We start from the raw sequence: 52917 nt of genomic DNA, 5'->3' as shown, positions 1-52917 counted from the left end.
CCCGCCAACCGCTCCCTCACCCTCCCCGCCGGCAGCACGTCTCCTCCCGCCAACACCTGCCTCACTCCCCCCAGCGCATCCGATTGCCTCGCCTGCATCTGCTCGTACAGCGCCGCCGTCAGCCACAGCGACGTGACACCGCTCTTCCGCAGCGCGCTCCCGAGTTCCTCCAGCGACGGTGTCCCCGCCGGGTACACCACCAGCTTCCCTCCGTGCAGCAGCGCTCCCCATATCTCCAACGTCGACGCGTCGAACGACACCGGCGCCAACTGCAACCACACTTCTTCCGCCCCGAAGTGCGCGTAGCTCGTCCCCACCACCAGTCGCGTCACCGCTCGCTGGGGCACTCCCACTCCCTTCGGCTTCCCCGTGCTCCCCGACGTGAAAATCACATACGCCAGGTTCTCTCCTCCCACGACGGGACTCGGGTTGCTCTCCGGCTGGCGCGCAATCCCCTCCCACTCCGTGTCCACGCACACCACCGCCTCCCCTCCCTCCGCCACCTCGTCCGCCAACCTCTCCTGCGCCACGAGGACGGCCACCCCTGCCTCTCGCTTCATCCACCCCAACCGCTCCAGCGGGTAGCTCGCGTCCAGCGGTACGTACGCTCCTCCCGCCTTCAGGATGCCCAGCACCGACACCACCAACTCCAGCGAGCGCTCCACGCACAGCCCCACCTTCACCTCGGGGCCTACCCCCATCCCTCTCAGGTGGTGCGCCAGTTGATTCGCTCGGCGGTTCAGCTCTCCGTAGCTCAGCCTCTCGCCCTCGTACTCCACTGCCACCGCGTCCGGACTGCGCCTCACCTGCGCTTCGAAGAGTGACGCCAGGCTTGCCTCTCGCGGGTACTCCACGCGTCGGCCGCTCCACTCCTCCACCAATACTCGCCGCGCCTCTTCCCCCTGCATCGGCAGCGTCCACAGCCTCGCCTCCGGCCGCGCCACTCCTGCCTCCAGCAGCACCCGAAGGTGCTCCACCATCACCTCCACCGTCCTCCTCTCGAAGAGGTCACTGTTGTAGTTCGCCACCACCGCCACTCCGTCCTCCGCCTCCTCCACCACCAGCGACAGGTCGAACTTCGACGTGGTCCCCTCCGCCGGCATTCCCTTCAGCATCAGTCCTTCCTGACGCAGCTCCGTCACCGGCGTGTTCTGCAGCGTCAACGTCACCTGGAAGAGCGGGCTCCGACTCAAGTCCCTCTCAGGCTGCAACTCTTCCACCAGCTTCTCGAACGGCACGTCCTGATGGGCGTACGCGCCCAGCGTCGTCTCCCGCACCTGCTTCACCAACCCCGCGAAGGTCTCCTCTCTCTTCACCCGCCCCCGCAGGACCAGCGTGTTGACGAAGCACCCGATCAGCCCCTCCGTCTCCGTCCGCGTCCTTCCCGCGATGGGCGCGCCCACGCACACGTCTTCCTGACCCGCGTACCTGCCCAGCACCGTCTGGTACGCGGCCAGCAACACCATGAAGGGCGTAGCGCCCTCCCGCCTCCCGAGTCCCTCCACCGACCTCCAGAGCGCACTCCCCCACAGCGCCTTCACGAAGCCGCCTCGGTACGTCTGAGTCGCGGGCCTCGGCCGGTCGGTTGGGAGCTCCAATGCGCGCGGAGCGCCCTTCAGTTGGTTGCGCCAATAGGTGAGCTGTCGCTCCAGCTCCGCCCCTTGCAACCACTCCCGTTGCCATACCGCGTAGTCCGCGTACTGCACCGGCAGCTCGCTCAAGGGAGACAGTTGTCCCTTCGCGTACGCCTCGTAGAGCGCGCCCACTTCCCTCACGAGCACACCCATCGACCAGCCGTCCGACACGATGTGGTGCATCACCAGCACCAGCACGTGCTCCCGCTCCGACAGCTTCACCAACACCGTTCGCAGAAGTGGCCCTGACTCCAGGTCGAACGGCCGCCGGGCTTCCTCCGCGATGCACTGCTTCACCGCGCCTTCACGCTCCGCCTCCGGCAACCCGCTCACGTCCTCTCGCTGGAGGACCCACTCCGCGCCCTCCGTGATGACCTGAACGGGACCGCCCGCGTCCGCACGGAACGTCGTGCGCAACGATTCGTGGCGACGCACCAGCGTTGAGAAGCTCCGCTCCAACACCTCCACAACCAACGGGCCTTCGATTCGCAGCGCCGCGGGGAGGTTGTACGTGTCCAATCCCGCCTGGAGCTGATCCAGGAACCACAGTCGCTGCTGGGAATACGACAACGGCAGCGGCTCGCTTCGCGATACGGGCCGCAGCGGCGGCGGCAGAGCACCCTGCTCGGAACGGAGCGCCTGCTCCACGAGCACGGCCAACGTCTCCACGGTGGCGGACTCGAAGATGCTCCGCAGCGCCAGACTCACCCCGAACATGGCGTGGACTCGCGACGCCACCTGGGTCGCCAGCAACGAGTGCCCACCCAGTTGGAAGAAGTCGTCCCGGATGCCGACACGCCGCTGCCCCAGGAGCGACTCCCACAGCCCCACCAGGACCTGCTCCGTCGGAGTCCTCGGCGCCATGTACGAGGCCGACTCCGTGGCGTCCACCGACTCCGGAGCGGGAAGCGCCTTGCGGTCCACCTTCGCGTTCGGCGTCAGCGGCAGGGACTCCAACCGAACCAGCACCGAAGGCACCATGTACTCCGGCAACTTCGTCCTCAGCAGCGCCTTCACCTCCACCAGGTCGGGCAGCGTGTCCGCCACCACGTACCCCACCAGTCGCTTGTCTCCGGGAACGTCCTCCCGGACCACGACCACCCCATCACGCGCCCCAGTCACCTGCTTCAGCGCCGCTTCCACTTCGGCCAGCTCGATGCGATGGCCCCGCACCTTCACCTGAGCGTCCTCGCGGCCGTGGAAGCCCAGCGTCCCGTCCAGACCCATCCGGACCAGATCGCCCGTGGCGTACATCCGCGAACCCGCCGGTCCGTCCGGGTCCGGCACGAAACACATGGCCGTCTCCATCGGCCGTCCCGTGTAGCCCTGCGCGACACCGACACCGCCGATGTACAGCTCTCCCAGCGCGCCAGGGGGCACTGGCCGCCACGTCGCATCCAGCACCTTGCAGCGAGTCCCAGGAAGCGGTCGCCCGATGGGCTCACGCCCCGACCCCAGGGCTTCGGCCTCGTGGAACGTCGACCAGATGGTCGTCTCCGTCGGGCCGTAGACGTTGAAGAGTCGCCCGCAGTGGCGTCGCAACGTCGCCGCCAGCTCACCTTCCAACGCCTCGCCTCCGCAGAGCAGCGTCAGGTCCTCGCCGCCCACGAAGCCCGCGGCCAGGAGAAGCCGCCACGTGGACGGAGTGCCCTGGACCAGGTTCACCCGCTCGTCGCGCAGGAGCGCATTGAGACGCTCGCCATCCAGCCGAGGTCCCCGGGTCGCGACGACGACACACCCTCCGACAAAGGTGGGAAGCAACAACTCCAGCAACGCGATGTCGAACGACAGCGCGGTGTTCGCCAACATCCGCGTGGACACCGTCGCACCCACGCGGGACGCCATCGCTCCCAGCAACTGGGTCAGCGCGCCGCGAGGAACCATCACTCCCTTGGGCCGCCCTGTAGAACCCGACGTGTAGCAAAGGTACGCGGGCAGCTCGTCCGGGAGCAGCCCCGCCTCCACCACCGCGTCTCCGGCCTGGGCCAGCAAGTGCTCCACCGACACGGTCTCCACGGCCGGCCCCACCCGGTCCCGCGCGTCGTCAACGTCGCTGACGATGAGCCCCAGGCCCGCGTCCTCCACCATGAAGCGGTGACGCTCCATCGGATAGGACGGGTCCAACAGGACGAAGGTCACCCCGGCCCGCAGGGCCCCCAGCACCGTCACCACCGTGCGCGCCGAGGGCCCCATGAGGATGCCGATACGGCCACCCAGCCCCACCGCGCTTCGCAGCGCTTGCGCGATGGCGCTCGCCTCCGCTTCCACGCGTGCGTAACTCCAGGCCGCCCCCGCATCGCTGATGGCCACGGAATCGGGACGGGTGCGCGCATGTCCTGCCAACCGCCGGTCCACGCTCTCGTACCGCCCCGCGGAGGCTCCCGCCCCCAGCGACACCAAGGCACGCTGCTCCGCAGGCGTCAGCAGCGGCAGCGCCGCCACCGTCACCGAGGCATCCTCCGCCAGCCCCTCCAGCAACCGCTCATATCGACGCGCCAGGGACTCGACTTCCTCGCGCTCGAAGAGGTCCGTCGCGTACGAGAACGAGCAGCACAACCGCGCGCCCTCCAAGGTGATGGAGAGCGACAGGTCGAACTCCGCCGCCGCCGTCCTCACCGCCAGGGACTCCAGCTTCAGTCCCTGGTGCTCGCTCTCCATCAACTGGAGTTCCAGGAACGCGAACCACAGCTGGAAGATGGGAGTCGTCGACAAGTCTCGAACGGGCTTGAGCTTCTCGACGATGCGGTCGAACGGCACCGCCTGACGATCAAACGCCGCAACCGACGCCTCCCTCACCCGTCGCAGCAGCTCCACCCCGGACCGCGTCACGTCCACTTGCACGCGCAGCGCCAGGGTGTTGGTGAAGAAGCCCACCAGCGCGTCCAGCTTCGGGTCCACGCGGTTGGAGACCGGGGTCCCCAACGTCAAGTCATGGTCCCGCGAGTGCCGTGAGACCAGGGCCGCGAAGCCCCCCAGCAGCACCATGAACAGCGTGCAGTCCTGACTCCGGGCCAGCCTGCGCAGCTTCTCGACGAGCGGCGCGGAGAGCTGGCTGAGCACCACATCGCCCGCGCCGCTCCTGCGCGACGGTCTCGGCCTGCTCGCCAGCGTCTCCACGGGCTGCTGACCGCGCAACGTGTCCAGCCACTGGTCCAGTTGGGTCCGCATCCCCGGCGAGTCGACCCACTGCTGCTGTGCCACCGCGTAGTCGCGGTACTGAAGCTCCAGCGGACGCAGCGGCGACGCCTCACCGGAGACCGCCGCGCCGTACAGCGCCGTCAGGTCGCTGGTGAGCACTCGCATGGACCAGCCATCCGCCACCAGATGGTGGAAGACGATGACGAGCACATGCTCGAGTTCCCCCAAGCCCAAGAGCGCCGCGCGCACACACGGCCCCTCCGCCAGGGAGAACGGCCGCTGCGAGTACGCGCGAATCCAGTCCTCCAGCTCCTCCGCCGACATCTCCTCGAACGGAAGCAGCGGCAGCTCCACCGGGCGTCGCACGTCGAACCACTGCACAGGGCGTCCGCCCACCGCACCGAACCGGGCGCGGAGCGGCTCATGTCGCTCCACCAGCGAATGGAGTGCCCGCCGCAACGCACCCACGTCCAGCGGTCCCCGAAGCCTGAGCGCGATGGGGATGTGGTACGTGGCCTTCCCGGGCAGGAGCTGTTCGAGGAACCAGACGCGCGCTTGCGCGGTGGACATCGGGTAGTGCTCCGCCTCCGGCGCCCGCTCCACCACCAGCGCGTCAGCTCCCGCCCCTTCACTCCGGAGCCGCTCGATGCGCGCCGCCATGTCGCGGAAGATGGGCGTCTCGAAGAGGGCGGAGACCGGCAGGTGCACCTGAAGCGCGGCGTTGATGCGCGCCATCAATCGCACCGCCATCAGCGAGTGGCCGCCCAAGCCGAAGAAGCTCGCGCTTTCGTCCGGAAGCCGTCGCTCCAGCAGGTCTTCCCAGATGCCTCGCAGCAAGGTCCCCACGGTCCCCCCGCCGCTCGGAGTGGCGGGCGCGGGGCCGTCTTCGTCACGCGCGGGCTCCCAGGCGGACAGGGCCGTGAGGTTGACCTTTCCGCTGGAGGTTCGCGGCAACTCGGGCACCACCCGGACGTCCGAGGGACGCATCCAGGGCGCCAGCTCGCTGGCCGAGAAACTCGTGAGGTCGCGGACGAGCGCCTCCGCCCGCTCCGCTCGGAGCGGCTCGTGAGTCCACTGTTCGAGCGTCACCGGCAACAGCACCGGCGCATCCGGAGCGAGTGGCGACTGGGGCAGGCCCAGCACCAGGTCGAAGCACACCACGTCCTCGACGCGCAGTCGGCACTCCGCGGTCAGCCCCAGCGCCGCCGCCTCCGCCAGCAGGTGCTCGGGGTCCACGGCCTCTCGACGCCGAGGCGAAACCCCGCGCAGCTCCTCCACCGTGCGTTCCGCGCGCGCGCCCTGGGCCAGGACGGAGGTCCGCTCCAGGACAGTCACCAGCCGCGCGTTCGGAATCCCCACGACACGCAGCGGAAGCGTGCCGGTGCTCAGCCAGTGCTCCAGACCCTGCCCGGGCTCCCAGGAGACCTCCAGGAGGGGCACCGTCTCCCCAGGGGCGCCCACGTGCAGCACCGCGTCGTATCGGAACTGATTCAGCTCATTCGCTGTTGCCCCGCCTCGCACCAACAGGCGCACTCCCGAGAGCCGGGGGAGCTCTCGCGCCAACACCTGGAAGAAGCGTGGATCGACGAGCAGCTCCTCCTCGAGTTGTGCTGCCCGGCTCGCCTGTCGCTCCAGGTCCTCCAATGACGTCTGTCCGGCCGCCCGCGACAGCGCGACGTGCCGCTGGAAGTCCGCATGGAGACCCAGGTGTCGCACGTCCCCCACGTAGACAACCCCGCCGGGCCGTGTCGCGGCCACCGCATGGCGCAGCACATCCACCAGGTACGCCGCGCTCGGGAAGTACTGCACCACCGAGTTCACGACGACGACATCGAAGCGCCCCTCGGCGTATCCACCCTCCTCCGCCTTCCGCAACAGCAGCCGCGTGCGCCCCGCCGCCCCCACGCGTCGGGCTCGCGCCGCCGCCGTCTCCAGCGACACCGGCGAGACATCCGTGGCCCAGTACTCCTCACACACCGGAGCCACGTGTTCGAGGATGGCTCCCGTTCCGCAGCCGATCTCCAACACCCGGCGCGGCCGGCGCTCCAGGATTCGCGCGCACGTCGCGGCCAGCCACTCGCGCATCACCTCGCGCGGCATCGCCTCTCCCGTCACCGCGCTGGACCAACCAGCGAACTCCTCGTCGGGACGGGGCTCCGACTTCAGGGCCTGCTCGAAGGCCAACAGCCACCGGTCCACCCGCTCCCGCTCCAGCTCGGGCCTGCGGTACTCCCGTCGGTCCACCGCGTACGTCACCAGCCGCGTCTCGCCGCCCGAGGTCGCTCGCGCCGCCGTGCACACCTCCGCCACGCTCGTGTGTCGTCCGAGGACACCGTCCACTTCGCCCAGGTCGACCCGCGCGCCGCGCACCTTCACCTGCCGATCCGCGCGCCCTCGCAGCAAGACGCGACCATCCGCCAGCAGGACCGCCCTGTCCCCTGAACGGAAGGCCCGCGAGCCGGGAGGCCCCAGCGGATCCGGGACGAAGCGCTCCGCCGTCTCCGCGGGCGCGAGGTGATAACCAAGGCCCACGCCGACACCGCCGATGAGCAACTCCCCTTCCACCCCCGACGGCAGGGGCCGCACCCACGCGTCCACCACCACGCCCGTCACCCCCGCCAGCGGCAGGCCGATGGGCACCTGCGTGCCCAACTCCTCGACGTCGTCCACGACGTGCATGTGGCTGCACACCGTCGTCTCCGTCGGCCCGTAGGCATTGACGAAGCGAGCGCGTCCGACGAAACGCTCCGCGAGCTCCGGCGGGCACGCCTCGCCCACCGACATCACCACGGGCCAGCGGTCGTCGCAGAGCGCCTCCGCGTCGACCAATCGCAGGATGGAGGGCACCGCGCAGATGTGGTCCACCCGCCAGCGACGGGCCGTCTCCACCATCACCGCCGGGTCCACGTGAGCGCCCGCGAAGACGAGCGTCCCCCCACGGAACAGCGTCAGCGACAGGTTGTAGAGAAACGCATCGAAGGCGACCGAGCCCACGTGCAACGCGCACTGCCCACCACCCGCCACCCGATGCATGGCGTGCGCGAGCCACAGCAGCCCACCCCGCGTCACCATCGCCGCGCGCGGAGTCCCCGTGGTTCCACTGGTGAGGGACAAGCAAGCTGGCAGCAGCGGCTCCGCGAACAACGGCCCCCGCAACGCGGGGCGCTCGGGGTCCACCGTCTCCAATGCCAACCGCCGCACCCTCGGCGCCAGGTCCTCGGGCAGCAGTGCGCCACGGGTCACCACGAGCGAGGCCCGCACCGTCTCCAGCAGGCTGGCGGTGCGCTGCGCGGGCACGCGGGCATCCAGCATCGCGAAGGTCCCACCGGCCGCGAGCACCGCCAGCGGCGCCACCACCAGGTCCAACGGGTCCTCCACCAGCACGCCCACCACCTGCCCGAGCACCCCTTGTTGCCACAAGGCGTAGCCCAACCGCCTCACCGCGCCATCCACCTCCGCATACGTCCACGCGCTCTCGCCGTCGGCCAACGCCACCGCCTCCGGATGCGCCGCCACCACCGCCGAGAAGGCCGTCAGGCAGTCCTCGCCCACACCTTCGGCGGGGACCTCGCCCCGCGTCGCGTGCTTGAGGGCCTCCAGCATCTGCGCGTCGAGCAGGGGCAGTCTCGCCCAGTCCCGCATCGGGTCCTTCAGGGCCGCGTCCAGCACCGCTCGGGCCGAGCGCGCCAGACTGGCTCCGCCATCTCCGCGTCCTTCGAGCGCGAGCCCTTCCCCGGTCCTCCGGATGACCAGCTCGGGAATCGCGCCGGAAGGCACGGTCGTCGTCACCTCGCCGCCCATGGGGACCAGCCGCACGCGCGCCACGGACGCGGGGTCTTGCGCGGGGGAGGCCGAGCCACGGCGCAGCGCCCGGTGGACTCGCACCACCAGGTCCACGAAAGCCTCTCGCGTCACCGGAGGACAGGCCACCAGCACGGAGCGGCTCGGCCCTTCCACCAGGCAGCGGGACGCGTGCTCCGGCCTCGCGGTCGCGAGGGTCGCCAGCCACGCCGCGAGGAGCACCGTCTCCTCGCCCGTTCCATGCTCACGGACGAACGCCGCCAGGCGCCCATCGAGGGCACCGTCACGAAGTGTCACTGTCATGTCGCTCACCCCAGGCTTCCGGCCACCTACCAACGGAATTCCTGCTCACATGGGCCGTCGCGCGGGGGCTCCAGGATGGCGTCGAGCGCCATCAACCTCCGGCCGAGACTCTCCGCGCCCAGTCCCTCCACCGCCCGGCAGACCTCCTCCAGGGCGGCGCGCATCGTCTCCTCGTCGTAGAGCTCCGGGTCGTACCAGAGCTGGAGCGTCAAGGTCCGCGCGTCCTCCTCGCTCTCCACCGCCAGGAGCGCGACGTCGAACTTGGAGCCCGCGCGCTCGTAGCGCAGCCGGCGCAACTCCAGCCCCTCCACGACGTGCCGCTCCGCGCTGAAGTTGTGGTACGCGAAGAACACATTCACCAGCGGCTGCCGACTGTCGTGTCGCTCTGGCTGGAGCTGCTCCACCAGGCGGTCGAACGGAAGCTCCTGGTGTTCGAGCGCGCCGAGCACCGTCTCCCGCACCCGCGCCAACAGCGTGAGCAGGCTCGGGTTGCCGGAGAGGTCCGTCCTCAACACGAGGACGTTGACGAAAAAGCCGATGAGCGGCTCCAGGTCCTTGCGCATACGACCCGCCACGGCCGAGCCCACCGAGATATCGAGGCTGCCACTGCGACGGTGCAAGATGAGCAACCACGCCGCGAGCAGCGCCATGAACCGCGTCACGGGGCCGGAGTCGTCTCGAAGCGCGGCCCCCGCCTCGGCGCGCAGGCGGTCCAGGCTCGCCGTGGAGAGCTGGCCCGCGACATAGGCACCGTCCAGCCGCGACACGCGAGGTCTCTGCCGGTCCGTGGGCCAGTCCAGTTGCATGGGTGCCCCCCGCAGCCGGGACACCCAGTAGCGCTCCTCCTCCGCCAGCTCCCCTCGCTCGAGCCGTCGCCGCTGCCAGGCCGCGTAGTCGGCGTACTGGACGTCCAGCACGGGCAGCCCGGCCCCCAGAGGCCGGCCACGAACCGCGTCGCCATACAGCGTCGCCAGCTCCCGCAGCAGCACTCGCACCGACCAGCCGTCGGACACGATGTGGTGCGAGGCCACGACGAGCACGTGGCGCTCCTCGGCGGTCCACACGAGCGAGAAGCGGATGAGGGGACCTCGCGACAGGTCGAACGAGCGCGTGGCCTCCGCGTCCAACACCTCGCGAAGCCGCCCATCCGTCTCCTCTTCGGAGGGCGAGCGGAAGTCGAGGACCTCCAGTTCCGCGGGCCGAGGCTCCAGGATGCGCAAGCTCGGCTCACCCGCCGTCTCCGCGATGACCGTCCTGAGCACCTCGTGACGCGCGAGCAGGTGGTCCACCGCGCGCCGCACCGCCAGCACGTCCAATCGCCCGCGAAGCTCCAGCACGACCAGGGGCTCGTTGTAGATGGGATTGCCGGGCGCGATGCGGTCGATGAACCAGAGGCGCTGCTGACCGTAGGAGAGCTGCAGCCGCTCCGCGCGGGAGACACGCTCGAGGCCGGACGTCTCGCTGCTGGGCATCCTCACCTTGCACCTCGGGATGGCTCGGGTTGCTGAAGCTGGGCGCGCGCTTCGTCCTCGGAGAGCGATTCGATCTCCGCGAGGAGCCGCGCGAACTCCGGGTCCTCCACCTCCGCTCCCGTGGCCACCGCGAGCGCCAGCGAGAGTTGGGCAATGGTCGGCCCCTCGAAGAGCACGCGCAGCGGCAGGTCCACCTGGAAGGTCGTCCTCACACGGGCCAGCAACTGCACGGCGGTGAGCGAGTTGGCTCCCAGCTCGAACAAGTCCTCGGTGGGTCCCGCCTCCACGCCCAACAACGCATGGACGATTCCGGCGAGCGCGGTGGAGATGTCCGCGCCACCAGGTGGAGTTCCCGGGGTGCTCGAGGCCACCGTGGAGCCCGGCGCCGTCGGAAGCTCCGCCACGCGGACCCATTGGCGCACGCGGTCCTCCAGGTCATCCCGGGTGACGACCACCCGCCGGAGCTCTGGGGCGCGCAGGACCTGGTCGAGCAACTGTGCAAGTTCGTCGTCCGCGAGCATGCGATTGCGCTGATTCGCGGCGATGCCGTCCGACCAGGTCGACGGTTGCGTCCCCCGGTGCCACCCCTCCCAGTGGATGGCCCTCCAGCGGGCCTCTGGTGGCGCCGCCTGGACGAAGGCATCCACGTAGCCATTCGCCGCGCCGTACGCGCCCAGTCCGAGCCCACCGAGGATGGGGGACATCGACGATGTCGTCAGGCGGAAGTCGACGTCCACGCCCTCGAGCGCGCGCGTCAGGGCCCGCACGCCGTCCACCCGAGGCGCCAGCTGCTCCTCGCAGCGCTCGGGGGTGAGCTCCAGCAGCGCGCAGTGGGTCTCATCCCGGATGACTCCCGCCGCGTGGAAGACCCCGTGCAACCGCCCATGCCGTCCGACGATGTCCTGGACGACGCGCGTCACCGCCGCCATGTCCGTCACGTCCGCCTGGACCACGTGGACCCGTGGGTCGACCGGCAGCTCACGCGACCTGCCGCGCGCCAGGGCGTAGACGGTGGCGTTCCACCGGTCGAGGAGCATGCGCGCCACGATGGAGCCGAAGCGCCCCGTGCCGCCGGTGATGAGATACACCCCGTCCTTGCGCAGGAGCGAGGTGCGCTCGGTCGACGGCGGCTCGACGTGGGGATGGACTCGGGTCCACACGTGATGGCCGCGGAAGGCCAACATCGGTCGAGGCGTGGCGCCCAGCACTTCGTCGAGCAGCGCCTTGCTCGCGGTGTCGAGCGAGTCACAGTCGAAGTGGGCTCCCCACAGGCCCGCGATCTCCTGGCTCGCGATGAGCGACAGCGGACCGAGCATCGCCCGCTCGGGCAGCACCGTCTCCGTCCCCACGACGTCGTGCGCCTGCTCGGTGAGGGTGAAGATGCGAGTCCCCCGCTCATGGGGTCGCCGTCCCAGGACGCGGATGAGGCTGAGCAGCCCTCGGAAGCAGCGGTCCCGCTCGTCCGCGCTCACCGGCCCCACACCCCACAGATGCAGGGCGCGCGCCGGGAGGCCACCGCGTGATGAGACGCTGTCGACCACACGCCGCAGGTCTTCATCCACGCCCGCGCGCACGACGAAGCGGTGGTCGTCGAGCCGCTCGAACCCGCGACCTGGAACGACCTCCACCACCGCGTGGCCCTGCTCACGGAGCGCCGCAATGAAGCGCCGACTCGAGTCCTGGTCTCGCACGAGCGCCAGCCAGGGCGTCTGCGCCACCCACGCCAGCTCGGGTGTCACGGCCGTCCCAGCGGGGGCCGCGGACTGGACCTGCTGCCACGAGACCAGCCGCGTGGAGAGCGCCCGGGACGCATTCGCGGGCGCGACGGTAGGCACCCCGCGCCCGGCGGAAGGCTCCACCTGAGGCGTCGCGGACGACTCCAGCCAGTACGACGTCCTCGCGAACGGATAGGCCGGCAGTGGGACGCGCCGACGTGGCTCGCCGTCGTAGAGCTTCTCCAGGTGGACGGAGCGCCCCTGAGAGCGGAGTCGGCCGATGGCCTCAAGTACCTGGTTCAGCGCATCCCGCTCCGGACTCGCGCAGCACGCAACCGGCACGAAGGCGTCCCGGTCGTACTGCTTCGCGGCGCTGGACAGCGCGCGCCCCGGCCCTACTTCCAGGGCCAGCAAGGGACCACTGCCCTGCCCCATGAGCCCCTTGAGAGTGCCCAGCGCGTCCACGAACCTCACGGGCCTGCGCACCTGTTGGACCCAGTCGTCGCCTCTCCCCTGCGCGCCCTCCCCCACGCGCGCTCCCGAGGTGGAGGAGATGAACGGGATGCTCGGCGGCGCGAAGCGGATGGGCGCCAGGGCGTCTCGCAGCCCTCCGAGGATGGGCTCCATCAGCGCCGAGTGGAAGGCGCGCTTCGTGCGCAGCCGTTGCCAGGGGATGCCCAACCGGTCCAGTCCCTCGCAGAACCCGGCCAGCGCGACCTCCGGGCCGGAGACCACGGTGGCCGCGCGGCCATTCACCGCCGCGAGTGCGAGTCCCGGAATCAGGCGCTCCAGCACCGCCTCTTCTCCCAGCGACACCGCGACCATTCCTCCAGGCTGGGTGCTGACCATCAGTCGCCCGCGCGCGGCCACGGCCTCGAGCGCGACGCGAACATCCACCGTGCCGCTCGTCACCGCGGCGTTCCACTCGCCCAGGCTGTGACCGAGCACCACGTCCGGCACCACGCCCACGGCGCGCAGCGTCTCCGACAGCGCGTGGGAGGTTAGGAAGAGCAAGGGCTGGAGCACGTCGGTGTCGTGCTCGCGCTCCTCGGCGCTCAAGGCCAACAGGTTGGGACCGCCGCGCCGCTCCAGGTGCCCCGCGAGGTTGTCGAACGTCTTCCGGAACAGCGGCAGGTCCCGACGAAGCTGCCGCGTCATCGCCCCCACTTCGCCGCCCTGTCCCGGGAACAGGAACGCCACGCGCGGCGGTCCTCCGGGCGATGGAGCCAACGGCTTCGCGGCGCGCAGCTTCGCGGCGACGGCGGAGGGCGTGTTCCCGACAACATCCAGCCGGTACGGCAGCTCTCGCCGCCCCACATGCAGGGTGTAGGCAACGTCCGCCAGGAGCAGCTCGGTGTCGGACTCGAGCACGCTCGCCAGTCGCTCCGCCGAAGCCGTCGCGGCCTCGGCCGTCGCCGCGCAGAGCGACACCAGGCGAGGACGCGGCCTCAGCTCCGCGACGGTCGCGCGCGCCTCCGGCGGTTCTTCCAGGACGACGTGCGCGTTCGTCCCGCCAATGCCAAAGGAGCTCACCCCCGCGCGAAGCGGCTCACTGCCTCGCTCCCAGACCATGGCTTGACGAGGCACGCGCAGCACGCGCTCGCTCGCCACCGTGAGCGGCGAATCCGTGCCCCCTAGCGTCAGGGGAATCCGGCGGTGCCGCAGCATCAGGAGCGCCTTGAGCAACCCGGCGATGCCGGCCGCCGACTCCGCATGGCCCACGTTGCCCTTGCAGGAGCCGAGCAGGAGAGGCGTCCTCCGCGCCGACTGTCCGAACACGTCTCGCAGCGCGCGCAGCTCGATTTCATCCCCGAGCCGGGTGGCGGTGCCGTGCCCCTCCAGGTAGCTGATGTCCGAGGGCACGAACCCCGCCGCCGCGAGTGCGTCCGCGATGACGGCGCGCTGTCCTGCTTGAGAAGGCGCGGTGAAGCCCGCCTTGCCGTGGCCATCATTGTTCACCGCCGAGCCCGCGATGACACCCAGGATGCGACTGCCTCGGGCGAGCGCATCATCCAGCCGCTGAAGCACCACGACGCCCGCGCCGCTGCCGAACAGGGTGCCATCCGCGTCGCTGGCATAGGGCCGGCACTGGCCGGTGGGCGACATCACGCCCCCCGTGGCCGCGTGGTAGCCCGCGTGCTGCGGAAGCCGGACGGACACGCCTCCCGCGAGCGCCACGTCGCACTCGCCATCCAGCAGCGCGCGACAGGCCAGATGCACCGAGACCAGGGAGCCGGAGCAGGCCGTCTGCACCGCGCAGCTCGGACCGCGCAGGTCCAACTTGTAGGAGATGGACGTGGGCAGGAAGTCGGCGTTGTTGTGGATGGCAATCGTGTCCACGCCGACTTCGTCCCGAGCGTTGGTCGCCGCCAGGTTCTCCAGCAGGTAGCCGCTCGCGGTGGACGCGATGAAGACGCCCACCGCATGCTCGACCGAGGCCGGGGTGATGGCCGCGTCGTCGAGCGCCGCGTGCGCGCACTCGAGCATCACCCGCTGCTGCGGGTCCATCACCTGGGCCTCGCGGGGTGAGTAGCCAAACAACCTCGCGTCGAAGCAGTCCACCTCGTCGAGCGGTGCGCAGACGCCCACCCAATCAGGGGCACCGGGATGGATGCCCTTGAGGAGCGACTTCTCGGCCGCCTCGCGGGCGATGCGCTGGAAGCCGGTGCGTCCGGAGAGAAGCAGGTCCCAGTAGGCGTCCAGGTCGCGTGCGCCCGGGAAACGGCAGGCGGCGCCTACCACCGCGATGGCGGTCTCAGAGGTCATGGTCGTCCTGGGTGGAGGGCTCGGCCGACGTGGCGCGGGTGCGGCGTCTCTCGCGGCGTCGTCGGCCCCGCTCGCCCAGCGCGGCACCGGGAGCGGCCGACGGGGCCCCGTTGCGCAGGAAGGCGCCCAGCGTGGCCACCGTGGGGTACTGATACAGGTCGGCGACGGTCAGCCCAAGCTCGGCCACCTCGAGGCGGTCGAAGACCTCCAGCATGAGCAGGGAGTGCCCGCCCAGGTCGAAGAAGTTCTGCTCGCGCCCCACCCGTTCGCGCCCGAGCACCTTGCACCACGTCTGGACGATGCGCTCCTCCACGGCATCCAGCGGAGCCTCTGCGTCCACATCGGGGATGACCGCCGCCTCCAGCGCCCTGCGGTCCAGCTTCCCGCTCGGCGTTCGGGGAAGCTGCTCCACCACGGCGAAGCGCGCCGGAACCATGTACGCGGGCAGCACGCCCCCGACCCACGTCCGCAGCGCCTTCTCCGACAGGTCGGCGGGGGCGGGAGGTGGTGGCATCGGACGCGACGCACGCGGCTCCGGAGGTGGACACGCCTTGCGCCACGCATGGAGCATCCACAGCTCCGCCTTGGACAGATAGCGGTGCGGAATCCAGCGCAGCTCGAACGTCTTGGGGATGAGGGCTTCGACCTGGGCCCGGCTCCCTCCGCGCTCCTCGACCTCAATCAGGAGCTGGTCGATGCGCTCCCAGTGCTGGGGCTCGATGCCTCGCAGCACGTCGATCTCCGCGCGCTCGACATCCACCTTGAGCAGATGCACCCGGGGCAGGGATAGCCGCTCCATCAAGGCGGAGACGGTGGTGACCTCCACCTCCGTCGCGCGTCCGACGAAGCGCGCCTCCGACAACCTGTCCAGCGCCTCCGAGGGTAGCACCGCGCCCACCTCGCGCCCCACGGACTCCGCACCCGAGCGGAAGATGAGCGCATCCCACGCCTGGTCCGGGAAGAGCCCGGACTGCACGCTGGCCCCCGGGTAGAAGGTGAAGGTCCGCCGGCCCGGTGCCTCCGCGAGCGCCGCGCCGATGACGGTGGCCTCGCAGGCATGCAGTCGCAGGTTCTGCTCCAGCAACCGACGAAGCTCGTCCGCGGGCTCCACGGCGACGATGCGGGTTCGCTGCGCGGCATAGTGCGAGAAGAGAGAGAAGAGGCCGATGTTCGCGCCGACATCCATGACGACCGCGTCATCCGGAAGTCCCAGGGCGATGGCGTCATGACCGAACATCTCCGTGAAGAGGTAGTCGGACTCCGAGCGCTGATGCTCGAAGACCGCCAGCCCGTTGGGCAGCGTGTGCAGGCGCCCTCCCCGCAGCCATTGCTCGCGCTCGTCAGGCATGACGAAGGCGGTGAGGCGCTGGTGCTGCTCGTCGAAGATGACCGCCGAGGCCGCCACGCCAGGGCACCCATCCAGGGCCGCCTCGATTTCGGCGACCTCCACGCGCGCTCCCCGGACACTGACCTGCTGGTCCGCTCGCCCCAGGTAGGTCAGCGAGCCATCGTCATCGAGGCGGCTGAGGTCTCCGGTGCGGAAGACGCGGCCACCGTCACCCGAGGGGTCCGGGAGGAACGTCGCCGCCGTGCGAGCGGGGTCATCCAGATAGCCGCGGTTGACGACCTCGCCTCCGACGTACAGCTCACTGAGGGCCCCCGTTGGCACCGGACGCATGCGTGAATCCAAGAGCGCCGCGCTGCTGCCCGAGATGGGGCGACCGATGGGCGGTGCGCGCCCCGTGTCGTCGACCTCCGTCCAGGTGTCGTCACAGGCAATCTCAGAGGCACCGTACAGGTTGATCAGCCGAGCCGAGGGGAGCCGCTCGCGGAACTGGCGGACGACCTCCGAGGGGAGCGCCTCACCACTGGCAATCCACAGCGACAGGGAGCCCAGTCGCTCCTCCAACGGCGCGCGCACCCGGACGACAGCCGCGAGCAGCGAAGGGACGATGATGATTCGCGTGACACGGTGGCGCGCCAGCTCCTCCACGAACACGTGAGGGTCCTTCAGCGCGTCGTCCGAGAGGATGACCTGGGGGACACCCGCCAGCAGCGGGCCGACGATCTCCTGAAGCGAGTCCCCGAAGCTGAGGGGCGTCTTCTGGCAGCACACCTCGTCCGCACGGTAGGGGAAGGTCACCTCGCGCCAGGCCGTGACTGCGAGCGTGGCCCGGTGCGTGCCCATGACGCCCTTGGGACGTCCCGTGGAGCCCGACGTGAAAAGGATGTATGCGAGGCCGTCCGCGAAGACCTCGACGTCTGGCGCGGACAGCGGCTCGCCCGTGGCGAAGGCGTCCACGTCGATCAGCTCGGCGGTCAGTTGCCGGGCCTCGTCCGGAATGCGGTCCGCGAGCCGACCCACCGTGAGGACGACAGGAGGCTTCGCCGCCGTGAGCATCTGTTCGATGCGCTTGCGCGGATACGACGGGTCCAGCGGCACATACGCGCCCCCCGCCTTGAGCGTCGCCAGGATGCCGACGACGGATTGAATCGAGCGGCCGATGAAGAGGCCCACGGGGACCTCCGGGCCCACGCCTCGCTTCACCAGCGCATGGGCGAGGCGGTTCGCCCACGCATCCAGTCGCGCGAAGCTGACCGAGGTCTGCTCCTGGAGGAGCGCCGTCGCATCGGGACTCCGACGCACACGTGCCTCGAAGGCACGGTGGACCGTGGTCTCGCGATAGGCCGCGGCCCGGGGCATGGATAGGACGGACCCGCCGTCGGCGAGCGCCAGGTCTCCGACGCGGGTGAGCGACGCGTCGACAAGTCCCACGAGGGCGCGGCGCAGGGAGCCGAGGACGGACCGGGCGCGGGCCTCGGACATGCGCGTGGGGTCCCAGGCGAGTTGGAGCTCCAGTCGTTCCCCCGGGATGATGACCAGCGTGGCGGGATAGTGGGAGCGCTGCACCACATCCACCCCCTCCAGCGTGAGCTCCGAGGAGAGCGCGCGCAGGGCATGCTGGACGGGGAAGTTCTCGATGAGGACCACGTGGTTGAAGAGTGACTCCGTGGCGCGGAGCTGACTCCAGCGCTGAATCTCCGAGAGCGACGTCCCTTCATAGGGACCCCGAGCCAGGGCCTCACGCTGGAAGGCCGACAGCCAGACGCCTGGAGCCTCCGTGTCGGGGACGCGCACGCGCACAGGCACCGTGTTGACGAACAACCCCACGGCGCGGTCCACCCCCGGGAGGTCCGTGGGGCGACCGGAAACCGTCAGCCCGAACACCACTTCGGACGAGCGGGCGAAGCGCGCGAGCACCAGGCTCCAGCCCGCCTGCAGCAAGGTCCCAAGGGTGACTTCGTGTCGACGCGCCCCCGCGACGATGCGCGCCGTCTCCTCGACGTCCAGTTGCAGGGACACCTGCCCGTGCTCGCGCAGCAGCTCACCCGGGTTGCCGACCGGTCCGAGCCCCAGCGGGTCAGACGGCTGGGCCCCCGCGAGGGTGCTGGCCCAGAACGCACGCGTGCGCGGTCGCGACGGCAGGTCCGGGCGTTCGGAGGACTGGCGCGCGAGCAACTGCTGGAAGGCATCCGAGACACCGCTGCCTTCCAGCGATGCACCGGCGTACGTCCGCAGTAGGTCCTCGACGACGGTGGTCACCGCCCAGCCGTCGACGATGAGGTGGTGGAAGGTCCAGAGCACCTCCCAGGCCTCGTCGTCGTGTCGCAGCAGCGACATGCGCGCGAGCGGCGCACGCTCCAGGTCGAACGATGCGACGCGCTCTCGGGTGGCGTACTCGGCGGCGGCCACCGCGCGCTCGGACTCGGGGAGCGGACGCAGGTCGAGGACGGCGAGCGGCGCTTCGACGTGCCGATGAACGAGCTGGAGCGGCTCGGCCAGGTCTCGGAACTCGAAGCTGACCCGGAGGGCCGCGTGCCGCGCGAGGACGCTCGCCCAGGCCGCACGGTAGCGCTCCACGTCCAGCGCGCCCCGGAGCCGGAAGCGCATTTGATTCTCGTAGACCCCGGAGTCCGGCGCCGCGCGGACGTGGAAGAGCATGCCCCGCTGCATGGGGGTGAGCGGGAAGAGGTCTGGCGCGCCTCTCTCCCGGACCAGCTCCGCGAGCCGCGACAGCGGAATCTCTGGAGGCGTCAGGTCGAGCGCCACCTCGGGAATCGCGCGGGCCTCCTCCAGCAGCGCGCGCAGTTCCCGGGCGAGCCCCTCCAGCACCGTCGTGGCGGAGCCCCCCAGTGCACCATCCGCGCGAGTGAGACGCAGCTCCAGGCCACCCTCGACGAGCGCCGCGTCCAGCGCCAGGGGATAGGGCGCGGCCGACGGCACCGGAGGGCTCTCCCCCCTGAAGTCGCGCAGGCTCCGCAGGATGCCCTTCGGCTCGACGCTGGCGATGCGCCCCAGGTAGTTGACGACGGCGAGCGCTCGCGCCGCCCCGAGTCGACCCCGAAGCTCCGGGTCCTCGGCCAGATGGCGCAGCAGCAGATAACCCACGCCACCGGAGGGAACGCTCCGGAGTGCGGCGACGGCGGACCTGAGCTGATCCACCCGTGCGCGCCGGGGGGCCACCTGCACGGCCACGGGATACAGCGCGGTGAACCACCCCACGGTCCGCGATGTGTCGAGTCCGGGCGAAGAACGGCCGTGCCCTTCCACATCGATGAGGACCCGAGCGGTCCCCGTGGCCTCCGAGAGCAGTCGGGCCAGGGCCGCATACAACACAGCCAGCGGTGAAGCCCCGACGCGCCGGGCGACGTGAAGCACCTGCTCGGTCTCCGCTTCACTCAACTGGAGGACCGCGTTGCCAGCCACGGGCGAGGGCGGCAGTGCCACGCTTACGCCCGTGAGCTGCTCGCGCCAGTGGTCCGCCTCGGCGAGCCACGCCGGGTCCTTCGCGCGGGCCACGAGCTGACGGGCCCACTCCACGTACGGCGTCGAGGACGGCAACGCGGGCTCGTGCCCCTTCGTGAGGGCGTCATATGCGGCGAGCAGGTCCTCGCAGAGCGTGGGCCAGGACACCGCGTCTACCGCGAGGTGGTGGACGACGAGGACCAGGTCCCCACCTTCGTCCGGGCGGGAAGAAGGCACGAGCCCCGCCGCCAGCATGCGGCCTTCCAGTGGCTCCAAGGCCCGCGTCAGCAGGGCGCGCGCTTCGTCGGCCCCCGGGGCGACCGGCAGTCCGGTGAGCCTGGGGAGTGCGTCCGGCGGGAGGACGTGAATCAGGCCCGCGCCAACGTCGATGCGGGAGTGCAGGACATCATGCGCGGCGATGACGGCGTTCAGCGCCTGGACCAGCCGCGCCGTGTCGACTCCTGGCTGGAGCGCCAGGACGACGGACTGGGTCGCCCATTTCGGAATGCCTCCGCCGCCTTGTTCGAGGAGCCAGCGCTGGATGGGCGTCAGCGGAGCGGCTCCCGAGGCGGGCGCGACCTGCTGGAAGTCCCCCACCCTGGCCGCGAGCCGACGGATGGTCGGGTTCTCGAAGAAGTCGATGACCTCCAGGCGGATGTTCTCCGCGCGCAGACGGGCAATCACCCGGACGATGAGGATGGAGTCTCCGCCCAGCTCGAAGATGGACTCATCGATGCCGACCTCGCGCTGGCCCAGCACGTCGCACCACGCGCGAGCAATCGCACGTTCCCGTTCGTTGCGTGGAGCCTCCGGGGTCCGGTCGGAGTCGATGCGCTCGGGCACCGTCAGTCGCGCGCGGTCTATCTTCCCGCTCGGGGACCGAGGCAGCTCCTCCACGAGCACGATGGCCGTGGGCACCATCCAGCTCGGCAGCTCACGCGTGCATCGAGCGAGGAGCGCGTCCTTCAGCGCGACGGCGCGCGGCCCATCGACGACGAGCTCGCGCTCCGTGGGGACACACCAGGCGACGAGCCCCTCGGCGCCCCCCTGCCCCACGGGACGCGCGGCCACGACGGCATGGGCGACCAGGGGCTCGCGAATGAGCGCGGCCTCGACCTCCGCGGGCTCGACCCGTGCGCCACGAATCTTGAGCTGGCCATCCACGCGACCGTGGAAGATGAGCGCTCCGTCCGGACGGAGCGAGACGAGGTCTCCGGTGCGGTACATGCGCTCGTGACGCTGGAGGCTCGGGACGCGCGCCCGCTGCCCCGCCACGCACCAGAGCGTGAAGCGCTCCACGCCGTCACTCGTCGCGATGGCGTAGGGAATCCGGTAGACGTGCAGGTCGACGCCACCGACCTCGGACAGCACCCCCGCCAGTTGTCGGAGCTGGGCCTCCGGTGCGCCCTCTTGCACACAGCGAAGGCTCGCGTCCGTGTACACGAGCGCCGGAAACACATCGGGCGAATCGAACGCCCGGTGCGGCAGCAAGAGCTGGAGTGAGAATCGTCCGCCCGGGCGCAGCACCTCCACGAGGTTGCGCAGGAACTCGCGCGGATGTGCCACGCGGTCCAGCACCAACGAGGAGAGCGCGAAGTCGAGCGAGCCGGGCATCAGGCCCGTGTCGGCGGAGAAGCGCGCCATGGGCGTATCCACATGCGCCTGGACGACCCGGTGGCCCCGCAGCCGGGCGCGATGCACCTGCCACGGGCCAATGTCCACGCCCGTGACGTCCGCACCCGCCGCCCGCAGGGTGTCGAGCACTTCTCCCCCGCCGAAGCCCAGGTCCGTGCCCTTGAGGCCCTGGAAGCCGGCGACGCCGAGCAGATGCGCGAGCACCGGCTCCTCCAGACCTCGACCGTTGACCAGGTCATGCGAGCCCTCCGCGAGATAACGGAGGAAGCCATGTCGGTTCGCTTCGTCCGCCAGTCCCGCGGCGAGTTCGCGCGTGCGCTGGACGATGTCCTCGGGGAGCCCCTGCACCATGGGGTCGAAGGCCTCCGGGTCCAGGCAGCGACGCCGCAGAGACGCCGCTTCGATGGGCGTTCCGGGGCGCGAGGTGATGAAGGACTCGACGGCGTGCACCGCGGCCGGATGGTCCAGGTCGACAGGAGGAGGAAGCTCGTCCGCGAACGGATTCGGGAGGAACCGCTCGGAGGTGATGTCCGGACGCCCGAAGTAGCCCATCGCGACGCCGGGGCCGGACAGGTAGAGCTCGCCCCGGACACCGCAGGGCACGGGCTCGCCCCGAGCATCCAGGACATAGGCCCGGGAGTTGTCGAGCGGCAAGCCAATGGGAACCGTGCCTGACGTCTCGTCGAAGCTCTCTCCCAGGTCATGCGCCGTGGAGTACACGGTGTATTCGGCCGGACCGTAGGCGTTGCACAGCCTGCGGCGTCCCATCCATCGCTGGACCAGCGCGGGAGGGAACGTCTCCCCCACCACCACGAGCCAGCTATCGAGTCGCGCGGGCACGAGCGACGGGTCCACCCGGGCGAGGAACGAAGGCACCACCACCGCGACGTCGACGGCATCCTGGACGAGCACGTCCGCGAAGGCCTCGGGCGTGCGCCGCTCGTCCGGAATCATCACGAGCGTCCCGCCATTGAGCAGCGCCATGGCCGTCTCACCGACGATGGCGTCGAAGCTCACTCCGGAGAACTGCGAGACGACGCTGCCAGGACGGATGCCGAAGTAACGGGCCTGCCACTGCGCCAGGTTGAGCAACCCGCCGTGGGCGACCTCGATGGCCTTCGGACGTCCCGTCGAGCCGGACGTGTAGACCAGGTACGAAGGCGCCTCGGGACCGAACGCCGCGTCAGGTGGAGTGGAGGGGCGAGCGGAGATGGCGCGGGACTCGTCATCGAGCATGACGATGGGGGACATCAGCGTCACGGGCAGGCCATCCATCAGGGCCGACGTCGTCACCACCAGACCCGGCGTCGCGTCCTCGACCAGCGCGGCGATGCGCTCGGTGGGCAGGTTGACGTCGAAGGACACATAGGCCCCGCCCACCAACTGCGTGGCCAGCATCGCGACGATGAGCTCGGGGTCGCGCGTCAGATAGAGCGCGATGCGGACACCCGGGCGCGCACCATAGGCATGCAGGTGATGCGCGAGACGCGAGGCCCGCTCGAGCAGTTCCTGGTACGTGAAGGAGCGCTCCCCTGCCCGGAGCGCCACCACGTCCGGATGCTGGCGCGCCACGCGGGTGAAGCGTGCGCCGACGTTGGGCTCTTCCGGAAAGGGCTGCTCCGGCCCGCGCAGGCGCGTCAACTGGTGGCGACGCTCCTCCTCGGAGAGCAGCGGCACGGTGCCGACCGTGAGGTCTCCCGGCTCGACCAAGGCGACGAGGGCCCGCAGGAACATCCCCAGGATGGCGTCGACCGTGGCCGCGTCCAGCACCGCGGTGCGGAACTCCGCGGTCACCGCGAGTTCTGACTCCTGGGGATGGACCCGCAGGAAGAGGTCGAAGGGCGACTGTCCGGGATGGACGACGCGCAGGTCGACTCGGGCACGCCCCAGGCGAGCCGCGCCCACCGGAGCACCGTCGTGTACGAAGGCCACCTGCGACAGCGGATGCGTCCTCACATCCGGGCGCTCTCCCGCCAGCGCGACGACGCGGTCGAAAGAGAGGTCCCTGTGCGCGAGCGAGCCCTGGGTCACCTCGCCCACTCGGTCGATGAGCTTCGAAATCGACACGTCCTCTCCGGCCTGGAGCCGCAGCAGCAGCGTGTCCACCAGGTTGCCGACGACGCGCATCGAATCGGCGCGCTCACGCGCGGCGAAGGACGTGATGACCGCGACGTCGTCCTGCGCCCCCAGCCGGTGCAAGACGACTTCGAAAGCGGACAGGAGCACGACGAACGGCGTCGTCCGATGCCGGCGCGCGACGTCGTCGATCTGTCGCCGCAGTCCTGTGGGAAGGGAGAGGACGAGCGTCTCAGCGCGATCATCCCCGGACCGCCCCGCGCGAGCGAGGTGCGCCAGGGGGGACGCGGGAAGTGCTCCCACGAGGGGTGCCCAGTAGCGCTCCAGCGCTTCGCGCCTTTCGGGCGACGGCTCCGCCAGGGCGCGCGCGACATAGGCCCCGTAGTCCTCAGCGGGAGAGAGACTCGCGGGCCTCCCGTCGAGCTCGGCCTCATAGGCGGCGGTGAGGTCGTCGAGCAGGATGCCGCGAGACCAGGCGTCGAAGGCGATGTGATGCACGACGAGCACCAGCAGGTGCTCCTCCGGCGCCACCACGACGGCGAGCGCGCGCACCACCTGCCCCCGGCTCAGGTCGAACGGGAGCCGAGCGGCCCCCCGCGCGAGTTCGTCGGCCGCCGCCTCCCGCTCACCAGCAGGCAGCGCCCCCAGGTCGTGCACTTCCAGCACCACGGGGGCGTCGACCACCTTCGGAACACAGGTGCCCTCCTGCTCCTCGTAGGCGGTGCGAAGGATGGCGTAGCGCTGGACGACGATGTCGAGCGCGCGCTGGAGGGCCGTCAGGTTGAGCGGACCTCGGACCCGCAGGGCGGCGGCGTTGTTGAACGTGCTCGTGCGCCCCAGGGCGCGGTCCACGAACCAGATGCGACGCTGGGCGCCAGAGAGGACGGGCGGGCGCGTGGGCGTGGCCTCCGCCTTGCGCAGGGTGCGGGCCAGCTCGGCGATACGCTCGGGCGACAGCCCGCGAAGACGCTGGTTGAGGTCGTTCATGGGCGGGCGTCTCCCTGCTGCCGTACGGCGTCGCCAAGGACTCCATCCGCGTCGAGCTTGATGAGCGTCTCCACGACGGCGTCAGCCAGCCCGGCCACCGTGGGCGCATCGTGGAGCCGGTTCAACGCGACATCGATTCCGAAGTCCCGATGCATGTGCCAGAGCACCTTGAGCGCCAGCAGCGAGTGGCCACCCAGCGCGAAGAAGTTGTCATGGGCGCCCACGCGGTCGACTCGCAGGACGATGCGGAAGATCTCCGCGATGCGCTCTTCCACCGACCCGTCCGGCGTCACGTACGCGCCCGCCGAATCGGGCCGGGCGGTGGACGTCTGTCGCATCGCCTGGAGGATGGCCGCCGAGGTGCTCCGCTCGGCCACGGGGACGGGAATGCCCGCGAAGCCACTGCCCCGGTCGTCGACAGTCGCTCGCGGTGGGGCGGCGTGGGGCGCCTGGGGAGCATCGGAGAGGACCGCATCCAGCGGCACCTCCCGGGTACCCGCGTCCCCGTCGAGCACACCGCCCAGGCCCGCCAGGAAGGCCATCGCCGGCTCGTTGCGCACCGTCCGCTGGTAGTTGAAGCGCAGCGCGCCAAGGCTCCGACGCCGCGCCAGGGACTGGAGCTCCGCGAGGAGCTTCCCCTCCACGCCGCGCCCCAGGACACGGCAGCTCAGCGCCATGGCCTGGACCTCCAGCGCGTTCGCCCCCTGCGCGGTGACGAGCGCGCCCGTCAAGCCGTAGGCGCCGAAGCGGTCCTCCACCTCGACGACCCAGCACTCGGGTGCGCCGTCGCGGACGAACGCGGCGACCTGGGACTCGTCGTACCGGGTCGCGGACAGGTTGAACTGGTTGGTGCGAGCGAAGAGCTGGGCGACGCGCGCGACATCGGCCTCCTCCGCCGGGCGGAAGTTCACACGAACGGAGAGCTCCGCCAGGAACGCGGACAGGCTGGGCGCGCGCTGACGAAGCTCGCGGCGGTGGGCCTCTTCCCGATAGCGCTCACCGCGCACCCGGTCCTCGGCGGTGACAGCGGGCCGGTCCAGCTCCCAGAGGTGCTCCAGCACCACGGCCTGAGCCGCCTCGTCCGATGGGAGCTGCACCACGGTGACCTCGGGACACGCGGCGGAGATCTCCGCGCAGACCGCCGGGTCGTCGTCCACCATGACGAACGCGTCCAGGCCCAGGTCGAGTTCCTCGGACAGGCTCTGGAGATTCTCGGACTTGGGTCGCCAGTTCACGCGACGGGCGGTGACGTCGCGCGGCGTGAGCACCATGTCGGCGTGGGAGAAGGCGGCCACCACGTCCGCGTCGATGTTCTTGCTGCACAGACACACCACGGTGCCCTCGGAGGCCAGCCGACGCGCGGTGCGCTGCAGGGCCTGCTTGTGCGGAGGGACGCGAAGTCCTCCTTCGCCTCCGCACTCGCCATCCCAGAGGGTGTGGTCGCAATCCAGGACGAGCACCTTCCTAGGCGGACGCGCACGGCCGCGAACCTGTCGGAACAGGACGGTGCCCAGCGCGGCGAACCAATCTTCGATGAACGGCACGCGGCCCAGTTCGTCCAGATAGGGCTCACGCTCTCGCGTGACACCGTAGTGCTGGCCCAGCGACGACAGGTCGAGCACCGCGACGGCGCGGTTCACCTGGGACAACCCGATCAGGACCTCCCGCGCGCGAGCAATCCCGGCGGCCCGTGCTGGCGTGGAGTTGTCCGGAGCCGGGCAGACGGCGACGAGCAGGTCCGCGCCGCTCAGGTCCAACCCCTCCACCACGGAGGCGAACGCGGAGACCCGGCCGAACTGGCCGTCCGCCGTCACCCAGGCGTCGGCATCCACCACGATGACACCCAGGGTCCCCGAGCCGGCGATGAGGGGACTGTCGGCGTCGAGCAACTGCTGTTCAATCTGGTCATAGGCCCCGAACTCGACGGAGAGCGGGAACGCGAGCCGCGCCGCCCAGTGTTCGAGCGACTCCGCCACGGGCTCGATGGTGAAGTTGGCGGCGATGGCGATGCGCCGGGCCACCGCCCTGGGAACGACGGCGGACAGCTCCCGGTCCAGCTCCTGAACGGCCTGCTCCGGCGTCGAGAGCACGGCACCGAGCGCACGGACATAGCCGTCGAGCAGCCGCCGGGCCGTCGACTCCCGGAACAGCTCGCTGGCGTATTCCAGTGACAGGTCGAGCACACCGTCCGCGCCGGGCGTGGCGATGAGCCGCAGATCCAACTCCGCGGTCTGCGTGTCCACCACGGAGGCCTGGGCGCGCACCGCGTCGGGAAGCGCCGACAGCAGGTCGTGGTACCAGAGCCCGACGTTGTAGAGCGGGTTGCCACGCAAGTCCCTGCGAGGGTTGACGGCGCGGACCATCTCCTCGAAGGGGAACTCCGAGTGGGCCAGCGCTCCGGAGAAGACGCCCTTCACGCGCTCCACCAACTCACGCAACGCGAGCCCCTCCGGCAGGGCCACGCGCAGGGGCAGGAAGTTGAGGTGACAGCCCATGAGTCGGGCCGCCTCGCCACCCGGAGGCTGCGCGATGACGGTGCCGAACACCACGTCGCTCCGGCCCGAGACGGTCCGCAGCACCGCCGCGAGCGCGGACGCGAGCACGATGAAGGGCGTGACGCGGGCCTGCTCGGCCGCCGACACCACGCGCGCCCAGGTGGAGCGGTCCAGCACCGTGCCGCATCGCGCCCCCCTGCCCCGCATCGCCGCCGGTCGCTCCCGGTCGATGGGCAGCGGCATCGCCTCCGGAGCGCCACCGAGGACCCCGCGCCACCACGAGGCTCCCGATGCTCCCGAGCGCGCTGCGCGAGTGGCAGCCTCCGCGCACGCGGTCAGGTACGCGGAGTCCAGCTCGGCCCGAGGCCGGACCTCACTGACGGAGGCCCCCAACTCCTCGAGGAGTCCGGTCACCGCCTGTCGGCCTCCCCAGCCATCACAGACGATGTGATGGATGGTGAGGATCAACGTCTGTCGCGTCCCAACGGAGCCCGCCAAGGGAGCCCCACTGAAGACGAGGAGCGCACGCGCCAGCGGCCCCGCGAGGTCGAACGGCGTCGAGACCTCCTCCCTCGCGATGGCATCGAGTTCATCCTCGCCCTGACACTTCAGAGTGGAGAGCGGCACCGTCCCCCTCGCCGCCACTCGCTGTCGGGGAGCACCGTCCACCACTTCGATGGACGCGCGCAGCGCGGGCTGACGCGCCGCGAGCCGAGCCAGGGCCTGTTCGAGCCGTGGCACCGTCACGTCGGCGCCAAGCTCCAGGCGCAAGCCCACATGGTAGAAGGCATGTCCCGGCCGCAGCTGCTCCGCGAACCAGATGCGCTGCTGCGCCGGAGACAAGGCACCGGGCTCCAGCCGCTCACCCGGAGTCATCTCCAACCGCCGACGCTCCTCCAACTTCGCGGCGAGCTGGCGCGGCGTGGACGCAGTGAAAAGGTCCGCGACGTCGAGCCGCACCCCCGTCTCCTGCCGCACCCGCGCCAGCAGCTCGTGCGCGGAGAGCGAGTCACCGCCCAGGCTGAAGAAGTCCGAGTCAGCCCGCGCCCCGCGCCCCTTCCCCGGAAGCACCGAGGCGAAGCAGTCGAGGATGCGGCGGACCTCTGCATCGACGAGTTCCACAGGCGCCGGTGCCACCACCGGCGCGGTGCTCAACCGCGTGAGCGCGCCCTCCAGGAAGCGCCGGCGGACCTCGCGGCGACGAATCTTCCCGCTGGTGGTGCGCGGCAGGGAGCCCGGCTTGACGAAGACCACCTCTCGCAACCGGACGCCATGGTCCTGTCCCGTGCGCTCGACGATGCGCTCCAGCAGGCCCGCGCCCCCATCCTCTTCCAGCGCCACGGGGTCGATCTCATGAACGAGGATGACCGCCTCTTCTCCTTCGCTCTCGACACTGAAGGCCGCGCCACACGCGGGACGCAGCGGCGGAAACGCAGTCTGTACCGTGCGCTCCAGGTCCTCCGGGTGGTGGTTCTGTCCCCGGACGATGATGAGGTCCTTGAGGCGCCCCACGATGAACAGCTCGCCCTGCTCGTCGTGGAAGCCCAGGTCACCGGTGCGCAGATAGCGTCGGTCATCCCCTGGCAGACGCGCGGACAGCTCCTCCGCGTCCTCATGGCCCAGGTAGCCCCGGACGACGGAGGGGCCCGAGACCCAGACCTCTCCCACGACGCCCTGGGAGCACGGCCGTCGGTGTTCCGGGTCAACGACCTTCACCTCCATGCCGGGCACGGGTCGACCACAGCCCGTCAGCGTGACCTGTCGTCCATCGCTCTCGCTCGAGCGGACGGCACGGCCCTCCTCCAGCGTGTCGCGCTCCAGGCGCAGCGAGGTCGGCGCCAGCGCGGGCGGCTTGCCCGACACCATCAGCGTGGCCTCGGCGAGCCCGTAGCACGGCAGGAACGCCTCACGCCGGAAGCCATGGCGGGCGAAGCGCTGGGCGAACCGGTCCAACGTCTCCGCACGCACGGGCTCACTGCCGTTGAAGGCCACCTCCCAGCTCGACAGGTCCACGCCCTGGAGCTGCTCGTCCTGGATGCGCCGGACGCAGAGTTCGTAGGCGAAGTCGGGACCTCCGCTCGTCGTACCGCGGAAGCGACTGATGGCGCGCAGCCACAGCACGGGGTCCGCCAGGAACACGGGCGGAGAGAACCAGAGACACGGCAGGCCCGCGTAGAGCGGCTGGAGCAGGCCGCCAATGAGCCCCATGTCGTGGTAGGGCGGCAACCACGTGACGACGCGCGAGTCGGGACGGTGGCCGAACGCCTCGCGGATGGCCCGCTCCTGGGCGCTCAGGTTGCGGTAGTCGATGAGCACTCCGCGCGGTTCAGAGGTCGACCCGCTGGTGTACTGGACCAGGGCGATGCGGTCCGGGTCGAACGGCCTGCGATACGCCTCCGCGGGCAACGCCTCCGCCACCGTGTCGGTGTCGATCCACGGGGGCAGCAGCTTCACGCCCTCGGGGTCCGCCTGCCGCATCGTGGACACACCGAGCACGGCCTCCGGCAGGGCATCCATCAACACCACGGCCAGGCGTTCGCGCGCGCGACGGCCACGCGGAGGCGGAACGGGAATCGCGGCGACGCCGGCCTGCATGCAGGCCACCAGGGCGACGAGCAGCTCGATGCGCGGCTCATCGATGAGCAGGGCCCGCTGCGCACCCGCCGCGATGAGCCGGGCCGCGATGGGCCGGGCGCGCAAGTCCAGCTCCGTCCAGGTGCAGTGCTGCTCGGCGCCGTCCGTGCCCATGAACACGTAGGCGACCTCGCCCGGACGCTCCACGGCGCGCCGGGCCAGCAGCTCGCACGGGTCGATGACTCCAGGCTCCGGAGGCCAGCCACTCGCATTGCGCGGGGTGTCGTTCATCGGGTCGCCTCCACGCCGCCACCGAGCACGCTCCACCGGGCCTCGTGACCGAGGGCCTCCCAGCGGGCATCGGCCGAGCGCCACTGCGTGAGTGAGTAGGGGTTGGGAATCTCCAGCTCCTGCATGGTCGCCACGAAGCGCTCCAGGCGTTCGAGCCGGTCCCCGGGGGACAGCCCGTCATCGACCATGGAGGCCTCCACCCGCGTCAGCTTGCTGAGCTCGGAGCCGAACCGGGGCCTGGACGCGCCGGAGTCCTTGAGCCGGGTCGACGAACCCGCCAGGCCCTTGGGGTGGTACTGGAAGAGCCACGCGTCGGCGTCGTAGATGTTCGTCCGGTTCTCCCGGAGGAACGTCAGCGTGTCGTTGAACTCGGAGAGCGTCTCCCCGGGGTAGCCGGCAATCCACAGTGTGCTGGTGCGCACGCCCGCATCGCTCAGCGCCTTGAGCGCGCGAGCCATCGTCGGCGGGTCGGTCTTCTTCACCATCTCATCGAGGATGCGCTGGCTGGCGGACTCCAATCCCAGCCGCGCACGGAACAGCCCCGCGTCGCGCCAGCGGGCCGCCTTCTCCGCGTCCAGGCAGGTGCGGTCCGCGCGCACGTAGCAGTCGAAATGGAGCTTCGCGCCGCGCTGGATGAGCGCCTGGGACAACCCATCCAGGATGGGGTTCGACAGCGAGTCACAGAGGTAGAAGGAGTCCTTCCGGTACCGCTGCGAGAGCATGACCATCTGGTCCGCGAGCCTGTCCGTCGGCAGCTTGCGGTAGCCCTTCCAGAAGACGGTCTCCGCGCAGAAGGAGCACTCGAACGGGCAGCCGCGCGACGACGCCGCGGAGAGCTGGAGATAGCGCGACACCTCCAGGTGTCCGTAGTCCGGGTCCGGCAGCTCCGCGAGTTGGAAGTCCTGCCGTGGCCCTCCCGCGCGCAGACGCGCCACCTCTCCTCCGAGGATGCCGGGCGGCAGGTCCGGCTGGTCCAGGATGGAGACGAAGTGCTTCTCGCCTTCGCCAATGACGTAGTAGTCGATGAAGTCGTGCGCGGAATGGAACGCGGCGACCTCCGCCGCGCTCGACGCGATGCCCATGATGGGCCCGGGGCCCCCCACGACGGTCCGCCCTCCCTTCATGAGCGCCTTCGCCCGGCGCAGCAGGAACAGCGTCGCCGCCCACGTGGAGTTGAAGAGCGAGCAGCCGATGACCTCCGGGCGCGTGGTCTCCACCAGGTTCTGGAAGATGGAGCCGACCCTGGCGTACAGCTTCGCGAAGAGGGCGTCGAACGGCGCCGTCTTCAGCCGGGGGACCACCGTGTCCAGTGGCGCCGCGGTGACGTTCAGCACCTCCGCCACCAGCTCCCGGTAGTCGGGGCGCGCGCGCCCGTAGAGGTAGACAATCTGGTGCATCGCCAGCAGGTCCGTGGCGTTGCGCTCCGCGTTCCAGCGACGCCACTCCGGGAACTGGCGCTCCAGCTCGTCGAAGTAGGCCCGCTGGACGGAGAAGACCTCCGGGACGGTGTTGAAGTCGAACAGCGAGACTTCGTGGCCAAAGCGCTCCGCGTAGGCCTTGAGCGCGCTCACGCCCAGCGGCACGCAGATGGGGTCCCAGAAGTGGGGAACGATGAGCAGGGCGCGGCTCACGGTGAGGCCTCCCGTCGGCGCTCCGCCTCGTCACGCACGCGCAACAGGTGCGTGAGCCCCTCGAAGACCTCGTCGCCCGGCATGCCGAAGTCGACGAGACATGCGACTTCGTCCACCCCCGCCAGGGAGAGGCGGTCCACGAAGCCCGCGCACTCCTCGGGAGTGCCAATCAATGACCGGGACTCCAGATAGCGGTCGGTGATGCGAGACATGATTGCCTCCTCGTCTAGCGCCGTGAGCCCCTCGACCGCCGCGCGGGCCTCGGGCTGGGCCATCAGGGAGTTGCGGCTCGTATGGATGAACGAGCGGAGGTAGGACCGCAGGGGGCCATGGGCCGCCGCTCGCGCCCTCCCCGGCTCGGGCCGCACGTGGGTGTGGACCGTGAGGGTGACGCGGGGCGGCCCCTCTCCGCTGAAGTCACGGCGGTACTCGGAGACGCACCGCCCCAGCTCCTCGACGTCCAGGTCCATCAAGCCCGTGAGGACGTTGAGCCCCAGCCGTGACGCATGCGCGAAGCCGCCCGACCGCACGACGGTCAGCCACAGGGGCAGCTCCCGCTGGAGCGGCCGGGGGCGCGGCGTCACCTCCACCATCTGCTGAAGGCCGTTGGCGCGTCGCACCGGCTCGCCTCGCCACGCGGAGCGCAGCAGCGCGACGGCCTCCGCCGTATGGCGATGCCGCTCCGCGAAGGCGTCCGGGGCCAGGACGAAGTCATCCGGGTGCCAGCCTGATGCCAGGGAGATGCCGACCCGACCTCCAGACAGATTGTCGACGACGCTCCACTCCTCCACGACTCGCAGCGGGTCATGCAGTGGCACCGCCACGCTCCCGGCGCGAATCCCAATCCGAGACGTCCGCGCCGCCAGCGCCGCCCCGAGCACCGCGGGATTGGGGAATAAAGAGCCGAAGTCGACGAAGTGCCGCTCGGGCGTCCAGATGGCGTGCAGGCCCTCCGCCTCGGCCAGCTCCACGCAACGCAACAGCAACTCGTACTTCCGGGGGTCATCCGACGCCGCGCTGCTCGAGAAGAAGAACAGGCTGAACTGCAACGAGCGAGTCACGTCCACACGCGCGGCGAGCCTGGCGGGCTCCTCGACAGGAGGGGCCTCGGGGGTTCCGGCGAGCCGTCGGTGGTGCTCTCTCAACCTCCGCTGGAAGAGTTCACGTTTTTCGGTGCTGAGTGCATCGAGACGGCTTTTTACGGTGACACTGTCCATAAGTGTTTCCCGCCGCTTGAAGACAGACACCACTCACCCCGGGGAAGTACGTATGAACAGACGTTCCCACCCCGACGCCACGCCAACGGCTTCCAACATCTGGCGGCCGTGCACATATCACAACCCCCTCACTGCCAGTAGATGACTGCTCTTGTTTTTCTAAAATTCCAAGGTATACGCGAAGACGTCTCTATTTCCCCGGAACCCGCGCCACCGTCGTCAGCGTTATCGTTATGGAGTGCAGCGCAGGGAGCGCACCATGATGACCGCAGAGCCACGTCCCGCCGAGCAACTGAGCAGAGACCTCGCCCGGGAGCTGTCCTGGGGACTGACCGGTTACCCGGGCAACGGGGAGGTGTGTCAGATCATCATCGGGGATGAGGCGTCGGGGCATCGACTGCAACTGCATCTGGGACCGCATGGCATCGAGGTGCGGGAGGACTCACCTCGGCCCGCGGATGCCACTGTCTGGGTTCCGGATGAGATTGCCAACCTGTTGATCAAGGAAGCCCGGTCCATCGACCTGAGAGATCGCCGCATCCACGGTGGTATTCGTTATGAGGGAAACCCCTTGCTTGTCACGCGGATGGGACAGGCATTGCTGCGTCCTTCCCCCGAGGTGAAGGCTGTCTATGAAGCCGCCGAGCAACGCGCGGGCCGTCACCCGGCCGTGACCTCCATCGAGCGTGTGCATCGTCCCTCGGTGGCAGTGATACGGGCCGCCGTGGACGCCAGCCGCCCGCTGGTCGCCACGGGACTGCTGGACCACTGTCTTCCTGGCAGCTGGGAGGCCCTGGCCCAGCAGGTCAGCGGCATCCATATCGAGCCCCAGTCCCTGGGCCGGGCCCTGCCCCTCTCAGAGTTCATGGGCCACGTGCTCGCACGCCAGGCAGGCGGCCCCACGTACAGCGAGGGGTGCATGCTGCCGCCCGCGTTCCTCGGCGCCTTCCGTCTGGCCTTCGCCCAGAACGGCGCGCTGCCGCTCGGCGCCCCTCAGCTCTGGGCGGGGGCCTCCGACAGCAGTCAGGCCGTCACCGGCCTCCACAGGGACCCCGTCAATGGGCTGCTCATCCAATTGCTCGGGCGCAAGCGGGTGCTCATGTACTCACCTCTGGAGCGCGACAATCTCTATCCAGTGACAGCTTACAATTCCTTCCAGAACTGCTGGGTGGAGCCGCTGAAGCCCCGGCTGGAAGTCCATACGAAGTTCAAGCGGGCCCGGCGGCTGGAGGTGGAGCTGGCTCCGGGAGAAGTCCTGCTCAATCCCGTGGGGTGGTTCCACTGCGTCGTGATTGATGGGCCGACCTTCTCCGTGTCGGTGCCCATCAAGGGAAGGACGAACTGACGCGAGGTCAGCCTCGCCGGCCCTGGAGCGAGGGGGCAGGCAGGAAGTGGTCTGGGTAACCCGCGCGGTCCACCCATTGTTCACGCAACCGGGTCGCCAGCGCCCGAGCGGTCCGTGTCAGGGGCCCCTCCACACCGAGGCTCCGAGAGGTGGTGAGGAAATTCTGAAGATAGAACAGATAGGCGGGCCGAAGGCGCCACCCGGGGACCCAGTGGGCATCCGCGCCCGCCAGCGCTTCCGCCAGGCGAAACGTCAGCCACCAGTAGAAGCGATGGGTCTTCAGCGTCGCCAACTCCTGGCGGAAGCGGGCCTCGTCGCGGGCTTCGGGCAGGACTGCCCCCAGGGCGGTCCGGTAGGCCCGGGTCATCGCGCGGGCCAGGGTGCGGGGAAAAGGCACCACGAACTCCCAGAACATCACGTCGTAGAGCGCGCTGCGGGCGCCGGTGTACTCGAAGTCCAGCAGACGTGGGCCCGCCGGGGTGAGCAGGACATTCGAGGGAGCGAGGTCGCCGTGTGTCACCGTCAGGAAGGCCCCCGGAGAGCCCATGCGCTCCACCAGTTCCTGCCAGGCCCCATCGAACCCCGGCGAGGGCTTCACCCCGGCGCGCTCCAGCAGGCCCAGCACCCGTCCCTGCAGGGACACACAGTCCTTCGCCTGCTGAAGGTATTCGCCCCGGAGCGAGCGCGGGAGCGCATCGAGTCGCGTCACCTGCTGGCCATGGAAATGCCCCAGACGCTCCGCGATGCTCACGAGCGGCTTGCGCGCTCCCGACTCGCTCTCCCTTTCGAGCAGACGCGCCAACGTCTCCCCCTTCAGGTCCTCCATGATGACCAGACGTCTGTCTTTCGAGCGCCCGAGCAGGCGGGGCGCGAGGGACGGCGCGCGGGCGGACAGGAAGCGCAACGCCTCCCATTCCCGGCGCCCCGTCCGCGTCACTTCCGTGGACGCCTTGACGATGACACTCCGGCCTCCGCGCAGATGACAGCGAAGCACCCGGGCCCGCAGTCCTTGCTGCAACGTCTCCAGACGTCTGGGTCGCTCTCCCATCAAGTCATGAACCTGGTCCGCCACGAATCCCAGACGGACGACCTTGCGTTGCGTGTCCGCCTTCTTCATCCGTCCCCTCGTTGACCGTGTCATTCGCAGTCGGACACAGTGCCACAACGCCATCCATCGGATAGGAATTTCGATGCCGATCAAAGTCTTCACGACCTGCCCTCGCAGCGCGGAGCTCGGAGCCTTCCATGGACAGGCGAAGCGCACCTTCGAGCTCACGGAGCATGCGGGCTTCACCGGCACGCTCATCTATACGGGCAACGACGTGACGGTGGAGCCCTGGTTCCTCGCGCAGGAGCTGGTCCGCGCGCATCCGAAGCTGAGCCCCCTGGTGGCGGTCAATCCCATCTACATGCACCCCTTCACCGTGGCGCGGTTCATCTCGGCCATCGCGACGCTCTACCATCGACGGTGTTATCTCAACCTGGTCGCGGGGACGTCACTCAGGGACCTCGAGGCGCTCGATGAGGAATTGAGCCACGACGAGCGATATCAGCGGGTCCGCGAGTTCGCGGAGGTCGTCGTCGGGCTCTGCTCCGGGACGACGCCGTATTCCTTTGGCGGTGACTTCTACGGGGTCGCCAACCTGCTGCTCCGTCCACCCTTGCCTCCCCATCTGCGTCCCGGCCTCTTCGTGGCGGGGCAGTCCACCGGGGCCAGCGAGACGGCCAGCCGACTGCGGGCGTGTGGGCTGGGAATGCTCCAACCCAATCTGGCTGTGTTGCCCACCGGCTTTCGGGGCGTTCATCTCGGCCTGATTTGCCGTGACACGGACGAGGACGCCTGGCGCGCGGCCCGGGAGCTCTATCCAGCCGATGCACGGGGAGAGCGCATGCAGCGCTTCTCCGCGCAGAACACGGATGCCGTCTGGAAGGGGCGGATGCTGCGCCTGGCGGACGACAAGGTGAAGGGCGTCGAGGGCTACTGGCTCGAGCCCTTCAGTCGCTTCCAGGCGGACTGCCCCCTGCTCGTCGGAGGCAGGGAGCGAATCCTCGGCATGCTGCGACACCTGCTCGAGCAGGGCATCGACCACCTGGTCCTGGAGTTACCGGCCCAGGAAGAAGACTACATGCACACGGCGAGGGCGCTGGCGTCCCTCTCCGGCGTGAGCGGCTTTCAACACACCACTCCATGAGTTCGCGGGGCTCCCATGCGACGCATCCTGTTCAAGTCCAAGATTCATCGCGCCACCGTCACTCAGGCCGACCTCGACTATGAGGGCTCGGTCACCATCGACGCGGCGTTGCTGGAGGCCGCGGACATCGTCCCCTACGAGAAGGTCGCCGTGTGGAACGTGACGCGCGGCACACGGCTGGAGACCTATACGTTGAGTGGAGCGCGCGGCAGCGGTGTCATCTGCATCAACGGCGCGGCCGCGCACCTGAATCAGCCAGGAGACCTGGTCATCCTGGCCACCTTCGCGGAAGTGGAGGAGGCCGAGGTGGCGAGGTGGACGCCCACCGTGGTGTTCGTGGACGCGAAGAACCGCGTCATCCGCGACCGCACGAAGGAGGTTCCGGGGCCGCTGCGCCGGAGCCTGTGAAGCCCGGTCACTCCCACGTCGACATGGGGCCGAGGTTGAGGACCTGCTGGAAGCCCTGCTCCTTCAGCAGCTTCTCGGCGCGAGCGCTGCGTCCACCGCTGCGGCAGTAGATGACCAGGGGATTCTCGGGCGGGCCGAGCTCCTGGAGTCGCTGGGACAGGTCGTCCACAGGGATGTTCACCGCACCGGGCAGATGACCGGCGGCGAACTCCTCCGGGGTGCGGACATCCACCAGGGTGGCGCCCGCGTCGACCCAGCGGTGGGCCTCGTCCCGGACCGGCCGCTGCTGGCTGGCACAAGCACCGAGGAGAAGGCTCGCGAGCACGGTCGCGATGACGAGAGTGGGCTTCATGGTGAGGCTCCGGGGGCAGGCAGGTGCGCCAGCGCACCTTCGATGGAAGACAGGGTGAGCTTGCATGCGGGGACACCGGCGGCAAGCCCCCCGTGAGCAGGGAGCGGGGCCCCTTGTCCCTCGAGTGTCCTGTCCTGCCCCCGCGAGTCGCACTCTGAGGCTGAGGGGATTGAGTCCGTTCCCCTCGAGCCACAGGGACACGAGGCTTCGACATGATCTTCCGCCAGCTCTTCGATTCCGAGTCCTCGACCTACACCTATCTCCTCGGAGATGAGTCGACGGGTCAGGCGGTCCTCATCGACGCGGTGATGGAGCAGGTCGACCGGGATCTCCAGTTGGTGCGAGAGCTGGACCTCACGCTGACGCACGTCTTCGACACCCACGTGCATGCCGACCACGTCACGGCTTCTGGCGTCTTGAGGACGCGAACGCGGTGCACGGTGGTGGGTGGCGTGGGAGGCGCCGCCTGCGCGGACGTCCAGGTCCGCCACGGGGACCACCTGCGGATAGGCGCGCTCGACTTCCAGGTGCTCGCGACACCGGGCCACACGGACGACAGTGTCAGCTACTTCCTGGGGGACCGTGTCTTCACCGGGGATGCCCTGCTGGTGCGCGGCAACGGGCGCACCGACTTCCAGAACGGGGACGCAAGCCAGCTCTACGACAGCGTCACGCGGGTCCTCTTCGGGCTCCCGGACACGACGCTCGTCTACCCCGCCCACGACTACAAGGGCCGCACGGTGACGAGCATCGCCGAGGAGAAGCGGCACAACCCCCGCGTGGCGGGGAAAAGCAGGGAGGAGTTCATCCGCATCATGGAGCACCTCGACCTGCCCAAGCCGAAGAAGCTCGACGTGGCCGTTCCCGCCAACCGGGCGTGCGGACTCACGGCGTCCTCGCCGTCTTCGTCACCTCATCACTGAGGGCCAGAGATGTGCTGGGCCTCCCGTCAGTTGCGCGGAGTCCGTCGATCTTGACGTAGACTCTCCGCATCCGAGGATGGAACGTGACGACGCGAAGCTCGGCGATTCCATCCTGGGATTCAGGAGTCGCATGAGCAGTCTCAGGATGAGCGCCGCGAAGTTCTGGTTGGGCCTCCGAAAGAAGTACCGCTCGGACCCCGAGGCCTTCCGGCGGACCGCGAAGACGCGCACGTATCCCACCATTCCTGCGCTACCGCGCGCACTGCACGCACTCACGAAAGTGGAGGAACGAAAGGTCGCCGGACGCGCGGTGTTCAATTTGACGCCACGCCAGCGTGCCAGCGGATGGCACCTCATCTACGCGCACGGCGGCGCGTATGTGAACGAGTTCATCCTCCCGCACTGGCGCATCATCGAGTCACTCATCCGTCACACCGGTGCGAGCGTCACCGTCCCCATCTATCCGCTGGCGCCCGAATTCACGCATCGCGACGCCTATCCCTTTCTCACCGAGGTGTATCGGCAGGTCCTCGCCACGACCCCCGCGACACAGGTGGCACTGTGCGGGGACTCCGCGGGCGGTGGACTGGCACTCGGGCAGACGTTTCATTTCCGAGACCTCGGCCTGCCACTCCCGGGACGACTCATCCTGTTCTCGCCCTGGTTGGATCTCGCCATGACGAACCCGGGCATCCCCGCCATCGAGCCACGCGACGTCATGCTGAGCACCGCGCGCCTGCTGGAGGCGGGGCAGTGGTGGGCGGGGGGCGATGACCTCTCGATTCCCACCCTCAGCCCGATTCACGGCGACCTGCGCGGATTGCCGCCCATCGACGTGTTCCAGGGCACCGATGACTTGTTCATCCTGGACGCCCGCGAGCTCCGCGGGAAAGTGGAGGCCGTGGGCGGAAGCATCCGGCTGTACGAGTACCCCGGCGCATTCCATGTGTTCGTGGGCGCGACCTTCACGCCGGAAGCGCGCGATGCGTTCCGGAAGGTGGCCCACGGACTGGGCTCGTCACATCGGGAATGAACAGAGCAAACCCCGGGGCAAGACCGCGCGACGGGTGGCGCCCCTTCCGTGTCCGTCTTGCATTCAGAGCAAGGCAACACGAGCGAGACATACCGATGGCGAAGTGACTTGCGTCGTCGGGCGCTCATCAGACCAGGGAGGCATCTGGAGCGACGTGTCGCCCCAGGTGTTCGCCCTCCATGACCGGCGCGCCCGGCGAGAAGCGCGCCCGAGTCACTCAGGCGCCGACGAGGCCCTGCCCACAGACACGCAAGGTGTTGCCCGTCACCCCGTATGCCCCGGGACTGGCGAAGAAGGCGATGAGTTCCGCCACGTCGCGCGGCTGGCCGCCCTGTGACAGGGAGTTGAGCCGGCGGCCCACCTCGCGCGTCATGAGAGGCATCTTCGCCACCATGGCCGTCTCGATGAAGCCCGGAGCCACCGCGTTGGCGCAGATGCCACGTGGCGCGAGCGTCGGCGCGAGCGCCGCCACGTAGCCGATGAGAGCCGCCTTCGTCGCCGCGTAGTTCGTCTGCCCGAAGTTGCCCGACACGCCACTGATGGAGGAGAGGTACACAAGGCGCCCTTCATCCCGCAGCGCACCGGAGGCGAGCAGCGCTTCGTCGGCGGCGATGATGGCGGCGAGGTTGACGGACAGCACCTGGTCCCACGCCTCGGGCGTCATCTTGGCGATCGTGCGGTCACGGGTGATTCCCGCGTTGTGCACGACCACGTCCACGCCGCCGTGGCGCCCTTGCAGCTCCGCCACGAGGCGTGCGGGCGCATCGGGGGCCGTGATGTCGAGCGCCAGGGCCTCTCCGCCCACACGGGCGGCTGTGGCATCCAGGGCATCCTGGAGCGCGGGCACATCCAGGAGCACCACACGAGCCCCCTCCTGCGCGAGGCGCTCGGCCGTGGCCGCGCCGATGCCTCGCGCGGCCCCGGTGACCAACGCCACCTTCCCTTTCAGCGCGGCCATCATGGGCGCCGAAACCACGGGGCGCACGGAGGACGTCACTCGGGCCGCCTGTCCGGAGACATAGGTGGCCTGCACGCCGCAGAAGAAGCGCACGGGCCCAGCGAGCCGGTCTTCGGCACCCCGCGCGACGTAAGCGAGGTTGGCCGTGGCACCGCGCCGTCCCACTTCCTTGCCCAGGCTGCGCACAAATCCCTCGGCACCACGCGCCACGGCGGCCGCCGCGGGCCCCGGGGCCTCCTCGGGAAGCCCCACGAGCACCAGCACACGCGAGTTGCGCGCCAGTCGTGGCACCGTCGCGTGGAAGAAGTCGTAGAGGGAGCGCAAGTCAGCCGGGGTGGAGAGCCCCGTGGCGTCGAAGAGCGCCACATCCACACCTCGGCCCTCCTGCTCCGGCAACACGTCCAGAACGCGCGCGCCCCCGCCCGAGAGCGCGCTCCGGGCAGCCTCCGTCGCGAAGCCACCGGGCGCCGCACCCAGCAACACCACACGGTCCACGAAGGGCTGCGCTACCCAGCCTTCCTTGGCCCGTGCCAGCGGAGGCGGGGTCGGCAGCCCCAGCGCCCTCACGAGCCCTCCCGTCACGGGGTTGTTCGCCAGCGTCATCAGCTTGTCGGCCATGAGGTCGTCGCTCCCTAGGTTTCGAGGATGGCGGTGACGGCCTGACCGCCCGCCGCGCAGATGGAGATGAGGCCCTTCTTGCCGGAGCCCGCCTCGGACAATGCCTTGGCCAGCGTACCCACGATGCGACCGCCCGTGGCGGCGAAGGGATGTCCGGCCGCGATGGAACTGCCCTTCACGTTGAGCCGGTCACGCTCGATGGCCCCCAAGGCCCCCGGAAGCCCGAGTCGCTCGCGACAGAAGGCGTCCGACTCCCAGGCAGCCAGCGTGCAGAGCACCACGGAGGCGAAGGCCTCGTGAATCTCGTAGAAGTCGAAGTCCCCCAGCGCGAGCCCGCGCTTCTGGAGCATGCGGGGGACGGCGTAAGCGCCGCCCATCAAAAGCCCCTCGCGCTCGTCGACGAAGTCCACCGCGGCCACCTCGCCCGCCGACAGATACGCGAGCACGGGCAGTCCGCGCGCACGCGCCCACTCCTCACTGGCGAGCAACACTGCCGAGGCGCCATCGGTCAACGGGGAGGAGTTGGCCGCGGTGATGGTGCCCTTCTCGCGGTCGAAGGCGCCCGGCAGCTTCGCCATCTTCTCCAGGGTGGTGTCCGGCCGCAGATTGTTGTCGCGCGCGAGGCCCTGGTACTGCATCACCAGGTCGGAGAAGAAGCCCGCGTCGTAGGCCCGCGCGAGGTGCTGGTGGCTCGCCAGCGCGAGGGCGTCCTGGGCCTCGCGGGTGATGCCGTACCGGTCGGCCGTGCGCTGGGCATGCTGGCCCATGGACAGGCCCGTGCGAGGCTCGGCGTTGACGGGAATCTCCGGCACGAACGCGCGCGGGTCGAGCAACTTCAGGGCCGCCGCGAGCTTCGCTCCCTGCGTCTTCGCGCCATTGATGGCCATCAGCGCGCGCTGCATCCGGCGACTCACGGCCACCGGCGCGTCCGACGTGGTGTCGGTGCCGCAGGCGATGCCCGCGTCGATCTGCCCGAGGGCGATCTTGTTCGCCACGAGGATGCAGGCCTCCAGGCCGGTGCCGCACGCCTGCTGTACGTCATAGGCGGGCGTGGCGGCGTCCAGCCCGCTGGACAGCGTGCACTCCCGCACCAGGTTCCAGTCGCGCGAGTGCTTCATCACCGCGCCGCCGACCACCTCCCCCAGCCGGACGCCGCCCAGGCCCGTGCGCTCGACGAGACCGCGCAGGACGTCCGTCAGCATGTCCTTGTTGGAGAGGCGTGCGTACGCGGTGTTGCTGCGGGCGAAGGGAGTACGGAGGGCCGCGACGATGGCGACCCGGCGGGGAGGACCGTGGTTCATGGGACGTTCCTATCAGCCGACGCTCGGCGAGGACACACCCGCGCGCAGCCGAGCCACGAGCGAAACCTCGAAATCCAAGAGGGCCGACCGCCTCGCGGCAACCGACCCAGAATGCCTGGCGCGTCCACCAGCATGGTGGCGCACAGCCCAGGCCCCGTCAGCGATCTCCATCAGTGCCTGCATCAGCCCCGAGACAGCCTCTCTCCGTCTCATGCATTTGGAACCGTCTATCGCAGAACACTTTCCACATTCCAGACATCGCGGCGCCGTTCAATGGCGTGCCATATGAGTCCGTGCAATCTCGCACAGAGCATCCGAGGTAATGCATGACAGCGAAGGCCCTCATTGGCGGAGCACTCATGATGGTTGGGACGCTTTGCCTGGGATGTGGTGTCGGCCCTGAAGAGGAAAGCCTCCATCAGACCGAACAGGCGATAGCGGCCTGCGCGGCTGGCTACACACCCAGCGTCCTTTGGTACTGTGAGCCTGGATGTACCTGGACGGTCAACATTGGGTATTTGATCTGCACGAGAAACTCCCCACCGTATGACAGCTATGAGGCTGGAGAGACCGCACGACAGTGCGGCGCGTGCTTCTGAGTGAATCGCTACCACGTGAAACAGCAGTACGGGCCGGTCAGTTCCGCCGCGCTCCGAGGGGCCCCTCTCCTCGGAGTTCATCATCAACCGTCAGAACGACTCGGGCGCTCCGGCCACGCGCTCGAACGTCTTCACCACAAACACACACAAGTCCTCCCTGCCATCTGATTGTGATAAAAATCGGGACAGACACCCTGGAACCGCGCCCTGTTAGCAGCGCCTTGACACTTTCAACGCCTGTCACATCGGCATCTGTCTTGATTTCCCTCTCCAAGACGTTGGCACCTGGGCACTGGCGCCAACTCCTTCGGAGTGGTGGAGGCACACCGGCGCGCTGCTCTCCTGCCCACTGGACTCCTGAACGAGGGAGCGCCAGTAAAATCGCCCCATGACCTCCTACAATGCCGTCAAGCTCTTCAATGAGATCGAGCGCGTCGCGAAGTCGGAGCTCTCCGTCACGGAAGGACTCCTGCGCATCATCCAGTTCTGCGGGACAACGCGCCCTCATCCGGACTGGTCTGCCCTACGCACCCTGGATGTGGAGAGCGATCTCCGGCGGCTCCAGCAGTGGCTCGAAACCATCATGCGGACCACACCACCGCCAGCGCCCATCACCGGCCTCTGGTTCGGCCTCTTCAACCCGACGGTGCGGGGGCGCGTGACAGCGGACGTCCATCTCATCGGGGCCCCGTATGACGCGACCGACCCCGACTGGCTGTTCCGGGAGCGGTGGGGCAAGGGCACGCCCGACTCGGGCTCCACCGTCCTCGATTCCATCTACCAAGTCGCCTACGGGCACGAAGACGGGCTCGGCAACGACGCCGAATATCCCCTGGCACTGGCGTACGCCGCGCTCGCTGTCCGGCATCTCGCACGGCTCATGGGTCCGACGCTCCTCGGGAACGCCACCCAGCGAGTCCTCAACGTCGGCTTCGACTCCGGCGACTTCCTGTGCATCGGCGCCATCCAGAAGGACGGCCTCATCTTCTCTGAAAATAGCGAGGTGATGGCACCCTGGAAGGGAGGATGACCCCGAAAGCAAAAGGGCCGGCTGCCTCGCGGCAACCGACCCTTTTCACTGCATGGAGCCGACACCCAGGCTTGAACTGGGGACCTACTGATTACGAATCAGTTGCTCTACCACTGAGCTATGTCGGCGGAAGGCGGCGCGCTGAGTACCATCGCGTTCGAAGTGGGGCAAGGAGAAATGATGTGCCCCTTCTTTTTGATTCTGAACACCCTGCTTCGAACACCAACGAACGGCGCTGGCACCGCGACAACGATGACACAGTGCATCCGCCGTCGGTGACACAGCGCGTTGCCATAAGTACCCGTCATCGCTCCGTTTTTCGGGACGGGAGGTGGGCGCCACGGCGGTTGACCCCCTGTGTCGCATATGCGCATAAGGGCCCCGCTATCCCCGCGTCCCCGGCCCCATGTGGCTGGGACCACAAGGAGCCACTTTCATCATGGCCAGCGAAGAGAACTTCATGCGCGCTCCCGCGCCCACGCCGAAGCGCACCGTCTACACCGAGGCGATGGAGATCTTCCATCGGGCGGCGGACCTCATCAAGCTGGACAAGCGCGTCCGCCTGGAGCTGGAAGAGCCCGACTACGAGCACATCTTCTACGTCACGGCGAAGCTGAAGGACCGCCTCGTCCCCCTCATCCCCGAGCGGGCCAAGACGTTCGCCGACCTGCCCGAGACGCAGGTGCGCAACAAGGAAGGCCTGGAGCTGCTCGCCAACGGCAGCATCATCCTCAACGGCCGCGCCCTCCTGGGCTCCGACGTCGCCATCCGCCAGGGCCACCTGCGCCTGCCGGACGGCAAGGTCTACCAGCTGGTTCCCGGTGAGTCCCAGCGCTTCAAGGCCTACCGCGTCCAGCACAACCAGGCCCGTGGCCCCTACAAGGGCGGCCTGCGCTACCACCGCGAGGTGTCCCTGGACCTCTTCAAGGCCCTGGCCGCGGAGATGACCTGGAAGACGGCCATCGCGGAAGTGCCCTTCGGCGGCGGCAAGGGCGGCATCCAGATTGACCCGCGCGAGTACGGCCGCGAGGAGCTGGAGGCCATCACCCTGCGCTTCATGTACCGGCTCAAGAGCCTCATCGGGCCGAACATCGACATCCCCGCCCCGGACGTGGGCACCAACCCGGAGATCATGGCCCTGCTGTACCGCCAGTTCTCCGACGGTGAGCGCGAGCGCCACAACCTGCGCGGCATCGTCACCGGCAAGGACGTCCGCATCGGCGGCTCCGAGGGCCGCGGCAAGGCCACCGGCCAGGGCGTCGCGTTCTGCATCGAGGACTACTACGCCGACCGTGGCGAGAGCGTGAAGGGCAAGACGTTCGTCCTCCAGGGCTTCGGCAACGTGGGCAGCCACGCCGCCATCATCCTGGGCGGCATGGGCGCGCGCCTCCTGGCCGTCAATGACTCCGACGGCACCATCTACAACGGGGACGGCATCGACGTGCAGGCGCTCACCGCCTACGTCCAGGACCCGAAGAACCTCAAGCGCAGCGTGCTGGGCTTCCCCGGCGCCCAGAAGATTGAAAAGAAGGACCTCTGGGAAGTGCAGGCGGACATCCTCCTGCCCGCCGCGCTGGGTGGTGAAATCACCGCCGAAATCGCCGAGCGCCTCAAGGTCAAGCTCATCGCCGAGGGCGCCAACGGCCCCACCACCCCGGAAGCCGACCGCGTCCTCCAGAAGCGCGGCATCGAGCTCATCCCGGACATCATCGCCAACGCCGGCGGCGTGACGGTGAGCTACTACGAGTGGATCCAGAACAAGCGCATGGAGCGCTGGAGCGAGGCCGAGGTCGACCAGCGCCTGGAGCGCGCGATGAAGCGCAACTACCGCATCATCCGCGACATCTCCCGCAACCAGCCGCGCAAGACGGACATGCACGACAGCCGCGGCTACTGCGCCGGCGAGGCCGTCGACACCCGCTGCGCCGCGATGATCCTCGCGCTCAAGCGCATCGAGGCCCACTACCTCCTCGAGGGTTTCTCGCAGTAATCCGGGCGCGCTTTCCGCCCCCCTGAAACACCAAGGGCACGGCTCCTCTCCTCGAGGACCGTGCCCTTGTCATGCGTGGTGGGTGCCTCGGAGGTCGCCCCGTCGTGGCCCCCTGTCACGGGAGCGTCGGGCCACCCGGGCCCTTCCGGGCCCCCACGCGTCACCTCAGTGCATCACCCGCTCGCGGTCCACCAGGAGCAGGGGCGCGTCGTCGTGCGTCTCGTACGCCACGATTCGCAGGCCCACGCCGCGGCTGCTGCCCTCGCGCCCGTCCTTGCGGCCAAACGCCAGCGCCACCTGGTAGCGGACCTCGCACAGGCACGTCATCTCCGTGCCGTCCTCGCCGGCGAAGGTGACCTTGAGCTTTTCTCCAAGCCCCACCTGGTCCCGGACTTCCACGAACATGCCGCGAGCGCTGATGTTGCGACCGACGCCCCTCATCATCCCGTCCTGGGTGGTGAGGTAGACGGTGAAGACCTTGTCGAAGCGCAGGTGAGTACGACGCTCTTGCGGACGCTCGAACACTGGGGGTGCCTCCCGGCAACAGGTGGTGACAGGCACACCCTACATGGTAGCCATATGTAGGCAATTTATTTACCTACATCCACCCCTGCCCACCTACGAGAAGGCATCCCCGGGATTTCGCGGGACATGGCACCATTCCCCTCCCCCCAAAGCCCTGGAGTTCTCCGTCTTGAGCCGCCTTCTGGTCGCCGTCGCCGCCCTCCTCCTGCCCACCCTGGCCCTGGCCGACGTGGACGCGCGCTTCGCCAAGCTGCGCGACGAGTCCGAGCCCCTGGGCGGCCTGGGGGCCTTCCTGGAGAAGTACATTGGCGCGTGTGAAGGGGCGCTGGTGGACCCGCAGTGCAAGTCCCAGGCGGAGGCGTTCCGCAAGAAGTACCAGGGCAAGCAGCTGTACATGATTGTGGTGGAGGACGACGCCAGCATGCTGTCGCCGGGCCCGTACTCCCCGGTGACGGGCGAGTACACCATCAACATCACCCCGTTCTTCCCGGGTGGCCGCTACGCCATGACTCACGGCGCCCCGAAGAAGTCGGACGGCAACGGCAACCCCGTGCTGCCCTACCTCACCGTCACCGGCACGCTGCCGGACGGGTGGAACGGACAGATTTTCTCCCGCATGTTCTCCATGCGCGGGGTGCGCGCCCAGGTCGTCTTCACGCCGCAGGGCGTGTGGTCGCTGCCGAAGAAGGGCGGCGGGAAGAACTACGGCGTGACGGCCCGCATCGAGGGGCTCATCGTCACCGAGGGCCGCACCGGCACGCAGCTCGGCCTGTGGCTCAACGGCAAGGACGCCAACGCGAGCCGCTAGGCCCGCGTCACGGACTGACTCCCTCTAGCGGGCGATGGCCACGTACTGGAGGGAGTCGCCCCGCTTCACCCGGAGCAGGATGCTCGCCCCGGAGCTGCCCCTGGACAGCGCCGCGCGCACCCCGGCCGCGTCCTTCACCCGCTTGCGGTTGACCTCCGTCACCACGTCGCCCACGCGAAGTCCCGCCTCGTCCGCGGGGCTGCGCGGCGTCACCGCCGACACGAGCGCCCCCGCCCAGGCCTCCTGCCCCAGCGGCGCGGCCACGTCCGGCGTCAAATCCCGCAGCGCCAGCCCCAGGTCCTCGTCGCTGGACGTGCGTTGGACCAGTCCCTCCGTGGCCTCCTGGGCGGGACGCTCCACCAGCCGCACGGTCACCTCCTCTTGCTTCGCCCCCGGGCGCAACAGCGTCAGCCGCGCCTCCGAACCCGGCGCCAGCAGCGCCACCTTGCGAAGCAGTTGGAGATAGGAGCCGATGGTCCGCCCGTTCACCGCGACCAACCTGTCGCCGGAGCGGATGCCCGCGGCGTGAGCGGGACTGCCTCGGAAGACGTCCTTCACCAGGGGCGCGCGCCGCTCGCCGCTCTCCCGGTCATCGTTGACGACCACGCCCAGCCAGCCGCGCTCCAGCTTCCCGTTCTCCCGCAGGTTGGGCAGCAAATCCTTCACCAGGTTGATGGGCACCGCGAAGCCAATGCCCTGCCCCTGGCTGATGATGGCCGTGTTCACCCCCACCACCTCGCCCTTCATGTTGAAGAGCGGCCCGCCGGAGTTGCCCGGGTTGATGAGCGCGTCCGTCTGGATGAAGTCGTCGAACTGGCCCACGCCCAGCACGCGCTCCTTGGCTGAAATCATGCCGTGCGCCACCGAGTGGTCCAGGCCGAAGGGGTTGCCGATGGCCACCACCCAGTCCCCCACCTCCAGCCGGTCCGAGTCGCCCAGGAACAGCGCCGGCAAATCCCCCATGTCGGAGCCGCTCAGCCGCAGCAGGGCCACGTCCGTGGAGGCATCCCGGCCGACGACCTCCGCGGAGAACTCGCGGCCGTCCGACAGGCGCACGGCGATCTTGTTCGCCCCGGACACCACGTGGCTGTTGGTGACGACCAGCCCATCCGCCGTCAGCACGAAGCCCGAGCCCGTGGAGCGCTTCATCCCCGCGAGCCCGCTCTCCCGGGGACTCACCGTGGTGATGTTGACGACGCCCGCCTCCACCGCGCGAATCAGCGGCGCCAGCGACGTGGGTGGCACGAAGTTGGGAAGGCCCGGCTCACCGGCCGGGCGCTCGCGCCACAGCCCCATGGCGCCCGCACGGCCCTCGCCATTGCCTTGATAGGTGAACCAGGCGGCGTGCTCACGCACACGCGCCTGGAGCCAGGGCCCCACCGGACCCTCCTCTTCGGCACCCGCCGTCAGAGGAGTCACCGCCAGGACGAGCAGAACGGACAGCAGTCGAGAAGACACGGAGTGGCAGCTTATACGGCGACGCATGGCGAGCGGCGGGAACAACCCACGCCGCCGCCGTCTTCCGCGTTTTTCGAGCAACCGCCCGTCACGCCTGGGCGGGGGCCACGTACTTGGCCACCTTCACCCGGGCGGGGCGGATGACCCTGTCCTTCAGCCGGTAGGCCGCTCGGAACTCCGCCACCACCTTCTGGTCCTCGTCCGGGGAGGTGGTGATTTCCATGTCCGTGGCTTCCGCCACGTTGGGGTCATACGGCTGCCCCACGACAGTGACGCGCTCGATGCCCATCCCCTGGGCCTTGGCCAGGAGCGAGTCGCGGATCATCCGCACCCCCTGGGCCAACGCGGAGGAGTCCTGCGCGCTCATGGAGAGGGCGCGGTCCAGCTCGTCGATGGCCTCCAGCAGCGACACGGCCACGTTGCCGCGCTCCACGTCCATCATCCGCTCGCGCTCGCGGGTGAGCCGCTGCTTGAACTCCTCGCGGTCCTTGTTCACCGCCTGGTAGGCGCGCGCCAGTTCGTCCACTCGACGGCGGGAGGCTTCCAGGTCCGCGCGCAGGCGCTCCTTCTCCGCGTCGGCGGCCTCGGACACGACGTCATCGGCGGGGGCCCGAGCCTCGGCTTCCTCGGAGCGGGCAGCGGCCTCCCCGGCGTCTGGGCCCGGCGGACCTCCGCCGTTGGCGTGCTGGGCTTCCTGGGATGCGTCGGTGTGGGAATTGCCGGACATGTCGAACCTGAAGTCGAGGTGTGAAGGCGCTCGTGCGCGGGTAGGCTTTCCTGGCCGCAACCTAACCGCGCGCGAGGGCGTGTCAACGCGAGGGGAGCTAGTGCTCCTGGGGCGCGGGCGTCTCGGCCATGAACCCATGGTCGATCTGCCCCGTCACCTCGTCGATGATCTCCACCTGAGCGGCCCGCAGCGAGTAGTAGAGGAGCCAGCGCTCCGCCGCCGTCAACGTCCCGGCTGGCAGTGCCTCCTCGATTTCCTGAACCGTGAGCCGCCCTTCCTTGAGCCCCTTCGCGAAGAGAGCCTTCCGGGCCACATAGCTCTTGCCGATCCTGTTCTCCACGGCGTCGCCTCCTTTAGGTCTCAAGATAATTTCGCCCCCCGGACACCGCAGGAATGTGCGGTGGCGGGGGGCGTGGGCCAGGCCGGAGGGCAGGCGCCCGGACGTCCGTTACGAGTCCAGGGGCTTCTCCGCGTGCTGCGTAGGCGGAGCCTCCTCGTTGGTGTTCACCGGGTGCGCGGAGATGACCTGGCGGGCCTCGGGGTGCAAGAGCCCTCGCTGGGCCAGCACCTTGGGGCCGAGGATGCCCGTCATCGTGTCCTCCTCCACCACCTCCACGGCGAGCAGCCGCGCGGCCAGGGCCTCCACCTTGTCCCGGTGATGGGTGAGCACCTCGCGGGCCCGGTCCAGGGCCTCGCTCACCAGCTTGCGGACCTCCTCGTCGATCATCCGCGCCGTCTGCTCGGAGTACGTGCGCGATTCGGGGATGCCCGCGGAGCGCAGGAAGTTGGGGCCATGGTCGGCGCTCAGGGCCACGGGGCCCAGCGTGCTCATGCCGTAGTCCCGCACCATCAGCCGGGCGACCTCCGTGGCCTGACGGATGTCATTGGAGGCGCCCGTGGAAATCTCTCCGATGAAGATCTCCTCCGAGGCGCGCCCGCCCATCATCCCCGCCATCTTGTCGCGCAGCTCGTCCAGCGACATCAGGTAACGGTCTTCCAAAGGCAGCGACATCGTGTAGCCGAGCGCCGCGAGCCCCCGTGGAATGATGGAGACCTTCGTCACCCGCTCGGCGTGCGGCAGCATCCAACCCACCACCGCGTGGCCCGCCTCGTGGTGCGCGACAATCTCCTTCTCGCGCTCGTTCATCCGGCGGTTCTTCTTCTCCAGGCCCGCGACGACGCGCTCAATCGCCTCCTCGAAGTCCGCCCGCATCACCGCGTCGCGGTTGCGTCGGGCCGCGAGCAGCGCCGCCTCGTTCACCACGTTGGCCAGGTCCGCGCCGGCGAAACCCGGCGTGCGCGAGGCGATGGTCCTCAGGTCCACGTCCGGGCCCAGCTTCACGCCGCGGGCGTGAATCTCCAGCACCATCTCCCGGCCGCGCTTGTCCGGACGGTCCACCAGCACCTGCCGGTCGAACCGGCCCGGCCGCATCAGCGCGCTGTCCAGGATCTCCGGGCGGTTGGTCGCCGCCAGGATGATGAGGCCCGCGCGGCTGTCGAACCCGTCCATCTCCGCGAGCAACTGGTTGAGCGTCTGCTCGCGTTCGTCATGACCGCCCGCGACGCCCGAGTTGCGGCTCTTGCCGATGGCATCCAGCTCGTCGATGAAGATGATGCAGGGCGCCTTGGCCGTGGCCTGGGCGAACAAGTCACGCACGCGGGCCGCGCCCACGCCCACGAACATCTCCACGAACTCCGAGCCGGAGAGGCTGAAGAACGGCACGCCCGCTTCACCCGCCACCGCTCGCGCCAGCAGCGTCTTGCCCGTGCCCGGAGGCCCCACCAGCAACACGCCCTTGGGGATGCGCCCACCCAGGCGGCGGAACTTCTCCGGCGTCTTGAGGAACTCGACAATCTCCTTCAGCTCCTCCACCGCCTCGTCCACGCCGGCCACGTCCTTGAAGCCCACGCCGGTGTCCGCCTCGGCCTGCACCTTGGCGCGTGTCTTCCCGAAGCTCATGACGCTCTGCGGGCCCTGACCGATGCCTCCGGCCACCCGCCGCATCATGAAGCTCCAGAAGAGGAAGAACAGGCCCAGGGGCAGGAGCCAGATCCACAGCGCTTCGCCCAGCCCCGACTGAGGCACGGCCTCGAACTGGACCCCCTTCTGCTCCAACAGCGGGACGAGCGACTCGTCACCCTGGACCCGGTACGCCATCCACGGCAGCGCGCTGGGCTCGCCTCGCAGCGGGCGCTCACCCTGCGCGGGCGGCGGCGGCTGCGCGGTGTCCTTGAGGAAACCCTTCACCCACTCGTTGGAAATCTGGACCCGGCTGAAGTTGCCGGACTCCACCGCGTCGCGAAACTGGCTGTAGCTCACCCGCCGGACGCCCGCGTCCTGGAAGACGTTCCGGAAGAGTAGGAAGCCCAGGACGAGCAGCAGGATGTAGCCCAGCGGTGAGCCGAACTTGAACCCCTTGCCCGGCGACCCTGGCTTCTCGGACTTCTTTCCCCGCGGGCCCATACCCGGCGGGAGCTCCTGTGGCTTCATCGTCGGCACGCTCGCCCTCCCCCTCCCCGCGCATTCGGGCCCCGTGCCCGGATGGCGTCACACTCAGCCGGGCAAAGATGTTCACCGCCGGCTGACCGTCAACCCGCTGGCTCGGCTTCACGCCACGTACCGACTCAGGAGTCGCGAGATCAGCGACACCCCACCCGCCACAAGGGTTGACCTGTGAACTCCGTGCCCAGGAAATACCCCTGACCGTCCGGCAGATAGGCCACCGCCTCCGCCTGGGCCTGGCTCCCGGCCGGCACCTCGACGAGAGCGCCCTTCAACAGCGACTCGACATCCGTCGCCCCCGACTGTCGCAGCTCCCACACCCGCGAGTAGGTGCGCACCAACAGGCGCTGGCCGGAGGGATGCAACGACGCGGCCGTCGAGAGCCGATCCACGCCCCCGGGGACCTCCAGCGTGCCCAGCTTCGTCGCCTGGATGACGGTGCCGGGTGACAGGCCGTCCAACGCGAAGACGTCGCCCAGAGAGCGGCGCGTCTTGGTCAGGACGACCAGGCGCCCCGAGCGCGCGTCCATCACCAGCGCCTCCGCGTCATGCGAGCCGTCCGGATAGGTGAAGGGCAGCACCTCCACCGGCACGGTGGCGTCGCCGAGCGTCTCCGGCTCTGGAACCCGGAACAGTCGCACCTGCTCCCGCAGCTCGAAGTTGTCGCCGATGTCCGCCAGGAACACGCACGTGCGGGGCTCCCCCGGCGCGCACGGCCCCACCGCCACGTCCTCCACATCCCGAGGCTCGGCGCCGGTGAGCCTCAGCCGGGCCCGCACCCGGCCCGCCTCGTCGATGGCGAACACCTCGAAGTCGTTGCCGGAGTCGTTGTGGGCCCAGAACATGCCGGGGTGGCGGACGCTGGCGGCCAGTCCGGACAGCTCTGGCAACTCGTCCGGAACCACGCCCGCCTGCTGGGGGACGCCGTAGGCCACGCAACCGGGAACACCGACGGCGGGAGCCTGGGTGCCGGCGTCCTCCTGGACCGCGACCTCGGAAGGAACGGGCTTGGGACGCGAGCAGGCGACCCACCCCACGCTCAACAGCAGGGCCCAGGTCCAGCGGGGCGCCACGTCAGGTGTCCAGGTCCAGCAGCTTCGCCAGTGTCTTCGCGTCCGCGTCGGGGAAGCGGTAGTGCGACATCTCCTCCAACGTCACCCAGCGGTGGTCATGCACGCGCAGGTGGCGGATGTGGTGCTCCGACTCCGCCAGCTGGCAGCGGAACACCCGGAAGTCGATGTCATAGGTGGGATACTCGTGGCGGGTGTGCATGACCTGGTCGAGCACCTCCACGGCCACGCCCATCTCCTCCTGGATTTCCCGCGCGAGGGCCGAGGAGTCGCTTTCGCCCTCCTCCACGCGGCCGCCGGGGAACTCCCACAGCAGGGGCAGCGATGCGGTGGGGGGACGCTGGGTGATGAGGTAGCGTCCCTCCTCGTTCTCGAGCATCGCGCCGACGACTCGGACGTGGCGACGGGCCATTCGCTTCTCCTGTCTCCTGGGCAGGCCAACGGGGAGGGGCGGCCTAACACAGGCCCGCGCCCGTCGCCAATGCCACTGGCCCCCCTCCGCCAGCGTGCGCATGGCCCAGGCAGGCGCCCACCC

The 52917-nt window shown here is 69.4% G+C and carries 26 protein-coding genes and 1 tRNA gene; 8 read left to right on the top strand and 19 right to left on the bottom strand.

The features are described 5' to 3' along the window. From FJV41_RS15330 to FJV41_RS15300, 7 genes are all read right to left on the bottom strand, one after another. Positions 1-8876 (bottom strand): non-ribosomal peptide synthetase (locus tag FJV41_RS15330; RefSeq protein WP_141643224.1); only part of this gene is annotated, 8876 nt, incomplete at its 3' end. 26 nt (positions 8877-8902) lie between these two features. Continuing rightward, positions 8903-10348 carry a condensation domain-containing protein gene (locus FJV41_RS15325; protein ID WP_141643223.1) on the bottom strand — a complete coding sequence of 482 codons (1446 nt, stop codon included), beginning with the start codon at positions 10346-10348 and terminating at the stop codon, positions 8903-8905. 2 nt (positions 10349-10350) lie between these two features. After that, positions 10351-14829, bottom strand: a complete 4479-nt coding sequence (locus FJV41_RS15320) for a type I polyketide synthase (protein WP_141643222.1) — start codon at positions 14827-14829, stop codon at positions 10351-10353. After that, on the bottom strand, positions 14819-24334 hold the full coding sequence (locus tag FJV41_RS15315) for a non-ribosomal peptide synthetase (protein ID WP_141643221.1): 9516 nt from the start codon (positions 24332-24334) through the stop codon (positions 14819-14821). The genes FJV41_RS15320 and FJV41_RS15315 overlap by 11 nt, the downstream gene beginning before the upstream one ends. Then, positions 24331-29694 (bottom strand): AMP-binding protein, encoded by a 5364-nt coding sequence (locus FJV41_RS15310; RefSeq protein WP_141643220.1) that lies wholly within the window; start codon positions 29692-29694, stop codon positions 24331-24333. The genes FJV41_RS15315 and FJV41_RS15310 overlap by 4 nt, the downstream gene beginning before the upstream one ends. Then, positions 29691-31325 (bottom strand): B12-binding domain-containing radical SAM protein, encoded by a 1635-nt coding sequence (locus tag FJV41_RS15305; RefSeq protein WP_141643219.1) that lies wholly within the window; start codon positions 31323-31325, stop codon positions 29691-29693. The genes FJV41_RS15310 and FJV41_RS15305 overlap by 4 nt, the downstream gene beginning before the upstream one ends. Beyond that, complete coding sequence (locus FJV41_RS15300; RefSeq protein ID WP_141643218.1) at positions 31322-32542, bottom strand: MupA/Atu3671 family FMN-dependent luciferase-like monooxygenase; 1221 nt, start codon at positions 32540-32542, stop codon at positions 31322-31324. Before FJV41_RS15300 ends, FJV41_RS15305 begins: the two co-directional genes overlap by 4 nt. Positions 32543-32801: 259 nt before the next feature. Here FJV41_RS15300 and FJV41_RS15295 point away from each other — a divergent pair, with 259 nt between their 5' ends. Next, positions 32802-33887, top strand: coding sequence for a cupin-like domain-containing protein (locus FJV41_RS15295; protein ID WP_141643217.1), 1086 nt, complete (start codon positions 32802-32804; stop codon positions 33885-33887). Positions 33888-33894: 7 nt separating this feature from the next. Here FJV41_RS15295 and FJV41_RS15290 read toward each other — a convergent pair whose 3' ends face one another. Next, positions 33895-35004: a phosphotransferase family protein gene (locus FJV41_RS15290; RefSeq protein WP_181790662.1), complete on the bottom strand. Its 1110-nt coding sequence runs from the start codon at positions 35002-35004 to the stop codon at positions 33895-33897. 73 nt (positions 35005-35077) lie between these two features. Between FJV41_RS15290 and FJV41_RS15285 the strand changes: the two genes are divergently transcribed. Together FJV41_RS15285 and panD are read left to right on the top strand one after the other, a co-directional pair. Then, a complete protein-coding gene (locus FJV41_RS15285; RefSeq protein ID WP_141643215.1) occupies positions 35078-36079 on the top strand; it encodes an LLM class flavin-dependent oxidoreductase in 1002 nt (333 codons plus the stop codon). A gap of 15 nt (positions 36080-36094) precedes the next feature. Next, positions 36095-36487, top strand: coding sequence for an aspartate 1-decarboxylase (panD, locus tag FJV41_RS15280; protein ID WP_141643214.1), 393 nt, complete (start codon positions 36095-36097; stop codon positions 36485-36487). A gap of 7 nt (positions 36488-36494) precedes the next feature. Here panD and FJV41_RS15275 read toward each other — a convergent pair whose 3' ends face one another. Further along, positions 36495-36839, bottom strand: coding sequence for a rhodanese-like domain-containing protein (locus tag FJV41_RS15275; protein WP_141643213.1), 345 nt, complete (start codon positions 36837-36839; stop codon positions 36495-36497). A 212-nt stretch (positions 36840-37051) separates the two neighbouring features. On the opposite strand from FJV41_RS15275, the gene FJV41_RS15270 reads away from it, so the two are divergent. Continuing rightward, entirely contained in the window at positions 37052-37762 is a 711-nt protein-coding gene (locus FJV41_RS15270) for an MBL fold metallo-hydrolase (protein WP_141643212.1), read from the top strand. 130 nt (positions 37763-37892) lie between these two features. Further along, the gene (locus tag FJV41_RS15265; RefSeq protein ID WP_181790660.1) at positions 37893-38795 is read left to right on the top strand and encodes an alpha/beta hydrolase; all 903 of its coding nucleotides are present in this window, start codon (positions 37893-37895) and stop codon (positions 38793-38795) included. A 217-nt stretch (positions 38796-39012) separates the two neighbouring features. Here FJV41_RS15265 and FJV41_RS15260 read toward each other — a convergent pair whose 3' ends face one another. Both FJV41_RS15260 and FJV41_RS15255 read right to left on the bottom strand, forming a co-directional pair. Beyond that, the gene (locus FJV41_RS15260) at positions 39013-40371 is read right to left on the bottom strand and encodes a 3-oxoacyl-ACP reductase (RefSeq protein ID WP_141643210.1); all 1359 of its coding nucleotides are present in this window, start codon (positions 40369-40371) and stop codon (positions 39013-39015) included. Between the two features lie 14 nt (positions 40372-40385). After that, positions 40386-41672 (bottom strand): acetyl-CoA C-acetyltransferase, encoded by a 1287-nt coding sequence (locus tag FJV41_RS15255; protein ID WP_141643209.1) that lies wholly within the window; start codon positions 41670-41672, stop codon positions 40386-40388. A 987-nt stretch (positions 41673-42659) separates the two neighbouring features. Between FJV41_RS15255 and FJV41_RS15250 the strand changes: the two genes are divergently transcribed. Next, positions 42660-43301, top strand: coding sequence for a hypothetical protein (locus FJV41_RS15250; RefSeq protein WP_141643208.1), 642 nt, complete (start codon positions 42660-42662; stop codon positions 43299-43301). Positions 43302-43354: 53 nt separating this feature from the next. On the opposite strand, the gene FJV41_RS15245 is transcribed toward FJV41_RS15250, so the two are convergent. After that, positions 43355-43429 (bottom strand) — tRNA-Thr (locus tag FJV41_RS15245). A 311-nt stretch (positions 43430-43740) separates the two neighbouring features. Between FJV41_RS15245 and FJV41_RS15240 the strand changes: the two genes are divergently transcribed. Further along, positions 43741-45291 carry a Glu/Leu/Phe/Val family dehydrogenase gene (locus FJV41_RS15240; RefSeq protein ID WP_141643207.1) on the top strand — a complete coding sequence of 517 codons (1551 nt, stop codon included), beginning with the start codon at positions 43741-43743 and terminating at the stop codon, positions 45289-45291. Positions 45292-45456: 165 nt separating this feature from the next. Here the strand turns inward: FJV41_RS15240 and FJV41_RS15235 are convergent, their stop codons facing one another. After that, entirely contained in the window at positions 45457-45816 is a 360-nt protein-coding gene (locus tag FJV41_RS15235) for a PilZ domain-containing protein (RefSeq protein ID WP_141643206.1), read from the bottom strand. Positions 45817-45985: 169 nt separating this feature from the next. Here FJV41_RS15235 and FJV41_RS15230 point away from each other — a divergent pair, with 169 nt between their 5' ends. Beyond that, a complete protein-coding gene (locus FJV41_RS15230; RefSeq protein WP_141643205.1) occupies positions 45986-46624 on the top strand; it encodes a DUF6066 family protein in 639 nt (212 codons plus the stop codon). A 24-nt stretch (positions 46625-46648) separates the two neighbouring features. Here the strand turns inward: FJV41_RS15230 and FJV41_RS15225 are convergent, their stop codons facing one another. From FJV41_RS15225 to FJV41_RS15200, 6 genes are all read right to left on the bottom strand, one after another. After that, complete coding sequence (locus FJV41_RS15225; RefSeq protein WP_174462475.1) at positions 46649-48109, bottom strand: trypsin-like peptidase domain-containing protein; 1461 nt, start codon at positions 48107-48109, stop codon at positions 46649-46651. Between the two features lie 61 nt (positions 48110-48170). Continuing rightward, on the bottom strand, positions 48171-48809 hold the full coding sequence (locus tag FJV41_RS15220; protein ID WP_141643203.1) for a nucleotide exchange factor GrpE: 639 nt from the start codon (positions 48807-48809) through the stop codon (positions 48171-48173). Positions 48810-48906: 97 nt separating this feature from the next. Continuing rightward, positions 48907-49149: an RNA polymerase sigma factor region1.1 domain-containing protein gene (locus FJV41_RS15215; protein ID WP_141643202.1), complete on the bottom strand. Its 243-nt coding sequence runs from the start codon at positions 49147-49149 to the stop codon at positions 48907-48909. Between the two features lie 108 nt (positions 49150-49257). Then, positions 49258-51273, bottom strand: coding sequence for an ATP-dependent zinc metalloprotease FtsH (gene ftsH / locus FJV41_RS15210; RefSeq protein ID WP_141643201.1), 2016 nt, complete (start codon positions 51271-51273; stop codon positions 49258-49260). A gap of 176 nt (positions 51274-51449) precedes the next feature. Then, the gene (locus FJV41_RS15205) at positions 51450-52385 is read right to left on the bottom strand and encodes a hypothetical protein (RefSeq protein WP_181790658.1); all 936 of its coding nucleotides are present in this window, start codon (positions 52383-52385) and stop codon (positions 51450-51452) included. A 1-nt stretch (position 52386) separates the two neighbouring features. Next, positions 52387-52794: a (deoxy)nucleoside triphosphate pyrophosphohydrolase gene (locus tag FJV41_RS15200; RefSeq protein ID WP_141643200.1), complete on the bottom strand. Its 408-nt coding sequence runs from the start codon at positions 52792-52794 to the stop codon at positions 52387-52389. Positions 52795-52917 lie beyond the last annotated feature (123 nt).

The sequence above is a fragment of the Myxococcus llanfairpwllgwyngyllgogerychwyrndrobwllllantysiliogogogochensis genome (genome assembly GCF_006636215.1).
In the GTDB taxonomy this organism is placed as follows: domain Bacteria; phylum Myxococcota; class Myxococcia; order Myxococcales; family Myxococcaceae; genus Myxococcus; species Myxococcus llanfairpwllgwyngyllgogerychwyrndrobwllllantysiliogogogochensis.
Note: the sequence above shows the minus strand (reverse complement) of the source record. Positions and strands in the feature narration are given on the sequence as shown.

Excerpts from the sequence above, each read along its gene's own strand:
- panD (WP_141643214.1), top strand. The coding sequence starts at position 36,095 with ATGCGACGCATCCTGTTCAAGTCCAAGATTCATCGCGCCACCGTCACT.
- FJV41_RS15290 (WP_181790662.1), bottom strand. The coding sequence starts at position 35,004 with ATGAAGAAGGCGGACACGCAACGCAAGGTCGTCCGTCTGGGATTCGTG.
- FJV41_RS15260 (WP_141643210.1), bottom strand. The coding sequence starts at position 40,371 with ATGGCCGACAAGCTGATGACGCTGGCGAACAACCCCGTGACGGGAGGG.
- FJV41_RS15200 (WP_141643200.1), bottom strand. The coding sequence starts at position 52,794 with ATGGCCCGTCGCCACGTCCGAGTCGTCGGCGCGATGCTCGAGAACGAG.
- FJV41_RS15295 (WP_141643217.1), top strand. The coding sequence starts at position 32,802 with ATGATGACCGCAGAGCCACGTCCCGCCGAGCAACTGAGCAGAGACCTC.
- FJV41_RS15310 (WP_141643220.1), bottom strand. The coding sequence starts at position 29,694 with ATGAACGACACCCCGCGCAATGCGAGTGGCTGGCCTCCGGAGCCTGGA.
- FJV41_RS15320 (WP_141643222.1), bottom strand. The coding sequence starts at position 14,829 with ATGACCTCTGAGACCGCCATCGCGGTGGTAGGCGCCGCCTGCCGTTTC.
- FJV41_RS15285 (WP_141643215.1), top strand. The coding sequence starts at position 35,078 with ATGCCGATCAAAGTCTTCACGACCTGCCCTCGCAGCGCGGAGCTCGGA.
- FJV41_RS15255 (WP_141643209.1), bottom strand. The coding sequence starts at position 41,672 with ATGAACCACGGTCCTCCCCGCCGGGTCGCCATCGTCGCGGCCCTCCGT.
- FJV41_RS15225 (WP_174462475.1), bottom strand. The coding sequence starts at position 48,109 with ATGCGTCGCCGTATAAGCTGCCACTCCGTGTCTTCTCGACTGCTGTCC.
- FJV41_RS15250 (WP_141643208.1), top strand. The coding sequence starts at position 42,660 with ATGACCTCCTACAATGCCGTCAAGCTCTTCAATGAGATCGAGCGCGTC.
- FJV41_RS15240 (WP_141643207.1), top strand. The coding sequence starts at position 43,741 with ATGGCCAGCGAAGAGAACTTCATGCGCGCTCCCGCGCCCACGCCGAAG.
- FJV41_RS15300 (WP_141643218.1), bottom strand. The coding sequence starts at position 32,542 with ATGGACAGTGTCACCGTAAAAAGCCGTCTCGATGCACTCAGCACCGAA.
- ftsH (WP_141643201.1), bottom strand. The coding sequence starts at position 51,273 with ATGGGCCCGCGGGGAAAGAAGTCCGAGAAGCCAGGGTCGCCGGGCAAG.
- FJV41_RS15220 (WP_141643203.1), bottom strand. The coding sequence starts at position 48,809 with ATGTCCGGCAATTCCCACACCGACGCATCCCAGGAAGCCCAGCACGCC.
- FJV41_RS15265 (WP_181790660.1), top strand. The coding sequence starts at position 37,893 with ATGAGCAGTCTCAGGATGAGCGCCGCGAAGTTCTGGTTGGGCCTCCGA.
- FJV41_RS15325 (WP_141643223.1), bottom strand. The coding sequence starts at position 10,348 with ATGCCCAGCAGCGAGACGTCCGGCCTCGAGCGTGTCTCCCGCGCGGAG.
- FJV41_RS15275 (WP_141643213.1), bottom strand. The coding sequence starts at position 36,839 with ATGAAGCCCACTCTCGTCATCGCGACCGTGCTCGCGAGCCTTCTCCTC.
- FJV41_RS15270 (WP_141643212.1), top strand. The coding sequence starts at position 37,052 with ATGATCTTCCGCCAGCTCTTCGATTCCGAGTCCTCGACCTACACCTAT.
- FJV41_RS15315 (WP_141643221.1), bottom strand. The coding sequence starts at position 24,334 with ATGAACGACCTCAACCAGCGTCTTCGCGGGCTGTCGCCCGAGCGTATC.